General features: G+C 66.2%; 56 protein-coding genes and 1 tRNA gene (2 of these 57 running past the window's edge). 27 read left to right on the top strand and 30 right to left on the bottom strand.

Annotated elements, in window-relative coordinates; all coding sequences use genetic code 11:
- From B447_RS06200 to B447_RS06175, 6 genes are all read left to right on the top strand, one after another.
- A protein-coding gene (locus tag B447_RS06200; protein WP_002937691.1) for a flavin reductase family protein crosses the window boundary here: on the top strand, positions 1–653 show its 3' portion. Its footprint begins 325 nt before the window's first position; 653 of the gene's 978 nt are visible here — the last part of the coding sequence; its start codon lies off the left edge, out of view; the stop codon is at positions 651–653.
- 24 nt (positions 654–677) lie between these two features.
- Entirely contained in the window at positions 678–1,451 is a 774-nt protein-coding gene (locus B447_RS06195; protein WP_002925358.1) for a glucose 1-dehydrogenase, read from the top strand.
- Between the two features lie 31 nt (positions 1,452–1,482).
- A complete protein-coding gene (locus tag B447_RS06190; RefSeq protein ID WP_002937686.1) occupies positions 1,483–2,271 on the top strand; it encodes a fumarylacetoacetate hydrolase family protein in 789 nt (262 codons plus the stop codon).
- Positions 2,272–2,400: 129 nt separating this feature from the next.
- Complete coding sequence (locus B447_RS06185) at positions 2,401–3,324, top strand: acetaldehyde dehydrogenase (acetylating) (protein ID WP_002937683.1); 924 nt, start codon at positions 2,401–2,403, stop codon at positions 3,322–3,324.
- 27 nt (positions 3,325–3,351) lie between these two features.
- Positions 3,352–4,377, top strand: coding sequence for a 4-hydroxy-2-oxovalerate aldolase (gene dmpG, locus B447_RS06180; protein ID WP_002937680.1), 1,026 nt, complete (start codon positions 3,352–3,354; stop codon positions 4,375–4,377).
- A 19-nt stretch (positions 4,378–4,396) separates the two neighbouring features.
- A complete protein-coding gene (locus B447_RS06175) occupies positions 4,397–5,728 on the top strand; it encodes a spinster family MFS transporter (protein ID WP_002925367.1) in 1,332 nt (443 codons plus the stop codon).
- 4 nt (positions 5,729–5,732) lie between these two features.
- Here B447_RS06175 and B447_RS06170 read toward each other — a convergent pair whose 3' ends face one another.
- A complete protein-coding gene (locus tag B447_RS06170) occupies positions 5,733–6,437 on the bottom strand; it encodes a hypothetical protein (protein ID WP_002925369.1) in 705 nt (234 codons plus the stop codon).
- A 434-nt stretch (positions 6,438–6,871) separates the two neighbouring features.
- Between B447_RS06170 and B447_RS06160 the strand changes: the two genes are divergently transcribed.
- The 5 genes from B447_RS06160 to B447_RS06140 all read left to right on the top strand — a co-directional run bounded on the left by B447_RS06160 (position 6,872) and on the right by B447_RS06140 (position 12,298).
- Entirely contained in the window at positions 6,872–7,759 is an 888-nt protein-coding gene (locus B447_RS06160) for a cation diffusion facilitator family transporter (RefSeq protein WP_002937679.1), read from the top strand.
- 12 nt (positions 7,760–7,771) lie between these two features.
- The gene (locus tag B447_RS06155) at positions 7,772–8,440 is read left to right on the top strand and encodes a response regulator transcription factor (RefSeq protein WP_002937678.1); all 669 of its coding nucleotides are present in this window, start codon (positions 7,772–7,774) and stop codon (positions 8,438–8,440) included.
- Positions 8,409–9,725 carry a sensor histidine kinase gene (locus tag B447_RS06150; protein WP_002937677.1) on the top strand — a complete coding sequence of 439 codons (1,317 nt, stop codon included), beginning with the start codon at positions 8,409–8,411 and terminating at the stop codon, positions 9,723–9,725. The genes B447_RS06155 and B447_RS06150 overlap by 32 nt, the downstream gene beginning before the upstream one ends.
- Positions 9,726–9,825: 100 nt before the next feature.
- On the top strand, positions 9,826–11,547 hold the full coding sequence (locus B447_RS06145; RefSeq protein WP_002937676.1) for a phosphoethanolamine transferase: 1,722 nt from the start codon (positions 9,826–9,828) through the stop codon (positions 11,545–11,547).
- A gap of 4 nt (positions 11,548–11,551) precedes the next feature.
- Entirely contained in the window at positions 11,552–12,298 is a 747-nt protein-coding gene (locus B447_RS06140) for a phosphatase PAP2 family protein (RefSeq protein ID WP_002937675.1), read from the top strand.
- Between the two features lie 205 nt (positions 12,299–12,503).
- On the opposite strand, the gene B447_RS06135 is transcribed toward B447_RS06140, so the two are convergent.
- A tRNA-Arg gene (locus tag B447_RS06135) sits at positions 12,504–12,580 on the bottom strand.
- Positions 12,581–12,729: 149 nt separating this feature from the next.
- Here B447_RS06135 and B447_RS06130 point away from each other — a divergent pair.
- Positions 12,730–13,179: a c-type cytochrome gene (locus tag B447_RS06130; protein ID WP_002937674.1), complete on the top strand. Its 450-nt coding sequence runs from the start codon at positions 12,730–12,732 to the stop codon at positions 13,177–13,179.
- Between the two features lie 99 nt (positions 13,180–13,278).
- Here the strand turns inward: B447_RS06130 and B447_RS06125 are convergent, their stop codons facing one another.
- Positions 13,279–15,273: a UvrD-helicase domain-containing protein gene (locus tag B447_RS06125; RefSeq protein ID WP_002925371.1), complete on the bottom strand. Its 1,995-nt coding sequence runs from the start codon at positions 15,271–15,273 to the stop codon at positions 13,279–13,281.
- A gap of 249 nt (positions 15,274–15,522) precedes the next feature.
- Between B447_RS06125 and B447_RS06120 the strand changes: the two genes are divergently transcribed.
- Positions 15,523–16,170: a pentapeptide repeat-containing protein gene (locus B447_RS06120; RefSeq protein WP_002937673.1), complete on the top strand. Its 648-nt coding sequence runs from the start codon at positions 15,523–15,525 to the stop codon at positions 16,168–16,170.
- Positions 16,171–16,209: 39 nt separating this feature from the next.
- Here B447_RS06120 and B447_RS06115 read toward each other — a convergent pair whose 3' ends face one another.
- From B447_RS06115 to B447_RS06060, 12 genes are all read right to left on the bottom strand, one after another.
- Positions 16,210–16,932, bottom strand: a complete 723-nt coding sequence (locus tag B447_RS06115) for an SIMPL domain-containing protein (protein WP_002925373.1) — start codon at positions 16,930–16,932, stop codon at positions 16,210–16,212.
- A gap of 2 nt (positions 16,933–16,934) precedes the next feature.
- A complete protein-coding gene (lipA, locus tag B447_RS06110) occupies positions 16,935–17,882 on the bottom strand; it encodes a lipoyl synthase (protein ID WP_002925374.1) in 948 nt (315 codons plus the stop codon).
- 72 nt (positions 17,883–17,954) lie between these two features.
- Positions 17,955–18,614, bottom strand: coding sequence for a lipoyl(octanoyl) transferase LipB (gene lipB / locus B447_RS06105; RefSeq protein ID WP_002925375.1), 660 nt, complete (start codon positions 18,612–18,614; stop codon positions 17,955–17,957).
- Positions 18,611–18,895 (bottom strand): YbeD family protein, encoded by a 285-nt coding sequence (locus tag B447_RS06100; protein ID WP_002925378.1) that lies wholly within the window; start codon positions 18,893–18,895, stop codon positions 18,611–18,613. The genes lipB and B447_RS06100 overlap by 4 nt, the downstream gene beginning before the upstream one ends.
- On the bottom strand, positions 18,888–19,748 hold the full coding sequence (locus B447_RS06095) for a D-amino acid aminotransferase (protein WP_002937670.1): 861 nt from the start codon (positions 19,746–19,748) through the stop codon (positions 18,888–18,890). Before B447_RS06095 ends, B447_RS06100 begins: the two co-directional genes overlap by 8 nt.
- 32 nt (positions 19,749–19,780) lie before the next feature.
- Entirely contained in the window at positions 19,781–20,908 is a 1,128-nt protein-coding gene (locus tag B447_RS06090) for a D-alanyl-D-alanine carboxypeptidase family protein (RefSeq protein ID WP_002937669.1), read from the bottom strand.
- A gap of 173 nt (positions 20,909–21,081) precedes the next feature.
- The gene (locus B447_RS06085) at positions 21,082–22,206 is read right to left on the bottom strand and encodes a septal ring lytic transglycosylase RlpA family protein (protein ID WP_002925387.1); all 1,125 of its coding nucleotides are present in this window, start codon (positions 22,204–22,206) and stop codon (positions 21,082–21,084) included.
- Positions 22,207–22,221: 15 nt separating this feature from the next.
- Entirely contained in the window at positions 22,222–23,364 is a 1,143-nt protein-coding gene (gene rodA / locus B447_RS06080) for a rod shape-determining protein RodA (protein ID WP_002937668.1), read from the bottom strand.
- Positions 23,361–25,373: a penicillin-binding protein 2 gene (gene mrdA / locus B447_RS06075; protein ID WP_002925393.1), complete on the bottom strand. Its 2,013-nt coding sequence runs from the start codon at positions 25,371–25,373 to the stop codon at positions 23,361–23,363. Before mrdA ends, rodA begins: the two co-directional genes overlap by 4 nt.
- Before the next feature lie 12 nt (positions 25,374–25,385).
- The gene (gene mreD / locus B447_RS06070; RefSeq protein ID WP_002925394.1) at positions 25,386–25,907 is read right to left on the bottom strand and encodes a rod shape-determining protein MreD; all 522 of its coding nucleotides are present in this window, start codon (positions 25,905–25,907) and stop codon (positions 25,386–25,388) included.
- 3 nt (positions 25,908–25,910) lie between these two features.
- On the bottom strand, positions 25,911–26,789 hold the full coding sequence (mreC, locus tag B447_RS06065) for a rod shape-determining protein MreC (RefSeq protein WP_002925397.1): 879 nt from the start codon (positions 26,787–26,789) through the stop codon (positions 25,911–25,913).
- Positions 26,790–26,858: 69 nt separating this feature from the next.
- Entirely contained in the window at positions 26,859–27,902 is a 1,044-nt protein-coding gene (locus B447_RS06060) for a rod shape-determining protein (protein ID WP_002925399.1), read from the bottom strand.
- Positions 27,903–28,068: 166 nt separating this feature from the next.
- Here B447_RS06060 and gatC point away from each other — a divergent pair, with 166 nt between their 5' ends.
- The 7 genes from gatC to B447_RS06025 all read left to right on the top strand — a co-directional run bounded on the left by gatC (position 28,069) and on the right by B447_RS06025 (position 34,918).
- Complete coding sequence (gene gatC / locus B447_RS06055) at positions 28,069–28,356, top strand: Asp-tRNA(Asn)/Glu-tRNA(Gln) amidotransferase subunit GatC (RefSeq protein WP_002925403.1); 288 nt, start codon at positions 28,069–28,071, stop codon at positions 28,354–28,356.
- Between the two features lie 64 nt (positions 28,357–28,420).
- Complete coding sequence (gatA, locus tag B447_RS06050) at positions 28,421–29,893, top strand: Asp-tRNA(Asn)/Glu-tRNA(Gln) amidotransferase subunit GatA (RefSeq protein ID WP_002937667.1); 1,473 nt, start codon at positions 28,421–28,423, stop codon at positions 29,891–29,893.
- A 14-nt stretch (positions 29,894–29,907) separates the two neighbouring features.
- Positions 29,908–30,402, top strand: coding sequence for a hypothetical protein (locus tag B447_RS06045; RefSeq protein ID WP_002937666.1), 495 nt, complete (start codon positions 29,908–29,910; stop codon positions 30,400–30,402).
- Positions 30,403–30,440: 38 nt separating this feature from the next.
- Positions 30,441–31,913 (top strand): Asp-tRNA(Asn)/Glu-tRNA(Gln) amidotransferase subunit GatB, encoded by a 1,473-nt coding sequence (gene gatB, locus B447_RS06040; protein ID WP_002925414.1) that lies wholly within the window; start codon positions 30,441–30,443, stop codon positions 31,911–31,913.
- A 33-nt stretch (positions 31,914–31,946) separates the two neighbouring features.
- A complete protein-coding gene (locus B447_RS06035) occupies positions 31,947–32,783 on the top strand; it encodes a class II glutamine amidotransferase (RefSeq protein ID WP_002925416.1) in 837 nt (278 codons plus the stop codon).
- Between the two features lie 76 nt (positions 32,784–32,859).
- A complete protein-coding gene (locus B447_RS06030; RefSeq protein ID WP_002925418.1) occupies positions 32,860–33,276 on the top strand; it encodes an HIT family protein in 417 nt (138 codons plus the stop codon).
- A 31-nt stretch (positions 33,277–33,307) separates the two neighbouring features.
- A complete protein-coding gene (locus B447_RS06025; protein WP_002925419.1) occupies positions 33,308–34,918 on the top strand; it encodes a hypothetical protein in 1,611 nt (536 codons plus the stop codon).
- On the opposite strand, the gene phoR is transcribed toward B447_RS06025, so the two are convergent.
- Positions 34,899–36,194, bottom strand: coding sequence for a phosphate regulon sensor histidine kinase PhoR (gene phoR / locus B447_RS06020; RefSeq protein WP_002925420.1), 1,296 nt, complete (start codon positions 36,192–36,194; stop codon positions 34,899–34,901). The two genes, B447_RS06025 and phoR, sit on opposite strands and share 20 nt — an antisense overlap.
- Before the next feature lie 59 nt (positions 36,195–36,253).
- Positions 36,254–36,964: a phosphate regulon transcriptional regulator PhoB gene (phoB, locus tag B447_RS06015; protein WP_002925421.1), complete on the bottom strand. Its 711-nt coding sequence runs from the start codon at positions 36,962–36,964 to the stop codon at positions 36,254–36,256.
- A 177-nt stretch (positions 36,965–37,141) separates the two neighbouring features.
- Between phoB and B447_RS06010 the strand changes: the two genes are divergently transcribed.
- From B447_RS06010 to B447_RS05995, 4 genes are all read left to right on the top strand, one after another.
- Complete coding sequence (locus B447_RS06010; RefSeq protein WP_002925422.1) at positions 37,142–37,567, top strand: gamma-butyrobetaine hydroxylase-like domain-containing protein; 426 nt, start codon at positions 37,142–37,144, stop codon at positions 37,565–37,567.
- Between the two features lie 7 nt (positions 37,568–37,574).
- Positions 37,575–38,312, top strand: coding sequence for a bifunctional demethylmenaquinone methyltransferase/2-methoxy-6-polyprenyl-1,4-benzoquinol methylase UbiE (gene ubiE, locus B447_RS06005; RefSeq protein ID WP_002925423.1), 738 nt, complete (start codon positions 37,575–37,577; stop codon positions 38,310–38,312).
- Between the two features lie 19 nt (positions 38,313–38,331).
- On the top strand, positions 38,332–39,219 hold the full coding sequence (locus B447_RS06000; protein WP_002925425.1) for a Tim44 domain-containing protein: 888 nt from the start codon (positions 38,332–38,334) through the stop codon (positions 39,217–39,219).
- 68 nt (positions 39,220–39,287) lie between these two features.
- On the top strand, positions 39,288–39,875 hold the full coding sequence (locus B447_RS05995; protein ID WP_002925427.1) for a ubiquinone biosynthesis accessory factor UbiJ: 588 nt from the start codon (positions 39,288–39,290) through the stop codon (positions 39,873–39,875).
- A gap of 110 nt (positions 39,876–39,985) precedes the next feature.
- Here B447_RS05995 and B447_RS05990 read toward each other — a convergent pair whose 3' ends face one another.
- The 9 genes from B447_RS05990 to B447_RS05950 form a co-directional block, all read right to left on the bottom strand.
- Positions 39,986–40,411: a F0F1 ATP synthase subunit epsilon gene (locus B447_RS05990; protein WP_002925429.1), complete on the bottom strand. Its 426-nt coding sequence runs from the start codon at positions 40,409–40,411 to the stop codon at positions 39,986–39,988.
- A gap of 54 nt (positions 40,412–40,465) precedes the next feature.
- Positions 40,466–41,866 (bottom strand): F0F1 ATP synthase subunit beta, encoded by a 1,401-nt coding sequence (atpD, locus tag B447_RS05985; RefSeq protein WP_002925431.1) that lies wholly within the window; start codon positions 41,864–41,866, stop codon positions 40,466–40,468.
- A 26-nt stretch (positions 41,867–41,892) separates the two neighbouring features.
- Positions 41,893–42,762, bottom strand: coding sequence for a F0F1 ATP synthase subunit gamma (atpG, locus tag B447_RS05980; RefSeq protein ID WP_002925433.1), 870 nt, complete (start codon positions 42,760–42,762; stop codon positions 41,893–41,895).
- A gap of 21 nt (positions 42,763–42,783) precedes the next feature.
- On the bottom strand, positions 42,784–44,322 hold the full coding sequence (gene atpA, locus B447_RS05975; protein WP_002925435.1) for a F0F1 ATP synthase subunit alpha: 1,539 nt from the start codon (positions 44,320–44,322) through the stop codon (positions 42,784–42,786).
- A 12-nt stretch (positions 44,323–44,334) separates the two neighbouring features.
- The gene (locus B447_RS05970; protein ID WP_002937657.1) at positions 44,335–44,868 is read right to left on the bottom strand and encodes a F0F1 ATP synthase subunit delta; all 534 of its coding nucleotides are present in this window, start codon (positions 44,866–44,868) and stop codon (positions 44,335–44,337) included.
- A gap of 3 nt (positions 44,869–44,871) precedes the next feature.
- On the bottom strand, positions 44,872–45,345 hold the full coding sequence (locus B447_RS05965) for a F0F1 ATP synthase subunit B (protein WP_037982477.1): 474 nt from the start codon (positions 45,343–45,345) through the stop codon (positions 44,872–44,874).
- Positions 45,346–45,392: 47 nt separating this feature from the next.
- A complete protein-coding gene (atpE, locus tag B447_RS05960) occupies positions 45,393–45,638 on the bottom strand; it encodes a F0F1 ATP synthase subunit C (RefSeq protein WP_002925444.1) in 246 nt (81 codons plus the stop codon).
- Positions 45,639–45,703: 65 nt separating this feature from the next.
- Positions 45,704–46,549 (bottom strand): F0F1 ATP synthase subunit A, encoded by an 846-nt coding sequence (atpB, locus tag B447_RS05955; RefSeq protein ID WP_002925446.1) that lies wholly within the window; start codon positions 46,547–46,549, stop codon positions 45,704–45,706.
- Between the two features lie 2 nt (positions 46,550–46,551).
- A complete protein-coding gene (locus B447_RS05950; protein WP_002937654.1) occupies positions 46,552–46,893 on the bottom strand; it encodes an ATP synthase subunit I in 342 nt (113 codons plus the stop codon).
- Between the two features lie 234 nt (positions 46,894–47,127).
- Here B447_RS05950 and B447_RS05945 point away from each other — a divergent pair, with 234 nt between their 5' ends.
- Positions 47,128–48,462: an MFS transporter gene (locus B447_RS05945; RefSeq protein ID WP_002937651.1), complete on the top strand. Its 1,335-nt coding sequence runs from the start codon at positions 47,128–47,130 to the stop codon at positions 48,460–48,462.
- Here the strand turns inward: B447_RS05945 and B447_RS05940 are convergent.
- The 4 genes from B447_RS05940 to mnmG all read right to left on the bottom strand — a co-directional run bounded on the left by B447_RS05940 (position 48,459) and on the right by mnmG (position 52,778).
- A complete protein-coding gene (locus B447_RS05940; RefSeq protein WP_002925451.1) occupies positions 48,459–49,310 on the bottom strand; it encodes a ParB/RepB/Spo0J family partition protein in 852 nt (283 codons plus the stop codon). The two genes, B447_RS05945 and B447_RS05940, sit on opposite strands and share 4 nt — an antisense overlap.
- Positions 49,311–49,324: 14 nt before the next feature.
- Positions 49,325–50,095: a ParA family protein gene (locus B447_RS05935; RefSeq protein ID WP_002925454.1), complete on the bottom strand. Its 771-nt coding sequence runs from the start codon at positions 50,093–50,095 to the stop codon at positions 49,325–49,327.
- Positions 50,096–50,199: 104 nt separating this feature from the next.
- A complete protein-coding gene (gene rsmG, locus B447_RS05930) occupies positions 50,200–50,853 on the bottom strand; it encodes a 16S rRNA (guanine(527)-N(7))-methyltransferase RsmG (protein ID WP_002937650.1) in 654 nt (217 codons plus the stop codon).
- The gene (gene mnmG, locus B447_RS05925; protein ID WP_002937649.1) at positions 50,850–52,778 is read right to left on the bottom strand and encodes a tRNA uridine-5-carboxymethylaminomethyl(34) synthesis enzyme MnmG; all 1,929 of its coding nucleotides are present in this window, start codon (positions 52,776–52,778) and stop codon (positions 50,850–50,852) included. The genes rsmG and mnmG overlap by 4 nt, the downstream gene beginning before the upstream one ends.
- 409 nt (positions 52,779–53,187) lie before the next feature.
- Here mnmG and B447_RS05920 point away from each other — a divergent pair, with 409 nt between their 5' ends.
- Together B447_RS05920 and B447_RS05915 are read left to right on the top strand one after the other, a co-directional pair.
- Positions 53,188–53,553, top strand: a complete 366-nt coding sequence (locus B447_RS05920) for a response regulator (protein WP_002925461.1) — start codon at positions 53,188–53,190, stop codon at positions 53,551–53,553.
- A gap of 2 nt (positions 53,554–53,555) precedes the next feature.
- A protein-coding gene (locus B447_RS05915) for a methyl-accepting chemotaxis protein (protein ID WP_002925463.1) crosses the window boundary here: on the top strand, positions 53,556–54,801 show its 5' portion. The gene runs 29 nt beyond the window's last position; 1,246 of the gene's 1,275 nt are visible here — the first part of the coding sequence; it begins with the start codon at positions 53,556–53,558; its stop codon lies beyond the right edge, outside the window.

The raw sequence follows: 54,801 nt of genomic DNA, 5'->3' as shown, positions 1-54,801 counted from the left end.
CGCCGCTGCTCAACGGCTGCACCGCCCGCTTCCAGTGCCGCACCGCGTTCAGCTACGACGGCGGCGACCACATCATCTTCGTCGGCGAAGTCCTCGCCTACGACCGCAGCGAACTGCCGCCGCTGGTGTTCCAGAGCGGCCAATACGCGCTTGCCGCGCGCAAGCCGCGCGATGAAGTGCGCCTGGGTTCGACGCCGCCGCCCGAATGCAGCTACACCGAGGACCTGCTCGGCTACCTGCTCGGCCGCGCCCACTACCAGATGCTGCACGCGCTGCGCCAGTTGCTGAGCACGCAGGCGCTCGACGAGCGCTCCTTCTTCATCCTGTCGGTGCTGTCGATCCGCGACGGGCTGAGCCTGCAGGAGATCAACGGCTTCATCTCCTACACCGGCATGCTCGCGGACGAGACGTCGATGAGCGCGCTGGAGTCGCAGCGGCTGGTGGCCATCGAGCAGGACGAGGAGCGGACCCGCTACGTGCTGACGGCCGACGGCCGTGAAGCCTCGCTGCGCCAGATCGCGCTCGCCAAGGCGGTGGAAGAGGACGTTGCCGCCAAGCTCGGCACCGGCGACACCATGGCCTTGAAGCTGCTGCTCAAGCGCCTGATCGCTTCCAGCGACCCCGGCATGCCCGACCTGTGGTCGCCACGCTGACCCCTGCATAAAGGAACCTACTGCATGAGCATCATCCAACGCTTCAGCCTGGAAGGCCAGGTTGCGATCATCACCGGCGCCGGCCGCGGCATCGGCCGCGGCATTGCTCTGGCCTACGCCGAGGCCGGCGCGGACATCGTCTGCGCCGCGCGCACGCTGGCCGACGTCGAAGCGGTCGCCGCCGAGGTGCGCGCCCTCGGCCGTCGCGCCATTGCCGTCAGCTGCGACGTCACCGACCTGGCCCAGCTCGGCGGCGTGGTCGATGCCGCGCTCAAGGAATTCGGCCGCATCACCCACCTGGTCAACAACGCCGGCGGCTCGGGGCCGAACGACCCGCTGAAGATGTCCACCGACAAGTTCGAGGGGGTGTTCCGCTTCAACGTCAGCTCGGCCTACGAACTGACCCGCCTGTGCGTACCCCACATGCGCGCGGCCGGCGGCGGCAACATCGTCAATATCACCTCGGGTGCGGCGCGCTACGCCCAGCCCCACTTCAGCGCCTACGGCACGGCCAAGGCCGCGCTCACCCAGCTCACCCGCCTGCTGGCACAGGATTTTGCCCCGGTCGTGCGCATCAACGCGATTGCCCCCGGCCCGATCATGACCGCCGCGCTCGACCGTGCGCTGCCCGCCAACATGCGCGAAGGCATGATCAACAACACGCCGCTCAAGCGTCTCGGCGAAGTCGAGGACATCGCGGCCGCAGCACTCTACCTCGCAACCCCGGCCTCGGCCTGGGTGACCGGCAAGGTCATCGAAGTGGACGGCGGCGCCGAATCGAGCGTGTGGCCGGGCTGACCGCTCAGGCTCCCAGACCAGGAAACCGTTCATGGACCCAAACCTGATCCGCCAGCTCGGCGACGAGCTCTACGCAGCATTGCGCCAGGCGCGCACGCTCGTCCCGCTGACCGAACGCCACCCCGGGATCGGCATCGAGGACGCCTACCATGTCTCGCTGCACATGCTGTCGCGGCGTGAGGCCGACGGCGAACGCGTGATCGGCAAGAAGATCGGCGTGACCAGCAAGCCGGTGCAGGACATGCTGAACGTGCATCAGCCCGATTTCGGCTTCCTCACCGACGCCATGCAGCACGCAGACGGCGCGGCCATCGACATTGCCGCGACAGGCTTGATCCAGCCGCGCGCCGAGGGCGAGATCGCCTTCATGCTGAAGGCCGACCTGAAAGGCCCTGGCGTGACCCGCGACGCAGTGCTGGCCGCCACCGCCTGGGTCGCGCCCTGCTTCGAGATCGTCGATTCGCGCATCGACGACTGGCGGATCCGCATCCAGGACACGGTCGCCGACAACGCATCCTGCGGTGTCTTCGTGGTCGGCGAGACGCGGACCGACCCGCGTGAGCTCGACCTGGCGGCGGTGCGCATGCGCATGTCGCGCAATGGCGAACCCTGCGGCGAAGGCCTGGGGTCGGCCGTGCAGGGCCATCCGGCCGAAGCCGTGGCCTGGCTCGCGAACACCCTGGGCCAGTTCGGCATCCCTTTCCGCGCCGGAGAGCTGATTCTCTCGGGCTCGCTGGCGCAGCTGGTGCCGGCGCGTGCCGGCGACCGCTTCGAGATGCAGATCGAAGGCCTCGGCGGCTGTTCGGTGAGCTTTCGCTAGCAGCGTGTTCCTCGCAGCCGCGCGGCGGGCATCCCTCCCTCCTCCGTCCGCCGCGCGCGCTGCACCTCTCAGCCAACGTCATGCCGAGCCGGACTGCAAGCGGCCGGCACACCCTACGGGACTGAACCCATGAACAAGATCAAATGCGCCCTGATCGGTCCGGGCAACATCGGTACCGACCTGCTGTACAAACTCAAGCGCAGTCCGGTGCTCGAGCCGGTGTGGATGGTGGGCATCGACGCCAGCTCCGAAGGCCTGGCGCGTGCGCGCGAGCTCGGCCTCAAGACCACCGCCGAGGGCGTCGACGGCCTGCTGCCGCACGTGCTGGCCGACGGCGTGCAGATCGCCTTCGATGCCACCTCGGCCTATGTGCACGCCGAGAACAGCCGCAAGTTGAATGAACTGGGCGTGCTGATGATCGACCTCACCCCGGCGGCGATCGGCCCCTTCTGCGTGCCGCCGGTGAATCTGGTGGAACACGTCGGCAAGGGTGAAAGGAACGTGAACATGGTCACCTGCGGCGGCCAGGCCACGATCCCGATGGTCGCGGCGGTGTCGCGCGTGCAGCCGGTGGCCTACGGCGAGATCGTCGCCACCGTGTCCTCCAAGTCGGCCGGCCCCGGCACGCGCAAGAACATCGACGAATTCACCCGCACCACCGCGGGCGCGGTCGAGCAAGTGGGCGGCGCCAAGCAGGGCAAGGCGATCATCATCCTCAACCCGGCCGAACCGCCCTTGATCATGCGCGACACGGTGCACTGCCTGACCGAGACCGAACCCGACCAGGCGGCGATCACCGAATCCATCCACGCCATGATCCGCGAGGTGCAGAAGTACGTGCCCGGCTACCGCCTGGTCAATGGCCCGGTGTTCGACGGCAAGCGCGTCTCGGTGTACCTCGAGGTCGAAGGCCTGGGCGACTACCTGCCCAAGTACGCCGGCAACCTCGACATCATGACCGCGGCCGGTGCGCGCACCGCCGAGATGTTCGCCGAGGAGATCCTGGCCGGTCGCCTCAAGCTTGAATCCAACCGCGCCACGATGGTGGCCTGAGCGCCCCGGCCACAAGGAGAGATGAACATGGAACTTCGCGGCAAGAAAGTCACCGTGCATGACATGACCCTGCGCGACGGCATGCACCCCAAGCGCCACCTGATGACGCTCGAGCAGATGAAGACCATCGCCTGCGGCCTGGACGAGGCGGGCATCCCGCTGATCGAGGTCACCCACGGCGACGGCCTGGGCGGCAGCTCGGTGAACTACGGCTTCCCGGCCCACAGCGACGAGGAGTACCTGTCCGCCGTGATCCCGCTGATGAAGCAGGCCAGGGTGTCGGCGCTGCTGCTGCCGGGCATCGGCACGGTCGATCACCTCAAGATGGCGCACGAACTGGGCGTCTCCACCATCCGCGTGGCCACCCACTGCACCGAGGCCGACGTCTCCGAGCAGCACATCGGCTACGCTCGCAAGCTCGGCATGGACACCGTCGGCTTTCTGATGATGGCGCACATGAACAGCCCCGAAGGCCTGGTCAAGCAAGCCAAGCTGATGGAGAGCTACGGCGCCAACTGCATCTACGTCACCGACTCGGCCGGCCACCTGCTGCCCGACACGGTCAAGTCGCGTCTCAGTGCGGTGCGCGATGCGCTCAAGTCCGAGACCGAACTCGGCTTCCACGGCCACCACAACCTGGCCATGGGCGTGGCCAACAGCCTGGCCGCGCTCGAAGTCGGCGCCAGCCGCATCGACGCCGCGGCCGCTGGCCTGGGGGCCGGTGCGGGCAACACCCCGATGGAAGTGTTCATCGCGGTGTGCGACCTGATGGGGATCGAGACCGGCGTGGATGTGTTCAAGATCCAGGACGTGGCCGAGGACCTGGTGGTGCCGATCATGGACTTCCCGATCCGCATCGACCGCGATGCGCTCACGCTGGGCTACGCCGGCGTGTATGGCTCCTTCCTGCTGTTCGCCAAGCGCGCCGAGAAGAAGTACGGCGTGCCCGCGCGCGAGATCCTGGTCGAGATGGGCCGACGCGGCATGGTCGGCGGCCAGGAAGACATGATCGAGGATACGGCGCTCAACCTGGCGCGCGCACGACAGGCATAGCGCGGAGTCCGCAACGGCCATGCACGACACGTCCCCGTCTGCGCCCGCCCCCTTGTCCGCGTGGCGCACGCATGGCCTGCTGTTCCTGCTCGCCTTCCTGTACGCCGACAACTTCATCGGCCGCCAGATCGTCGCGGTGATGATCGAGCCGATCCGGCTCGAGTTCGGCGCCAGCGACACCTCCATGGGCCTGATCTCCGGCCTCGCCTTTGCCGCCGTGTTCGCAGTGCTGGGCCTGCCGGCGGGGCGTCTTGCCGACCGCATGTCGCGCACCCGCCTGCTCGCCCTGTCCAGCCTGTGCTGGGGCGTGGCCACCATCCTGTGCGCGCTGTCGGGCAACTTCGTGCTGCTGGTCGCCGCCAGGATGCTGGTGGCGGCGGTCGAGGCCCCCGCCGCACCGGCCGCCCTGTCGCTGATCGCGGATCTGTACCCGCCGCAGCGCCGCGCCTTCGCCATCAGCTGCTTCACCGCCGCCCCCACCTTCGCCGCCATCCTGGCGCTGAGCCTCGGCGCCTGGCTGGTTGACCAGTACGGCTGGCGCACGACCTTCGTCATCGTCGGCACCCCAGCCTTGCTGATCTCTGCCCTGCTTGCCTTCGGTGCGCGCGAACCGGTGCGCGGGGCCTGGGACGGCAGCGCCCGGGTCGAACTCTCCACCAGCCTGCTGGCCACCGTCGGGCAGCTGTGGGCGAACAGGCCGGTACGCTACCTGATCCTCGCCGGTGCGGTGGCAACCCTGGGCGGCAACGCGTTCGGCATGTGGAATGCAAGTTTCCTGGTGCGCTCGCACGGCCTGGAGCTGCGCCACGCAGGGCTGCTGACCGGACTGATCGGCGGCACCGCCGCCGGCCTCGGCGTGCTGTTCAGCGGCTGGCTGACCGACCACCTGGGCAAGCGCGACGCGCGCTGGCGCTTCCGCATCCCGCTCGTCGGCCATGTCGTCGGCATTGCTACGCTCGCCGCCTACCTGAGCTGGCCGACGGACGTGCTGACCTCGATCGCAGGCGTGCCGGTTCCCACGGCGATGCTGTGGTGCGGTATCAACGGCTTCTTCATGGTGTGGTGGCTGGGGCCGTCCTTCAGCATGCTGACAAGCCTGGTCGCCCCGGCCAACCGCGCCGTGGCGATGGCCCTGCAGACCATGCTCAGCACCCTGTGCGGCGTCGGCCTGGGCCCGGTGCTCACCGGCGCCCTAAGCGACCTGCTGCAGCCGGCCTTCGGTGTCGAGTCGCTGCGTTACGCGATGTTCCTGAGCTGCACCGCCACCAGCGTGGCGATCGTGCTGTTCCTGGTCATGCGCGCAGCGCTGCTGCGCGAGCAGCCTGCGCAGGCCGTCATGACGACGGCCTGACAGCCTACACGGCCAGATCGTCGAAGGCCGCGTACACGGCCTTCAGCCAGCTCTTGACGCGCTGGCGCTCGAGCATGCCCAAGGCATCATCGCCCGCACGCCGGTTCATCGCCGCCCAGAAGCTGGCATCCTGGCGATCGATCTTGCGCATGCTGGCTTCGTGCAGTTCCGGCAGGTTGATCACACGGGCCCCCATGGCTTGTGCGGCAGCAAGCTCGGCCGATGCATCGAGCTGGGAAAAGTCGCTGCCACGGCCATGGTTCTTGACCACCACATAGCGCGGACCTTCACCGTAGGTGTCGAGCAGCGCGCCCAGCAGGTCGACAGAATCCTTGCCGGCATCTGCGAGGTGCCAGAAGTTGACCTGCACGCCGAGCTCGGCAAGCAGTTCCAGCAGTTCGGACGTCTTGATCCAGCGCGCCAGCGGTGCGGCCGTCTGTGCTGCAAGATCGACAATCACGCTGTGGCCGATGCCCTCTTCTGGTGCGTCCTCGAACGGCAGCGCGATCTGGTCCAGCCCCTCGTAGCGGTCCACCACCACGGGGGCGGCATAGTCGGCGTAGAAACGGGCGAAGGTAGTGTGCGAGCGATCGGTATCGAAGCCGGTGAAGGGCCGGCCCTTGTCGATGTAGTACTGGGCCAGGGCGCGAGCAACAACCGACTTGCCCACGCCGCCCTTTTCGCCGCCGATGAAGTTGAGGGAACGCATTGTGTGTCCTGAGTGAATTACGCGGTGCTCCGCTTGCTGGCAAAGGCGCCATGCCAACGGCTACAAGCAACGATCGGGCCACAATGAGAGCATCGCAAACCCGAAGCCTTATCGACTTGCCTCCCGGCATCACCCCTGGGCCGCTGTCGGTCCCTGCGCCTTGCCCACGCCAGACGCAGCCGGGTGAGCAGATGGCTACGCTCGATGTGCCTCATTTCCAGCGATGGCCTCCTTGTGTCGCAGGGGGTCAATTCACGGTGTCGCCCGACAGGTGGTGGGCGACATGCGGGGTACCCTTACGCTGATTGACAGCGCCTCACACCACGATGCGCGCCAGCTTGGGATGCAGCGAGTCGAGTACGATCATCAGTTCTACGATGTCTTGCTGAGATCGTTAGGCTGCGCCACGACCCACCCGACCATCATCTGAGCAGATGAAAGCCTTCACTCCACGCCAAGCCCTGCTGCTATCTCTGGCGGCAGCGCTGATCACGATTGCAATGAAGACGGGGGCCTGGTGGCTGACCGGCTCAATCGGCTATTTGTCGGATGCCCTTGAGTCCCTGGTTAACCTGGCCGGGGCCGGTTTTGCGCTGTGGATGGTGGCCTACGCACGGCAGCCTGCTGATGACGACCACCAGTATGGGCATGGGAAAGCCGAGTACTTCTCGGCCGCCTTCGAGGGGGGATTGATCTTCATCGCCGCGTTGATCATCCTTCTCACCGCGGGAGAGCGGCTACTCAATCCACAGCCAATAGGTGATCTCGGTGTCGGCACCCTGCTGTCCGTCGGTGCAAGCCTGATTAACTTTCTGGTTGCACGCGTCCTGCTGCAGGTCAGCCGCGCGCACCGCTCGCTTGCACTCGAAGCCGACGCACGCCACCTGATGGCGGACGTGTGGACCACCGCTGGCGTCGTCTGCGGAGTCGGACTCGCCGTCGTTACCGGGTGGGGCTGGCTTGACCCCGTCGTTGCAGCCGCAGTCGCGTTGAACATCCTGCGCGAAGGCTGGGAGCTGATGCGGCGCTCGGTTGACGGCCTTATGGACCGCGCATTGTCAGCCGCCGAGGTCGCTGCCATAGAACGAACACTCAGTGAGGCTGCGCCACCTGGGTGTTTCCACAGCAAGCTAACCACGAGAGCCGCAGGTGCCATCCATTTCGCGCAAGTCGAGTTCTGCGTGCCGGGGGAATGGACAGTTGCAGAGGCCCATGCACTGGCGGATGCGATCGAGCGCACTGTGGAGGCACGTACCGGCACCCGCCTCACGGTTCACCTTGAGCCACTGCCACCGAGCGACTCGCCAGCCGATCATCCCTGAAAGTTCTTCCCAATGCACCTGCTGATCATCGAAGACGACCGCACCATCGCCGAGAACATATACGACTACCTCGAGGCGCGCGGTCACCAGTGCGACTACGCCGACTCGATCGCAGCGGCTTCGGCCTTGCTCGCGCGTACCCGGGTCGATGCCCTCGTCCTCGACCGCAACCTGTCCGACGGCGACGGTCTCGCGCTCGCGCGACGGCTGCGTACCGAGGGATGTGCGACGCCGATCCTGGTGCTGACCGCGCGCGATGCCCTGGAGGATAAGCTGCTCGGCTTCGAGGCTGGTGGCGACGACTATCTGGTCAAGCCCTTCGCCCTGCAGGAACTCGAGGTACGCCTGCTGGCGCTGGCGCGGCGCAATGCCGCGCGGCCGGCCGATTCCCTGCTCAAGCACGGCGCACTCAGCTACAACGCCGCGACCCAGGCGCTGTGCCTGCATGGGGAGCCCGTCACACTGCCGCCGAAGGCCCTGCGCCTGGTGGCCGAACTCTTGTCGCAGCCCGAACGCGTGTTCTCCCGCCGCGAGCTCGAGATCGCCGTGTGGGGTCACGAGCAGGACAGCAGCGACAACCTGCGCAGCGTGCTGCACACCCTGCGTCGCGCCCTCGGCGAGGATGCGTCCGCCCAAGTGGTGAATGTCCATGGCCTCGGCTACAAGCTCGTCAGCCGCTGAGGGCGCCTCGCAACGCGGCGCTCGGCGCTGGCTGCCGGGCGGGCTGCGCCTTCGCATCGCGCTGTCGGTCACGGCGATGCTGCTCGTGCTGATCGTCGCGCAATCGCTTGCGCTGGTGCGGCTCAACGAGGAGATGGAAGAAGAGTTCATCGCGGGCACGCTCGACGAGCAAGTGCACTACAGCATCGAGCACAGCCGCCAGCTCGGCACCCTGGTCGGTCCTCAGACGCCCACCATGACGCTCTACCGTTTTGTGCCGGGGGAAGCGCTGCCGCATGGGCTGGACGCGAAGCTGGCCGGCCTGCCAGTAGGCAATCACGAGTTCTGGTCGGCCGGGCGCGAACTGCACGTTGCCGTGCGCGAGGCTGACGGCCAACGCTACGTCCTCGTCTATGACGAATCCGAACACCGCGCGCGCGAGTCGGCCGTGGTCACCGCGGTCGTGATCGGCGGCCTGGTGCTGACTGCCTTGTCCTTCATCCTCGTCTACGCGATCGCTGCCCGGCTTACCCGCGGGCTGGAGACGCTGGCCGAGCGCGTCGAGGGCGAGCGCGACGGCACGCCCTTCGCCCATGCCGGACTCGAGGCCGAACTCCTCGCCGTGGCGCGCGCGCTGGACCGGGCCGAGGCGCGGCAGGCTGCCGTACTCGCCCGCGAGCGCGACTTCAACGCCAACCTGTCGCACGAGTTGCGCACCCCGCTGGCAGGCATACGCAGCGATGCCGAAATGCTGCTGACCGAGGCCGCGCTGTCGGACAAGGCCCGGCGCCGGGCACAACGCATCATCGCCACCACGGACCGCACCGCCGCGCTCGCCAACAGCCTGTTGCTGCTCGCGCGCGAGGCCCGCCCGCAGGCGATCGAGCCGGTCAACCTGAGCACGGCAGTACGAGACGCCTGGGCGCGCCTGCACACCGCGGGCGCACGGGCGGAGGCAGTGGACATCCGTATCGATCCCCAAGCCGAGATCACCGCCGACCCCGGCTTGCTGGCGCTGGTGCTGCACAACCTGCTCGACAACGCCGTGCGCCACGGCGAAGGGCATGCGATCGAGGTGGTGTTGGAGGGCAGCCAACTGGCCATCTGCGACCGCGGGCCCGGTTTCGGCAGCGAAGACCCGATACGCAGCTTCGAGCGCTTCCGGCGCGGCGGCAGTAAACCCGGCCACGGCCTCGGCCTGGCGCTGGTGCAGCACATCTGCAGCGCGTGCGGCTGGGCGGTCGGCGCCGCCAACCGGCCTGAGGGCGGGGCCTGCCTGACGATCGATTTCGGCACCGAGCGCTGACCGCGGTCTGTGCGCCTTCACACTTTCCTCACACCCGCCTCACGCTTTCCTCACACGCCGCTTCGTAGATTGCGCGGATCCTCCCCGGCTCCGCACAATCATGCCCGAACAGCGTCTGTCCTTCGTTCCCTCCCCATCAACGGCGACCCGCAAGCCGACTGATGCGCTCGCGTCGATCTGGCGTGCCGCTTGGCGCTGGCGCCCCGAACTTTCGACTGAGACGCTGCTGGTGGGTATCGGCGCCTACCTCACCCTGGTAAGCAACACCCCGTTCTGGCGCGCGCTGCTTGCCAGCCGCGGGGGCGAGGGCGGCACCCTGGAATACGTCCTCGCGATCGGCTTGGCGCTCACCGCGCTCAATGTCGTGCTGCTTGCACCGCTGCTCAACCGGTGGACGACCAAGCCGCTGCTGGGCGCCGTGGTCGTGGTCGCCGCGGTGGCGAGCTACTACGCCGGCCAGTTCGGTGTGTATTTCGATCCTGGCATGCTGCGCAACGTGCTGAGCACCAACATCGCCGAAGCGCGCGAGCTGCTCACGGCGGGCTTCTTCCTGAAGGTCGCCGCCCTGGCCCTGCCGCTGCTCTTCGTGCTTCAGCGCGCCCGCCTGCGCCAGCGACCGCCCAAGCGTGCGCTGGCGATTCGCGGCGCCGCCGTCGTGCTCGCGCTGATCGTGGGTGCAGGTGCGCTCGGCAGCGTGTTCAAGGACTTTTCGGGGCAGATGCGCAACCACAAGGAGCTGCGCTACCTGATCACGCCGGCCGCGCCGCTGTGGTCGATCGCCCGCGTGCTGAGCCGTGATGCCCAGGCCGCCAAGCTGCCGCGCCAGCCTGTGGGCACCGATGCCCGCCTGGGCGCGAGCTGGGCCACGTCGAAGAAGCCCGCGTTGTTCGTGATCGTGGTCGGAGAGACCGCGCGCGCGGCCAACTGGGGACTCAGTCGTGGAACTGGGCAGTCGGCAGCCCGCGACACTACTCCAGAGCTCGCTCGCCGCGAGGTCATCAACTTTCACGACGTAACCAGCTGCGGCACCAATACCGAAGTATCGGTACCGTGCATGTTCTCGCTACAGGGGCGGCGCAACTACGACGAGGACGCCATCCGCGGCAGCGAATCGCTACTCGACACCTTGCAGCGCGCCGGCCTGCGCGTGGTGTGGAACGACAACCAGTCGGGCTGCAAGGGCGTATGCGCCGGCGTCGAGACGATGCGCCCCGATCCCGCGGCCCTGCCCGAGCTGTGCGACGGCGAGCGCTGCCTCGACGAGGCGCTGCTCGAGAGCAGCCGCGGCCTGCTGCGCGACGCCAATGGCAATCTCGTGCTCGTGCTGCATCAGCTCGGCAACCACGGCCCAGCCTACTTCCGCCGCTACCCGGCGGCGTTTCGCCGCTTCACGCCGACCTGCGACGACGAGGACCTGTCAAAGTGCAGCCGCGAGCAGATCGCCAACAGCTACGACAACGCCTTGCTGTACACCGACCACATGCTCGCGCGCAGCATCGACCTGCTCAAGGCGTTCGAGCCGCGCTACGACAGCGCGCTGCTCTACGTCTCGGATCACGGCGAGTCGCTTGGCGAGAAAGGCCTCTACCTGCACGGCATGCCATATGCGATTGCACCGACAGAGCAAAAGAAGGTGCCGATGGTGATGTGGCTCTCAGAGGGGTTTGCCGCGCGTAACCAGCTTGATCTCAAGTGCCTGCGTTCTGAGGCAGACAAACCCGTGGCTCACGACCACCTCTTCCATACCGTGCTTGGCTTGCTCGACGTCGACACGGCAGTACGCGATGACGCCCTTGACATCACCACGCCTTGCCGGAGCTGAGCCCATGCCGACGGAACACATCTCCGCCCCGCTTGCCACCTGCAGCCAGGGTTCGTCGCGGGCATGGCTGTGGTCTCAGGCCGCGCTCCTGATCGCAAGCGCACTGACGCTGCTTTGGGTGTTCGAGACCACTGACCTCGACCGCCAATTGGCCGCCTTGCTTTTCGATCGCGAGCTTGATGCTTTTCCGCTGCGTCACGTCTGGTTCCTGGACGCGGTGATGCATAAGGCCGCCAAGCAGGTAAGCTACATCCTCGTCGCGGCCAGCCTCTGGTTGTGCTGGCAAGGCTGGAAGGGCCGCTTCAGCTGGCTACCGCCACGCAACGCCTTGCTCGCCGCAACCGGCATGGTTGCGATCCCCATCGCGACTTCGCTGGGAAAACTGCTGACAGCACGATACTGTCCGTGGGATCTGATCGACTTTGGCGGCTACGCACCGTACCTCGGCCTGTTCGAGGCGGCCCCGCAAGGTATCAAGGCGGGGCAGTGCTTCCCTGCGGGGCATGCGTCGGCAGGTTACCTGTGGATCGTTTGGGCTGTCGCCTTGCGGCCTGCAGGGCTGCGCACCGCCAGGCGCGCACTGCTGGCTGGCCTACTTGCCGGCGGCATCCTGGGCACGACCCGCATGCTGCAGGGCGCACACTTCTTGTCTCACACTCTGTGGACCTTATGGTTGGCCTGGGCCCTGAGCCTGAGCCTTGCTGTTGCCCTACGCGCTGACCTTGCCTTGGGAAATCAGCACAGGGCTTGACTGGATACAGGCGCGGCGACCAGCCACCGAGCACTCCTTTTCGCTCTGACCGTGCGACAGATCTACGTTTGATATCCGTGATCCTCGTCAGAGGATATGAATCCCCGTCGCGCAGTAACGCAAAGTGCTGCACTTGGTGCGAACTCCGGCAGCATGCGCAGCGTGCTCCCGACCATGCTGGGAAGGCCTGACCCATTGAATTCTCTGGCGCGCCCGAGACGATTCGAACGTCCGACCCCTGCCTTCGGAGGGCAGTACTCTATCCAGCTGAGCTACGGGCGCGCGGTGTGCGTGGAAAGACGTCCACGCAAGGCCGGGAAGCATAGCCGCGTTTGCAGGCAAAGTCCATGCCGCACTGCCACAATGGTTTTTACACAGCTATAATCGCGGCTTTAGATCTCGTCTTGCGCCACCAGTCAAAGGATCCAAGCATGTCGAACCAACGCAACCAGCGCCCCGTCCGCCTCGCAATGCCTGTCGTCGCCATGGTCGCAGCCGCGCTGCTGGCGGGCTGTGGCAAGCAGAGCTCCGTCGATCCGGAGCTCACGGCGACCCTGATCCAGCCCGTCGCCCGCGTCGAGATCCAGGCGGTCACGATTACCCCGGGGACGCGGACCGGCGAGCAGATCTACAAGTCGATCTGCGCAGCCTGCCACGACTCGGGCGCCGTGGGCGCACCGAAGACGGGTGACGCCGCTGGCTGGAGCGCCCGTCTCGGCCTGGGCTTCGAGGGCCTGACCGCCTCGGCCATCGCTGGCAAGGGTGCGATGCCCGCACGCGGCGGCGGCAGCGACCTGACCGATACCGAAGTCGCACGCGCAGTGGCCTATCTGGCCAACACGGTCGGCGCCGGCTACACCGAGCCGCCGGTCGAGCAGTAAGACCCGCAGCGGCACCCGACTCGGGACACGCACCGCAGCAACTGAAAGGGCAGCCTCGCGCTGCCCTTTTTTGTGGCTGTCGCTGCGCGCGCAGCCGGTTCAGGCCTTGCCGTCGCGGTTCTCGAACATCGCCATCAGGTTGGCCAGCCGCGCCTTTCCCTCTTCTTTCGACACCGGCTGGGCGGTCTTGCGGTCGTTCATCTTGATGTCGCCGCCCATCTCCGCGATGAAGCGGCTCGGCTCGCAAGGGCGGAACTCCTTGCCCGACTTGCGCCGCTCGCACCAGGTGATGTTGAGGCTGCGCTGGGCGCGGGTGATGCCCACATACATGAGCCGGCGCTCTTCCTCGACCTTGTCCTCGTCGATGCTGCTCTGGTGGGGCAGCAGGCCTTCCTCGACGCCAACCAGGAAGACGTGGGGGAACTCCAGGCCCTTGGAGGCGTGAAGGGTGGCCATCTGGACGCCGTCGAAGTCGGGGTCTTCCTTGTCGAGCATGGACATCAGCGCGATGGTCTGGGTGAGCTCGAGCAGGTTCTTGCCGTCCTCCTCACCCTTGCGGCCCAGCCAGCCGACGAAGTCGCGCACGTTGCTCCACTTGGATTCGGCCTCGCGCGTGTCGCAGTGCTCGAACAGCCAGGCCTCGTAGCGGATGGCGGCCAACAAGTCTTCGAGCAATTGCGCCGCGGGCTCGCGCGGGGCACGGTACTGCAGGCGGTTGATGTAGGCCGCAAACTCCTGCACACCCTGCAGTTGCTTGGCGTTGAGGTGCTGGGTCAGCCCTTCCTCGAACACTGCGGCGAACAGGCTGGACTGGCGATGCCCGGCATAGGCGCCGAGCGCCTCGATGGTGGCGGCACCGATGCCACGGCGCGGGGTGGTGATGGCGCGGATGAAGGCGAGGTCGTCGTCTTCATTGACCAGCAGGCGCAGCCAGGCGATCAGGTCGCGGATCTCGGCCTTGTCGAAGAAGCTCTGCCCGCCCGACATCACATAGGGGATACGGTGGTTGCGCAACTGCTGCTCGATGATGCGCGCCTGATGGTTGCCGCGGTAGAGGATGGCGTAGTCCTTGAAGCGGGTGCGGTGCTCGAACTTGTGCGCGGTGATCTTGGTCGCCACCCATTCGGCCTCGTGCTCGGCGTCGCGGCAGTTGGTGACGACGATCTGCTCGCCCTGGCCGTGCTCGGACCACAGGCGCTTGTCGAAGAGCTTCTCGTTGTTGGCGATGACGGTGTTGGCGGCCTCGAGGATGCGGCGCGAGGAGCGGTAGTTCTGCTCCAGCTTGATGACCCTGAGCTTGGGATAGTCCTGCTGCAGCAGCTTCAGGTTCTCCACATCCGCGCCGCGCCAGGCGTAGATGGCCTGGTCGTCGTCGCCGACCGCGGTGAAGGCGCCGCGCACGCCTGACAGCAACCTCAGCAGCCGGTACTGGGCACGGTTGGTGTCCTGGTATTCGTCCACGAGCAGATAGCGCAGCTTGTTCTGCCAGCGCTCGCGCACCTCGGGGTGCTCGTCGAACAGGCGCACCGGCAGCGAGATGAGGTCGTCGAAGTCCACTGCCTGGTAGGCGCGCAGGGTGCGCTCGTATTCCTTGTAGAGCTTGGCGGCGACCGAAGCGATCTCGCTGTCGGCGAGCTGCGCCGCCTCCTCGGGCGTGATCATCGCGTTCTTCCACGACGAGATCTGCCACTGCATCTGCTTGGCGATGCCCTTGTCGTTATCGCCGGCAACGTCCGACACGATCTGCACGGTATCCGAAGCATCGAGGATGGAGAACTGCGGCTTCAGCCCGCAGTGCTTCGCCTCCTGGCGGATGATGCGCACACCGAGCGCGTGGAAGGTGCATACCGTGAGCCCGCCCGGCGCCCGCCCGCCCATGATGTGGGCGACGCGTTCCTGCATCTCCTTGGCGGCCTTGTTGGTGAAGGTGATGGCGGCGATGTTGGACGGGTTGAGCCCGCACTCGTTGATCAGATGCGCGATCTTGTGCGTGATCACCCGCGTCTTGCCACTGCCGGCGCCGGCCAGCACCAGGCAGGGGCCGTCGAGATAGCGGATCGCTTCGCGCTGGGGCGCGTTGAGGAGGGCGGACATCGTGGCGGCACGGCAAAAAACGAAGCCACCCGGGCGGGTGGCGGAGGCCAATTCTAGCCGATCGCACCCGCCAGGAGCGCCATCGTTACAGATCGAGCGGGACGATCACGTCAAACAGGCACCAAACCTCGGCCAGCCACGCGCCCGGGTCGACAAACGGCTTGTCGAACCCGCATGATCCCGTACTGTCGTACCCAGGGCGGCGTTCCGCTGCCATCGACAGCCCTCCATCATCACCAGCCACTGCCCATGCCCACGACCCGCGCCGTGCTGTTCGCTGCCCTCTCCGCAGCGGCCCTGCTCACCCTGCCACCGCCCGCCGAAGCCCAGCGCGCCGGCAACGTCGGTGGCTGCGACATCCGCCGCGGCACCCTGTGCACCAACATGAACCTGAACGGCGCCGAGCTACCCGGGGTGAATCTCGCCAACTCGCAGTTCACCCGATCGGACCTGTCAGGTGCCAACCTGCGCGGCGCCACGCTCAACGAGGCGAACTTCTCGCAGGCCGAGATGGGCGCGATCGCCCTCGACGGGGCCTCGATGCTGCGCACCAACCTGCGCGGCGCCCGCCTGGGCGATGCCAGCCTCAAGGAGGCGAACCTGCGCAACGCCATCCTGCAGAACGCCGATCTACACGGTGCGGACTTCAGCGCGGCGCAGCTTGGTGGCGCCGACCTGACCAATGCCCGGGCGGAGGGCGCCCGCTTCGACGGCGCCGACCTGCAGCGTGCCAACCTGCGCGCGGCCAAGCTGTCGGGCGCGTCTTTCGCAGGCGCCAACCTGCAGGGCGCCAACTTCACCCGCGCCCAGCTCACCAACGCCGACCTGAGCGGGGCCAACATCGAGCAGGCGATCTTCCTCAACGCCCAGACCGACGGCTGCAAGGGTTGCCCGTGAGCAAGCGAGGAACGACCACCGCGCTGAGCGGGGGACAACTCAGTCGAGCGTGAACTCGAAGGTGCTGACCACGCGCAAACGCTTGCCGATGGTGCGCGAGCTGTCCATCTCCGAGCCGTCGTCGTCGAGGATGCGGATCGTGCCCTGGTTGGCACTGCGCAAGGCACCGAGCCTTGCGCCAGCGTCAGCGGCAAACTTGCGTGCCTGTTCGCGGGCGCTGAGGGTGGCTTCCTCGAGCAGCATCGGCTTGACGTCGTTGAAGCCGCGCAGCTGATACAGCGGCGCGCCGTCGCCGCCTTCTCCGCCAAGCTGGATGCCGGCCTCGATGAGCGGATCGACCCGGTTCGACGACGCCGCCACCAGGTCTACGCGCGCCGACTTGACCACCACCTGTCCGCGGCCGTTGAAGCGCAGGGCAACCTGATCGGGACCATACTCGCGCGCGAGCAGGTCCTGCACCTGCAGGGGGCGGGCGTCGATCTCGTCGTCGGTGAAACCCTGCGCGCGCAGGAAGGCGAGCACGCGCTCACGATCGGCGGTGAGTGCCTGTTGCACGCGTCCGAAGTCGTTGTCGGCGCGGCGGAAGGCGAGGGTCCACACCGCAAAGTCGCTCTTGACGTCGCGCTCGGCGAGACCCTTCACGGTGATGGTGCGCTCGGCCATGCGAAAGCGCTCGATGCCCTTTGCCACCTGCATGCCGGCAAAGCCGATGCCGATGGCCAGGATCAGCGCCGGGAGGACCCCGATCCGGCTGTCGGCCATGATTACACTACGCCTGCGCCGTGCGCCTGCTGGTCGGCCCAGTAGCTCGAACGCACCATCGGACCGCAGGCGGCGTTCTTGAAGCCCATCTTCAGCGCTTCGGTTTCGAACATCTTGAAGGTGTCCGGATGCACGTAGCGCAGCACCGGCAGGTGGCCACCGGAGGGTTGCAGGTACTGGCCGATGGTGAGCATCTCGACGTCGTGGGCGCGCATGTCGCGCATGACCTCGAGGATCTCGTCGTCGGTCTCGCCCAGGCCCACCATGAGCCCGGACTTGGTCGGCACCTCGGGATGACGGGCCTTGAACTCCTTGAGCAGCTTGAGCGAGTAGGCATAGTCTGAGCCGGGGCGCGCCTGCTTGTAGAGGCGCGGCACGGTCTCGAGGTTGTGGTTCATGACGTCGGGCGGGGCGGCGTCGAAGATGTCGAGTGCGATCTCCATGCGGCCGCGGAAGTCCGGCACCAGCACCTCGATGGTGGTCTTGGGCGACACCGCACGCGTCTCGCGGATGCAGTCGACGAAGTGCTGGGCGCCGCCGTCGCGCAGGTCGTCGCGGTCCACCGAGGTGATGACGACGTAGTTCAGGCGCATCGCGGCGATGGTGCGGGCCAGGTCGATCGGCTCATTCGGATTGAGCGGATCGGGACGGCCGTGGCCGACGTCGCAGAACGGGCAGCGCCGCGTACAGATGTCGCCCATGATCATGAAGGTGGCCGTGCCCTTGCCGAAGCATTCATGGATGTTCGGGCACGAGGCTTCCTCGCATACCGTATGGAGCTTGTGCTCGCGCAGCGTCTCCTTGATCTCGTTGAAGCGCTCGGCTTCCTGGCCGGCACCGAGCTTGATGCGGATCCAGTCGGGCTTCTTGAGGCGTTCGGCGGGGACGATCTTGATCGGGATGCGGGCGGTCTTGTCTGCGCCGCGCTGCTTGCGCACTGGGGTTTCCATGGTCGCTGTTCTCTGTGGGTTCGGCGTGGGACGCGCTGGGGGAGCGGGGGATTATGAACCGGAGCGCGTCGCTTAGACAGCCTGCTCGGCGCGATGTGCAGTATCGGTGGCGCCAGCGGTATCCGCCAACGGCGGCAGCAGACGCTGCAGATGAGCGAGCAGGACTTCGCCGACCTCCTCCACGCTGGCCTCGATGCCGAAATCGCGCATGCGGATCGTCTTCAGGCCTTCGTAGCCGCAAGGGTTGATCCAGCCGAAGGGGGCGAGGTCGGCATCGACGTTGATGGCGAGGCCGTGGTAACTGCAGCCGTTCCTGACCCGCAGGCCAAGCGCGGCGATCTTGTCGCCTGCGACGTACACACCGGGCGCGCCGTCCTTGCGCTCGGCATGCAAGCCATAACCGGCCAGGGTGTCGATGATGGCCTGCTCCATCAGATGCACCAGTTCGCGCACCTTGAGCCGGCGCCGGTGCAGGTCCAGCAACAGGTAGGCTACCAGCTGGCCGGGACCGTGGTAGGTGATCTGCCCGCCGCGGTCGATGTGCACCAGCGGGATGGCGGCCGGATTCTGCAGCAGATGCTCGGGCTTGCCCGCCTGGCCCAGGGTGTACACCGGCGGGTGCTGCAACAGCCAGATCTCGTCGGGGGTGTCGGCGCCGCGTTCGGCAGTGAACACGCGCATGGCCTCGAGCGCCGGCGCGTACTCCACCAGGCCGAGGCGCTTGACGATCACAGCACCACCTTGACCATCGGGTGCGAGGTGAGCTCGCGGTACAGGGCGTCGACCTGCGCCTGGGACACGGCACGGAAGGTGCAGGTCACGGCCAGGTAGTTGCCCTTGCTCGAGGGCCGCATCTCGGCACCTGCGGGGTCGAAGTCGGGCGCATGGCGCAGCACGACATCGGTGACCGCCTGGGCAAAGCCATCCACGCGCACACCCATCACCTTGATGGGGAAGCTGCAGGGGTATTCGATCAGGGTCTGGCGCGTCTGCGCGCCGGGAGCGTCAGCCATTTCGCATCACCGTAAGCTTGAAGTCCTGGTACCAGGCGTACATCTGGCGGCCCATCGGGCCAGGCTCGCCGCTGCCCACCGGGCGGCCGTCGAGCGTGGTGATGGGCAGCACCTCCTTGGTGGAGGAGGTCATCCACAACTCGTCGGCGCTGCGCACCTCGGCTTCAAGCACCTCGCGCACCTCATGCCGCATGTCGCGGCTGCGGGCGAGTTCGAGCACCACGTCGTAGGTGATGCCGGGCAGCATGAGGTGGCTCTTGGGCGGCACCAGCAGCACACCGTCCTTGCACACGAAGATGCTGGAGGCGGCACCTTCGGTGAGGAAACTGTCGCGGAACAGCACGGTCTCCGCGCAGCCATTGTCGATCGCGTGCTGGCGCAGCAGACAGTTGGCCAGCATCGATACGGTCTTGAGGTCGCAGCGCAGCCAGCGGATGTCGGCCGCGCTCACCGCCGCGACACCGCGCGCGAGCTGCTCGGCGCCCGGCGTGACCAGCGGCTCGCTCATCAGGAAGACGGTGGGCTGGATTTCGGGGCCGGGGAAGGCGTGGTTGCGCTTGCTGTCGGCGCCGCGCGTCACCTGCAGGTAGACCGACTGGTCCTCCCACGGGTTGCGGGCGACGATCTCGCCGATGATCGCCTTCCAAGCCGGTGCCGTATGGGGGTTGTTCAGCCGCATCGCCGCCAGCGTGCTGGCCAGGCGGGCGACGTGCTCATCGACGCGGAAGGGCCGCCGCGAGTACACCGGGATGACCTCGTAGGCGCCATCGCCGAACAGGAAGCCGCGGTCCATCGGCGACACACGCGCCTCGGCAAGCGGGAGGTACTGGCCATTGACGAAAGCAGTCACCATCGTGGGGTCTCCAACTGAGAGGCTCGCGCCGATCACAGGCGCTTGAACAACATCACGATCGCATCCCACAGGCGGCCGAAGAAACCGGCCACCGGTACGTCCTGGAGGGCAAGCACAGGATACTGGCCGATCTGCTCGCCATCGATCCGCAGCGACAGCACGCCCACCTCCTGGCCCTTCTCGATCGGCGCGACGAGCGGCTGGCGGCTCTCCAGCGTGACCTGGATCTTGTCGGCCGATTCCTTGGGCAGCGACATCACGAAGTCGGTGGTGAAGCCCACCGGCAGCTCGTTCACCTTGCCCTTCCAGACGCGGAACTGCGACAGCGCCTCCTCGGCCTTGTAGAGCTTGACCGTGTCGTAGAACTGGAAGCCGAAATTGAGCAGCTTGAGCGACTCCTGCGCACGCACGGTGTCCGAGGCGGCGCCGAGCACGACCGCCACCAGGCGGCGGGGGCCGCGCTCGGCAGTGGACACCAGGCAGTAGCCGGCCGTGCTGGTGTGGCCGGTCTTCATGCCATCGACGGTGGGGTCCATGTACAGCAGGCGGTTGCGGTTGGGCTGGCGGATGTTGTTGTAGGTGAACTCCTTCATCGAGTACAGGCTGAAGTACTCGGGGAAGTCGCGGATGATCGCGCTCGCCAGCAGGGCAAGGTCGTTGGCGGTGGTGTAGAGCTGCGGATCGGGCAGGCCGGTGGAGTTGGTGAAGTTGGTGTTGCGCATGCCCAGGCGCTGGGCCTCGCGATTCATGAGCGCCGCGAAGGCCTCCTCGCTGCCGGCGATCAGCTCGGAGATGGCGACGCAGGCGTCGTTGCCCGACTGCACGATGATGCCCTTGATCAGCTCATCGACCGTGACCTCCTTGCGCGGCTCGATGAACATGCGCGAGCCCTCCATGCGCCATGCACGCTCGGACACCGGCACCACCTGATCGGCGCCGATCGTGCCCGCCTTGAGCGCCGAGAAGGTGAGATAGGCCGTCATCAGCTTGGTGAGCGAGGCCGGCTCGATGCGGGTGTCCGCATCTTTGGCGACCAGGGTCTGGCCGGTGGCGTGGTCCGCCAGGACCCAGGCATTGGCGGCCAGCACCGGCGGCGGCACGGACTGCGCAAGTGCAGTCAACGAAAACAGCGAGACAAGAACGGCGATCAGAAAACGCATGACGAAACCCGGGGAATGGAAGAAGGAAGACGCGGGGCGGCACGAGCGGCTCGGCGCGGGGCCCTGTCGGCCCCACTGGCTGGCTGGCCCCGGCGCAGCGGCCCAATTATAGGCGCCGGTCGATGACAGACCCAAAACGAAAGGCTTTGTTGCATCCCGCCTGCCGCGCTGGCTCAGCGCACCACCACGAAGGGCTTGAGCTTGAGCAGGCTGCCCATGCGCTCGGCGGCGCTGCGTGCCGCATCGACCGACTCGTAGGGACCGGCATGGAGCCGGAAGCGTTCGCCGTCGGCGAGCAGCTCGAAGCGCTCGGCCAGCGCCGCCGCCCTGCCCTGCACGGTGTCGCGGAAACCCTCGGCGTTGGCGTAGGACGCGAAGGCGCCGAGCTGCAGGAAGATGCCGCCGCTGGCCGATGCGATGGGCGGCACCAGCCCGCCGGCGCCATCGGCCGTTGCGAGTGCGGCGGACGTCGGCGCCGGCGCTGTGCTGCCCTGCATGTCGACCGCTGACGCGGCCGGCGCGGGCAGGGGCTCGAGCGCACGTGCGGCCAGCGCCGGTTCGCCGGCAGCGACCACGCCCTCGTCGGCGCGCGCAGCGAGCGGCGGTACCGGCCGCGTGCTCGCCACCAGGGGAGCCTCGTCGGGCAGGATCTGCTCGACCTCCACCTGCGCGCTGCCGGCGTTGATATAGCCCAGACGGTGCGCAGCAGCGTACGACAGGTCGATGACACGGCCGCGCAGGAAGGGGCCGCGGTCATTGACCCGCACCACCACCGAACGCCCGTTGTCGAGATGGGTGACGCGCACGTAGCTCGGGATCGGCAGCGTCGGGTGCGCAGCGGTCATGGCGTACATGTCGTAGGGCTCGCCGCTCGAGGTCGGCCGGCCGTGGAAGCGCCGTCCGTACCAGCTCGCGTGGCCACGCTGGCGGAAAGGGCGCACTTCGGTCACCGGCACGAAGCTCTGCCCCATCACGTGGTAAGGCCTGTTGGCAAAGCGGTGCAGAGGCTCCGCGCGAGGCTCGGCATCGGGGATGTTGTCGAGGTCGTCGGGCAACACGTCGTCGGGACCGTCGTCCAGGTAATAGCCTCCGCCACGCGTCGCGCGCGCCGGTGCTGGCGCGCGCGCAGCCGGCTGCGTCGTCGGCGCGCTGGCGACCGGTTCGTCGCCCTGTCTGGGGGTCGAGCCGCAACCGGAGAGCAAACCGGCGAACAGGGCCAGGCAGAACGACAGGGGCAGGAGCCGGCTGCCGGCAGCGCGCGCGGCACCGGCAGGGGAGGTCGAAGGCGTCGGATTCATCTTTCCGTCCGAAGGTCAGGTCTTGTCTGCAAAGCGGCTGCGCTGGATGCTCATCAGGATACCGATGCCCAGACAGAGCGTGACCAGTGCAGTTCCGCCATAACTGATGAAGGGCAGTGGCACGCCCACTACGGGCAGGATGCCGCTGACCATGCCCATGTTCACGAAGGCGTAGGTAAACAGGATCATCGTGATTGCGCCGGCCAGCAGCCGCGTCGCATGGGTCGGCGCGTTGGCGGCAATGTGAAAGCCGCGCAGCAGCATGAGCACGTACACGACGAGCAGGGCCACCGCACCGATCAGGCCGAACTCCTCGGCGAGCACGGCGAAGATGAAGTCGGTGTGGCGCTCGGGCAGGAAGGCGAGGTGGGTCTGGGTGCCATCCATCCAACCCTTGCCCATGAGGCCGCCCGAGCCGATCGCGATCGTCGACTGGATGATGTGGAAGCCCTTGCCGAGCGGGTCGCGGGTGGGGTCGAGCAGGGTGCACACGCGCTGCTTCTGGTACTCGCGCAGCACCTGCCAGTCCACTTCGGGCTGGCACAGCGTGTCGCCGAAGGCGACGATCGAGCCCAGGCCGATCACGCCGGCGACCACCAGCGGAATGATCAGCTTCCACGACAGCCCGGCGAAGAAGATCACGAAGATACCCGAGGCCGCCACCAGCAGGCTGGTACCCAGGTCGGGCTGGATCAAGATCAGCGCCACGGGGGCCACGAGCAATGCCGCCGCGACGCAAAAATCCAGCGCCCGCGTCTGGGCCTCGCGCTGCTGGAAGAACCAGGCCAGCATCAACGGCATGGCGATCTTCATCAGTTCCGAGGGCTGGATACGTGCCACGCCCAGGTCCAGCCAGCGCTGCGCCCCCTTCGACACCTCGCCGAACAGGTCCACCGCGATCAGCAGCAACACGCCCAGCACGTAGAGTGGCACCGCCAGCGCGAGCAGGCGCTGCGGCTTGAGCAGCGCCAACGCCCACATGCCCAGCAGCGCGATGGCGAAATGGGTGAGTTGCGAATCGACACGCTCGGGCGAGGCGCTCTGCATCAGGACGTGGGCGCTCGCCAGCAGCACGGCGAGCAGCACCAGCAGCACCGGGTCGAGCGGGCGAACGGCGGCGCGCAGCAGCGCGAACGGATTGAAGCGGGTCTCGTTCATCGCGTCACCCTCGTCGGCTGCCCAGGCACCAATGCTGCCTGCGGCACGGCGGGCGCAGCAGGTTCGCGCGGCGGCGGATCACCCTCGCCGGTACGCGCCGGCGCTGTGCCATTGGCCGCATCCTCGGACTCGGTGGCGTTGTCGTCTTCCGCTGCAGGCGCACCTGCGCGCTGGTCGAGCAGGTAGTAGTCGATCACCTGGCGGGCAATGGGTGCAGCCGACTGCGAGCCGAAGCCGCCGTTCTCGACCAGCACGGCAAGCGCGATCTTGGGGTTCTCGGCGGGCGCGTAGGCGACGAACCAGGAGTGGTCGCGCAGGCGCTCGCGCACGTTCTTCTCGACATAGCGCTGGCCGCGCAGCGAGAACACCTGGGCGGTACCGGTCTTGCCGCCAACGCTGTAGGGCGCACCCTGGAAGGCCCGCCGCCCGGTGCCGCTCTTGTTTACATCCACCATGGCGTCCAGCACGGCCTTGAGATGCGCCTGCTTGAGCGGGATCTCGCGCAGCGGCTCGGGCTCGATCGCCCGCCGCTCGCCGGTACGCGAATCGACCACGTACTTGACCACGTGCGGGCGGAACAGCTTGCCGTCATTGACCAGGGCTGCCATCGCGTTGGCGAGCTGCAGCGGCGTGAAGGCGTTGTAGCCCTGGCCGATGCCGACCGAGATGGTCTCGCCCGCGTACCAGCGCTGTTGCTCGGGCTTGCGGAAGCGGTTGCGCTTCCATTCCGGGGACGGCAGCACACCGATGGCTTCGCCCGGCAGGTCGATGCCGGTGCGATCACCGAAGCCGAAGGGCGCCATGAAGCTGGCGATGCCCTCGATGCCGAGCTCGTTGGCGAGCTGGTAGTAGTAGGTGTTGCACGACACCACGATCGACTTGTGCAGGTCGACCATGCCGTGGCCGCCGATCTTGTCATCCATGAAGCGATGGCCGCCGAAGTTGAAATAACCGACGTCGTGGATTGCCTGCCTCGCCGTGCGCTTGCCGGTTTCCAGCCCGGCGAGCGCCATGAAGGGCTTGAAGGTGGAGCCTGGCGGATAGGTGGAGTAGATGGCGCGGTGCAGCAGGGGATGGTCGGGCGACTCGTTGAGCGCGCGCCAGTCCTGCGTGGAGATGCCATCGACGAAGAGGTTGGGGTCGTAGGTCGGCATCGATACCAGGGCGAGCACGCCGCCGGTGGAGGGCTCGATCGCCACCAGCGCACCGCGGCGGTCGCCGAAGGCAGTCTCGGCCACCCGCTGCAACTCGATGTCCAGGGTAAGCTCGAGATCGTTGCCCGAACTGGCCGGGGTGTGGGACAGCGCGCGCACCGCACGCCCGCTGGCGTTGACTTCGACCTGCTCGACGCCGGTGGTGCCATGCAGTTCGGCCTCGTAGGACTGTTCCAGGCCGGCCTTGCCGATGTGCAGGGTGCCGCGATAGTTGGCGGTCTGGCCGCGCTCCTCGATGCGCTCGACGTCGCGCTCGTTGATGCGGCCGATGTAGCCCACCACATGCGCCGCGGTCGTGCCCTGGGGGTAGTCGCGCAGCAGGCGGGCACGCACATCCACCCCGGGCAGGCGGTAGCGCTGCGACACCACACGCGCCACCTCCTCGTCGGTGAGCCGGCTGCGCACCGGCACGCTCTCGAAGTTGCGACTCTCCTCGAACAGCTTGCGGAAGCGGCGCAGGTCGCGGGGCTCGATCGGCACCAGGGTGGAAAGCTCGGCCAGCGTCCCCTCGAGGTCGCGCACCTCGGAAGGCATGATCTCCAGGGTGTAGGTGGCGTAGTTGCGCGCCAGCACGACGCCGTTGCGGTCGACAATGGTGCCGCGGTGCGGCACCACCGGCAGCAGCGCGATGCGGTTGTCTTCGGCGCGGGTCAGGAAGTAGTCGTGACGCTGGACCTGCAGGAAGTGGAAGCGTGCCGCGAGCAGGCCGAGGCAGATGAGGACGAACACGGCCGCCACCACTACACGCAGCCTGAAGCGGGCAAGATCGGCGGCCGGTGTGCGAAACTCGGTCATCGGCGCCCCGCCTCAGATGGGGCGATTGTCATCGCGCTCCACCGGCTGGTATTGCGGCAGCAGCAGCAGGAAGGACAGCGGCGCCCACAGCAGCGCACTGCTGAAGCTCGACAGGAAATAGGACCAGCCGGGGAACTCCCCTCCCGCCAGCAGGCGTACCGCCATCATCAGGAGCTGCGCCAGCAGCAGCAGGGGCAGCACATGCAGCGCCTGCTGCCACGACGGGAACCACAGCACGCGGCGCGCCAGGGTGTTGGCAAGGTAGGCGAGCACCACGTAGGCCAGCGCATGCTGGCCCATGGCCGCGCCCAGGCCGACATCGACCAGCAGGCCAAACACGAAGCCCACGCCCATGCCGATGCGCAGCGGCTCGCGCACGCACCAGAAGGCGAGCACCAGCGCCACCCAGTCGGGCAGGCCGGGGGTGCGGCCAGTCGGGATGTATTCGAGGCCCAGTGCCGCGAACAGGCTCAGGTAAACGAACCAGAGCTTGACCGGCAGCAGGATGCGGCTGGAGCGGTTGGTCGGCTGCATGGCTCAGCGCCTCCCTTCGGGCTCGGAGGCCGGGGGCGGAGGCGGATACGCCGCACGCCCCACCACCAGCACCTGCACACTGCGCTCGATGGCGGCGAGCGGTTCGCAGTCGATGCGGGCAAAGGCATCGGCCTCGCGATTGACGCTGAGCACCTTCGCCACCGGCAGGCCCGGCACATAGACGCCGTCCAGGCCGGACGTCACCAGCTGGTCGCCGGGCTGAATATCGACGTCGGCCAGCACATGACGCATCTCCAGGCTGCCGCGACCGGTGCCGTAGAGCACGCCGCGCACGCCGTTGCGCACCACGCTCACCGGAATCGACTGGCGACGGTCGGTGAGCAGCGTCACCTCGGACTGGATCGGATGCACACGCGTGACCTGCCCGATGACGCCCTGGGCATCGACCACCGCCAGCCCCGGCTCCACGCCCTGCTGCGCGCCGCGATCGAGGATGACCTTGCGTGCGAAGGGGTCGGGCGCGTTGTAGAGGATGTCGGCGGCGACGCTGCGTACGGCGATGCGCTGCGACATCTCGAGCAGGCCGCGCAGCTCGGCGTTCTCGCGCTCGAGATGGTCGAAGCGCAACAGGCGCTCACCGACGTCGAGCTGGTGGCGGCGCAGCTCGGCGTTCTCGAGCTGGACGTCGATCAGGGTGCCGAAGTAGCGCGCGGCATTGCGCACCACGTCGGCCGGCGTGGAGGCCGCCATCTGCAGCGGATAGGTGATCACCGACAGGCCGTTGCGCACCACCTCGAGGTAGCGGAAGCGCAGGTCGGCCACCAGCAGCACCAGGCACAGGGCGACGAACATGAACAGGCGCGCCAGGGGGGCCAGGCCGCGCTTGAAGATCGGAGGAGGCTGATGGCCGACGAAAGACATCCGCTAGAAACCAGGGCCGTCAGGTTGAGGCGCGAAGCCGGGCCCCGGCGCGCAGGCCGGGGCGGGGCATCACTCGGAGGTGAAGATGGAAGCGAGCTGGTCCATCTTGTCGAGCGCCATGCCGCAGCCGCGGGCGACGCAGGTCAGCGGCTCCTCGGCCACGACCACCGGCAGGCCGGTCTCTTCCATCAGCAGGCGGTCGAGGTCGCGCACCAGGGCGCCGCCGCCGGTGAGCATCATGCCGCGCTCGGCGATGTCGGCACCCAGTTCGGGCGGGGTCTGCTCGAGGCCGATCTTGACCGCGGACACGATCTGGTTCATCGGCTCGGTGAGCGCCTCGAGGATCTCGTTGGACGAGATGGTGAAGCTGCGCGGAATGCCCTCGGCCAGGTTGCGGCCCTTGACCTCCATCTCGCGCACCTCGGAACCGGGGAAGGCGGAGCCGATTTCCTTCTTGATGTTCTCGGCGGTGGTCTCGCCGATGAGCATGCCGTAGTTGCGGCGGATGTAATTGACGATGGCTTCGTCGAACTTGTCGCCACCGACACGCACGCTGCCTGCATAGACCATGCCGCCGAGCGAGATCACGCCGACCTCGGTGGTGCCGCCGCCGATGTCGACCACCATCGAGCCGGTGGCGTCCGACACCGGCAGGCCGGCGCCGATCGCCGCCGCCATGGGCTCCTCGATCAGGAATACCTGCGAGGCGCCGGCCGCCAGGGCCGCGTCGCGGATCGCGCGGCGCTCGACCTGGGTCGAACCGCAGGGCACGCAGATGATGATGCGCGGACTGGGCGACAGCAGGCGCGAGTCGTGCACCTTTTTGATGAACTGCTTGATCATCTGCTCGGTGACGACGAAATCGGCGATCACGCCGTCCTTCATCGGCCGGATGGCAGTGATGTTGCCGGGCGTCTTGCCGAGCATGAGCTTGGCCTGGTGACCGACCGCCTGGATGGAGCGCTTGGCGTTGGGCCCGCCCTCGGTGCGGATCGCCACCACCGAGGGTTCGTCGAGGACGATGCCCTTGCCGCGCACGTAGATCAGGGTGTTGGCGGTGCCGAGATCGATCGCGAGATCGTTGGAGAAGTAGGAGCGGAGAAAACCGAACATGAATGGTTCCGAAACCGGTGGAGTGGTCGAGCCGCGTGCCGCATCGCCTGAATCCCGCAGCAACACGAAACCCCGCCCGTGCTGCAATGCAGTGCAGCCCCAGGCGGGGCAAAGATGATTATGATAACCTACAAACCTTTGTGGATTCAGCAGGTTTTGTTACCTCATGTCGCTGTCCAATGATCAAGTCGGGCACATCGCCCGCCTCGCGCGCATCGCGCTCTCCGACGCCGAACTGGACGCCACCCGTGCCAAGCTGAACGGGATCTTCGAGCTCATCGAGCAGATGCAGGCGGTCGACACCAAAGGGGTCGAGCCAATGAGCCATCCGCAGGAGCTCGCCACCCGCCTGCGCCCCGACCTCGTCACCGAGCCAGACCGCCGCGACGCCTTCCAGAAGGTCGCACCGCAGACCGAAGCCGGCCTCTATCTGGTGCCGAAAGTCATCGAATGACCCGCCCCGCGGTCCTGCCCCCGTCGTTGGCCGCCACCGCGGCATCCACCTGCCCGCCCAGACCATGATCAACGCCTCCCTTCCGGAACTGCGCCGCGCACTCGATACGCGGCAGCTCTCCGCCGTCGAGCTTGCAAGCCTGTTCCTCGACCGCATCGACGCACACAACCCGGGCCTCAATGCCTTCATCACCGTCGACCGCGACGGTGCGCTCGCCGCGGCCCGTGCCGCCGACGAACGCATCGCTGCCGGTACGGCCGGCGCCCTCACCGGCATCCCGCTCGCGCACAAGGACGTGTTCTGCACCGAAGGCGTGCTGACCACCTGCGGCTCGAAGATGCTCGGCAATTTCGTCAGCCCTTACGACGCCCACGTCGTCAGCCTGCTCAAGGCCGCCGGCGCCGTGTGCCTGGGCAAGGCCAACATGGACGAATTCGCGATGGGCTCGTCCAACGAGAACTCGGCCTTCGGCGCAGTGAAGAACCCCTGGAACACGGCGCGCGTGCCCGGCGGCTCTTCGGGCGGCTCCGCCGCTGCCGTGGCCGCGCGCCTGGTGCCGGTCGCCACCGGCACCGATACCGGCGGCTCGGTGCGCCAGCCGGCCGCCTTCTGCGGTATCACCGGCATCAAGCCCAGCTACGGCCTGGTGAGCCGCTACGGCATGATCGCCTACGCCTCCTCGCTCGACCAGGCCGGGGCCTTCGGCGCCAGCGCCGAGGACTGCGCACTGCTGCTGTCGGCGATGACGGGCTTCGACGAGCGCGACTCCACCAGCCTGGAGCGCCCGACCGAGGACTACGCCGCTGCACTTGCCGCCCCCGCGGCGGCAAAGCCGCTGGAGGGCCTGCGCATCGGCCTGCCGCGCGAGTTCTTCGCCGAGGGCATGGCCGACGACGTGCGCGCCGCCATCGAGACGGCGCTCGACCAGTACCGCGCGCTCGGCGCGACAACGGTCGAAGTGTCGCTGCCGAACGCGAAGCTGGCGATCCCCGCCTATTACGTGATCGCACCTGCCGAGTGCTCGAGCAACCTGTCCCGCTTCGACGGCGTGCGCTACGGCCACCGCGCCGCAGACTACGGCGACCTAGCAGACATGTACAGCAAGAGCCGTGCGGAGGGCTTCGGCGCCGAGGTCAAGCGCCGCATCCTGGTCGGCACCTACGTGCTCTCGCACGGCTACTACGACGCCTACTACCTGCAGGCACAACGCCTGCGCCGCCTGATCGCACAGGACTTCCAGGCTGCACTGCAGCACTGCGACGTGATCGCCGGCCCGACCACGCCGACCACCGCCTGGGCCCTGGGCGAGAAGTCCGACGACCCGGTGCAGATGTATCTGTCGGACATCTACACCATCGCAGTCAACCTCGCCGGCCTGCCCGGGCTGTCTCACCCGGCCGGCTTTGGCGCCGATGGCCTGCCGGTGGGCCTGCAACTGATCGGCGACTACTTCGCCGAGACGCGCCTGCTGCAAGCTGCGCACCGCTTCCAGCAGGCCACCGACTGGCATGCCCGCCGGCCGGCGGGCACTGCCTGAGCCTCGGAGCGGGTATGCAGCGGCGGCAGCCTGCAAGCCGGATCGCAGCGCTGGCAGCAGCGATGCTGCTGGGCGCATGCGCCCAGCCTGGTACGCCGCCTGCCGACGCCGTGAGTGACGAGGTGCTCGCCAGCCCGAGCTCGGCCGGAGCACGCCTGCGACCGATGCCCTGGCGCCCGCTCGAGGTGCGCACCGACTGCAGCTTCCGTGACGAGGCCGGCTACGCGACGCGCATCACGCTGGCCGTTGCGCAATCGCGGGTGGAAACGTTCAGCGCCGTGGTCGATATCCCGCAGCGCGGCCGCTGCAGCTTCCATGGCCCGTTCGTGCAGACGCGCGAAAAGCCGAGTGTGCGCCTGCAGGCAGACGACGGCTGCACGGTGGACATCTTCGAGCAGGGCAATGCCGTCACCGTGGGCTTTGCCAACTGCGCCGCACGCTGCACCCGCGGCGCCTTCGATTACCTGTGGCCGATCATCGTCGATCGGTCCAACGGCCAGTGCCACTGACCCCCGGTGGCGGGCCGCACGCAACACGAGAACACACCATGAGCCGATCCGATTGGGAAGTCGTCATCGGGCTGGAAGTCCACGCCCAGCTCAACACCGCCAGCAAGATCTTCTCCGGCGCCAGCACCGCCTTCGGCGCCGAAGCCAACCGCCAGGCGAGCGCGGTGGACATCGCCCTGCCCGGCGTGCTGCCGGTGCTCAACCGCGGCGCGGTCGAGCGCGCGATCCGCTTTGGCCTCGCGATCGGCGCCGAAGTGGCCGAGAAGAGCGTGTTCGCGCGCAAGAACTACTTCTACCCCGACCTCCCCAAGGGCTACCAGATCAGCCAGATGGACCTGCCTGTGGTGGTCGGCGGCGAGATCACCATCCGCGTCGGCGAGGGCGAGGCGGCCTACGAGAAGACGGTGCGCCTGACCCGTGCCCACCTCGAGGAAGACGCCGGCAAGAGCCTTCACGAGGACTTCCACGGCATGACCGGTATCGACCTCAACCGCGCCGGCACGCCACTGCTCGAGATCGTCTCCGAGCCCGACATGCGCTCCGCTGCCGAAGCCGTGGCCTACGCCCGCACGCTGCACGCGCTGGTACGCTGGATCGACATCTGCGATGGCAACATGCAGGAGGGCTCGTTCCGCTGCGACGCCAACGTGTCGGTGCGCAAGAAGGGCGCGACCGAATTCGGCACCCGGCGTGAGATCAAGAACCTCAATTCCTTCCGCTTTCTGCAACAGGCCATCGACTTTGAAGTTCAGTGGCAGATCGACACCCTGGAGGACGGCGGCCGCATCCAGCAGGCCACGGTCCTGTTCGACCCCGACACGGGCGAGACGCGCATGATGCGCAGCAAGGAAGACGCCCACGACTATCGCTACTTCCCCGACCCCGACCTGCTGCCGCTGATGATCTCCCCGGACTGGAAAGCGCGCGTGCAGGCTGCGATGCCCGAATTGCCGGTGGCGATGAAGGCGCGCTTCATGGACGACTGGGGTCTGTCCGCCTACGATGCCACCACGCTCACCGCGTCCAAGGAAGTCGCCGACTTCTACCAGGCCACGGTGTCGGCCGCAGGCACGGCGCTGGCCGCTCAGTTGCCCAAGCTCTGCGCCAACTGGGTGATGGGCGACCTCGCCGCCCGCCTCAACAAGGCCGAGCTCGACATCACCGACTCACCGGTGTCGCCCGCGCAGCTGGCCGGGCTGGTCGCACGCATTGCCGACAACACCATCTCCAACGCCATCGGCAAGAAGGTGTTCGAGGCGCTGTGGAACGGCGAGGGCGCTACGGCTGACGAAGTCATCGACAAGCAGGGCCTCAGGCAGGTCACCGACAGCGGCGCGATCGAAGCGATGATCGACGAGGTTCTCGCCGCCAACCAGAAATCCGTGGATGAGTTCCGCGCTGGCAAGGACAAGGCCTTCAACGCGCTCGTGGGCCAGGTCATGAAGGCCAGCAAGGGCAAGGCCAGCCCGGCGCAGGTCAATGAGCTGCTCAGGAAGAAGCTCGGCAGCTGACGTCGAAGGCTGACGAGAACGGAGGGTTAGACGATGTGCCAGTTGCTGGGCATGAACTGCAACGTGCCGACCGACATCTGCTTTTCGTTTTCGGGCTTTCGCGCGCGCGGTGGCCTCACCGACCACCACCGCGACGGCTGGGGCATCGCCTTCTTCGAAGGGCGTGGGGTACGCGTCTTCCTCGACCCCGCCCCCAGCGCACACTCGCCGGTGGCGGAGTTGGTCAAGCACTACCCGATCCGCTCACTGAACGTCATCGCCCACATCCGCAAGGCGACGCAGGGCGAGGTGCGGCTGGAGAACACCCACCCCTTCCAGCGCGAGCTGTGGGGCCGCTACTGGATCTTTGCCCACAATGGCAACCTGAAGGACTTCGCCCCGTCGCTGTCCGGACGCTTTACCCCCGTCGGCACGACCGATTCGGAACTCGCCTTCTGCTTCATCATGGACACGCTGGCCCAGCGCTTCGGCGACGGCGCACCGACACCCGAGGCGCTGTTCGCGGCGCTGCGCGAGCTGGCTTGCGAGATCGGCCGCCTCGGCGAGTTCAACTTCCTGCTCTCGGACGGCGACTGGCTGTTCGTGCATTGCTCGTCGCGCCTGTGCTACATCGTGCGCCAGGCGCCATTCCCGCTTGCACATCTGTCCGACGAGGACCTCACGGTCGACTTCAACGAGGTGACCACGCCCGAGGACCGCGTCGCCGTCATCGCCACCACCGCACTCACCGACAACGAGGCGTGGAACGACATTCCCGCCGGCACGCTGATCGCGTTCCAGAACGGCCATCCGGTCGAACTCGGCCCGGGCGCGACGGTCGCTCAGGACTATCCGCGCACGGCGGCAGGCGACAGCTCCCATAACGCGTAACAGTTCCTCGTCCATAATCATGGCGACGGGTTAAAGTGTAGGTTCGTGACTCCAAACTCCAGGATCGAAGACGCGCATGGACTGTCCTCTGTGCTCCCTGCCCCCGGAGCAAGTCGTCTGGGAAGACGATCGCTGCCGGGTCATCCGTGTCGATGACGCAGCCCACCCCGGTTTTTGCCGCGTGGTGTGGCGTGAGCATGTGGCCGAGATGACCGACCTCATGCCCGCCGACCGCCAGCACCTGCTCGACATCGTGATGGCGACCGAGAGTGCGCTGCGCGGGCTCCTGCACCCGGACAAGATCAACCTCGCGAGCTTCGGCAACATGGTGCCGCACCTTCACTGGCACGTCATACCGCGCTACCGGGACGACCGCCATTACCCCGAGTCCATCTGGGGCGCTCCCCAGCGCGAAGGCATCGCACATGCGGGCGCCGAGGCGGTCGCACTGGCGCGTGCGATCGAGGCGGCGCTGGGCCCGCGGTCCCACTGACTACCCAGCCGTGCATATCGAATCCGACCTCATGGACTACACCCAGCCCTCCTTCTGCCTGGAGCAGTTGCGGAATCTGCGCACAGTCGACGTCCACGCGACGCATGAAACGCTCGGCCTGATCATTCGCGGCCTGCTCGAGGGCAAGCCCGCCCCCAACCAACACCTCGAGGTTCTGGAGGCTGCGCGCGAAGCGCTCGACTTCGTCCAGACCGAGCTGGGGGGGCGCTATGCGGCCCGCCCGCTGCCGCCGGACGGTGACGAGAACCGCACCCTGCACGAGGTGGTTGCGCTGTGGCAGGACGTGGCGCGGTCGTATGCGCACATCGCCGAACGTGACGCCGACGAGGGCACCCTGGAGGACCAGCGCCCGCTCCTCGCGGAACGCCGGATCTTCTACGCCGGCCTTGCCCTGTTCGAGTACTTCAGGGCGCACCGCGCGCTCGAGCCCGGCATGTGGCACACCGTGCACGAGGCCTATGGAGCGGCACTGCATGCGGGGCTCGCCGAGATCCGCGTTGCCGAGCCGCTCAACGAGACCTGGCACGCCCAGAGTCCGCGCGAAACCTACGTCGCGATCCTCCTCGTCGACCTGGCAAATCCCTATGGCCGCAGTGAACGGGAGCTCAGGTGGGTGCTGCGCTGGGCGCAGCGCTTTGCCCCCTACTGCACGCTCGATGAGCACATCGACGAAGCCAAATCGACAACCTACGGTGTGGAGCTCGACTCCGACCTGGGCCTGCGCCCGCTCGGCCTGCTTTCGCGCACCGCAACCCTGCTCCGCTTCGACGGCTCGACACTGGCGACACAGATTCAGGCCGTGATGGCGCAGTTCCGCCATGGCGCCAAACCCGCATCACTCGGCCTCGGCAAGGACTGCTCGACGGCCGACGCCGGCCGGCTGCTGCTGTCGCTCTACCGGCCGTGGGGGCTGGCCAGCGCAGGGCGGCGCTTCCCGCGCCGCAACAAGACGGGCGAGGTGGCGCTGTCCGGCGACTGGCTGGCCATGGGCTACCTCATCCAGGGCGAAGTCTTCCAGCAGCCGAATGGTGGACGCCACATCGGGGCACTGCGCGACGACATTTCGCTGCTGACCTTCGGCGAACTCGTTCCCGAGATCGACACCCCGGAAAAGCTGGCCCGGCGCCGCCGCGAGCAGGCCGCCCTGCTTGGCCTGGAGGCGGCATCGTGGACCCTCCTCGACCAGTCCGTCGGCGGCTTCAGACTCCAGCTGCTGCGTGACGGCGACCAGGCCCGCCTGGAACATCATCAGCTCGTCGCCATCCGGCCGCCCGACGGACAGGCTTTCCTGCTTGCAGACATCTGCTGGATGATGTTCCGCGACGACGGCGCGCTGGAACTCGGCATCAACGTGCTGGCGGGCATGCCGCGCGTAGTCGCCGCACGACCTTCATCGGCCGCGAGCAGGGACCCCTACCACCAGGCTTTTCTGCTGCCGGCCACGCCTGCACTCAAGGCCGCTGAGTCGGTGGTACTGCCCGCACAGTGGTTCCGCAAGGCGCGCGTGGTCGAACTGCGCGATGGCGCAGCCACCCGCATGATCGAACTCGACAAGCTGCTGCTGCGCGGCCCCAACTTCGACCAGTGCAGCTTCACCGACGTTACGGGCGCTGCATCCTGAGTCGCGGCGCAGGAAAACGCATCGCGAAGCGGCTGCCCTTGCCGAGTTCGCTTTCGATGACGAGCTCGCCCTGGTGCCGGGTCACGATGTGCTTGACGATCGCCAGTCCGAGCCCGGTTCCGCCCGTCTCCCGCGAACGCCCGCGATCGACACGATAGAAGCGTTCGGTCAGGCGCGGGATATGAGCCGGATCGATACCGATTCCGTCGTCACGAACCCAGTACTCACCGCACTCCAGCCCGGCGCGCCAGCCGATCTCTATATGTCCTCCGGCCGGGGTGTAGCGTACCGCGTTGCTTGCCAGGTTGGAGAACGCACTGTGAAGCTCCTTGCGGCTGCCAAGCAGGGCTGCCTCGCCTTCGACCACCAGACTCAGCGTGTGGCGCCCGGCCGACAGCAGTTCAGCCTCGGCCGCCACCTCACGCACCAAGCCCACCGCATCGACCGGCTCGTCGTCGATCTGGGCCGGCGCACCGGTCTCGAGTGCGGACAGGGTAAGCAGCTCCTCGATGAGACGCTGCATGCGCGTGGATTGCTCGCTGGCCAGGGTCAGGAAGTGGATGACGTCTTCGCGTGAAAAATCGTCGAGCCCATCGATCAGCGTCTCGAGGAAGCCCCCCACCACGGTCAGGGGCGTGCGCATCTCGTGCGAGACGTTGGCCACGAAGTCGCGGCGTACGTTCTCCAGGCGCTCGAGCTGCGATACATCGCGCGACAGCACCATGCGTTGCTTGCCCGCGAACGGAATGACCAGTACCTGGAGAGTGCCATCCCGTCGCCGCAGGGCATGCAGCACGAGAGGCTCGGAATAATCCCTGGACGCAAGATAGGCTGCGAACTCGGGCTGGCGGACCAGGTTGGGCAGCGGGCTGCGCAGATCCTTGCGACGATCGAGCCCGAAATGCTGCTCGGCCATCGGGTTCATCCACTCGATGGCATCGTCCTCATCGAGATACAGCACCCCATCGGGCATGGCCTGCGCGGCGTGCTGGAAGCGGGCCAGTTCGGCCGACAGCTTCTCCTTGACGTCGCATTCGCGCTGCAGGCGCTCGCCGATCTCGGCGAATACCGTCCCCCACAGCCCCTCGCCCTGTGGTGGTGGCGTACCGACCGGCTGGCGCGCCCACTCGACGAGGAGACGCAGGTTGCGCGCGAGCAGCATAGCCGCAGCCACGAAACCGATCATGAGCAGCGCCAGCGCGGCATCGCTGCCGCGCAAAGCCGCAGCGAGCATCGCCAGTACGAGCACGGCGACAAATGGCGCCACCGCGGCCACCCCGATGTTTCGAGTCGATCGATGGATCACGCCATTCCCACGCGAGAGCGAAGGCACGATTATGACGCGTTCGATGCCAGCGGCGCATGCACCGAGAAGCGGTAGCCGCTTCCGCGCACGGTCTGGATCAAGGCGTCGTGGGCGGTCGGCTCGAGTGCGCAACGCAGGCGCCGGATGTGGACATCCACCGTGCGCTCCTCGACGAAAACATGATCGCCCCAAACCTGGTCGAGCAGTTGGGCACGGGAGTGGACACGCTCGGGATGCGTCATCAGGAAATGCAGCAGGCGGAACTCGGTCGGGCCGAGTGAGAGTGCGGTTTCACCCGCACTGACGCGGTGCGTGGCCGGGTCCAGGCGCAAGCCGCCAAGCTCCACCGCATCCTCGGTCGCCTGCGGTGCGCGCCTGCGCAGCACCGCCTTGATGCGGGCGACGAGTTCGCGCGGACTGAAGGGCTTGGTGATGTAGTCATCAGCACCGGTCTCGAGGCCGGTCACCTTGTCCTGCTCCTCGCCACGCGCGGTGAGCATGATGATCGGAATGTCGCGGGTGCGCTCCTCGGCACGCAGGCGGCGGGCAAACTCGATCCCTGAAGCGCCCGGTAGCATCCAGTCGAGCAGCACGAGATCCGGCAAGGCCTCGCGCACGATACGATGCGCCGTCTCCGCGTCCGCGGCGCGCACCACATGGTGCCCCGCACGGCTCAGGTTTGCCGCGATGAGCTCCTGAATCGCCGGTTCGTCTTCCACAAGCAATATGTTCGCTGGCATGCCTGAACTCCCTGTTAGCAGCAGCGGCAGTGTATTGCAGCTCTTTGACGCTTTCATGACACGTCATCGCAATGCAATACCCGCACCCACGATCCCGCGCCCCTCACGCAAGCCAACCCCGGAACGAGCAGCCTCCGATTCGGGTATGATTGTGACCCCATAATCGGGATTCAAGCCATGGCCGGACTCGACCAGAACACGCCGACTCCCACCGACATCACGGTACACCGCAAGTCCAGGACGCTCGAGATCGCCTTCGACGACGGCAGCCGCTTCCAGCTGCCCTTCGAGTTCCTGCGCGTCTATTCCCCTTCTGCCGAGGTCCGCGGCCACGGACCGGGCCAGGAGACGCTGCAGCAGGGCAAGCGCGACATCGATATCGTCGACATCTCGCCGGTCGGAAACTACGCGATCAAGCCGGTATTTTCGGACGGCCACGACAGCGGCCTGTACTCCTGGGACTACCTCTACGGCCTCGGACGCGAGCAGGAGGCCCTGTGGGCGGCCTACCTCGAGCGCCTCGAGCAACAAGGCGGCACGCGCGACCCCGCCCTGGTACCGGCAGCTGCTCCCAAGGCGGGCGGCTGCGGCCATCACCACTGAGAACGGCATGAGCGACAAGACCACGCACTTCGGCTTCGAAACCGTCGCCGAGGAACAGAAGGAAAAGAAGGTCGCCGAGGTATTCTCCTCGGTTGCCCAGAAGTACGACATCATGAACGACCTGATGTCGCTCGGACTGCACCGCGTCTGGAAGCACTTCGCCATTCAGGTGTCGGGCGTGCGCGAAGGCGACCGCGTACTCGACGTTGCCGGCGGCACCGCAGACCTCTCGCTGGCGTTTTCGCGCAAGGTCGGCCGCAAGGGCCAGGTCTGGCTCACGGACATCAATCACGCGATGCTCTCGCGTGGCCGCGACCGTCTCGTCGACCACGGATTCGCAATGCCCGTGGCGCAGTGCAACGCCGAAAAGCTTCCCTTCCCCGACGACTGGTTCGACTGCGTCACCGTCGCCTTCGGCCTGCGCAACATGACGCACAAGGACGTCGCGCTCGCCGAGATGCGCCGCGTGCTGCGTCCGGGCGGCCGCCTGCTGGTACTCGAGTTCTCGCGGGTGTGGAAGCCGCTGTCACCGTTCTATGACCTGTACTCCTTCAAGCTGCTGCCCTGGATGGGGCAAAAGGTGGCGAACGACGCCGACAGCTACCGCTACCTGGCCGAATCGATCCGCATGCATCCTGGCCAGGAAGAATTGAAGTCGATGATGGAACAAGCCGGGCTCTCCCGAGTCGACTACTTCAACCTCAGTGCAGGCGTCGTTGCGCTGCACCGCGGATACAAGCTTTGAAACCGGAGACCACGTACCAATGAAATCCTTCTTCATGACCCTCGTCCTCGCGATCGCCTCGTTTGCCTTCGTGATCCCTGAGGCCGAAGCCAAGCGCCTCGGCGGCGGCAGCAGCTTCGGCATGCAGCGCCAGGCCACGCCGCCGGCCCAGCCGCGCCAACCCGCTGCCACGCAACAGGCACCGCGCCAGGGGGCCGCTGCACCGGCCGCGCAGAGCCGCTCTTGGATGGGCCCGATCGCCGGCCTCGCCGCCGGTCTCGGCCTGGCCGCCCTGTTCTCGCACCTGGGCCTGGGCGAAGGCTTTGCCAACTTCTTCATGATCCTGCTGCTGGCTGCTGCCGCCTTCTTCATCTTCCGCATGATCTTCCGCCGTGGTGCGGCTGCCGGTACGCAGCCCAACCGCATGCAGTACGCAGGCGCCTCCGCCGGCGCTGCGGCGAGCCCGGCCGGCACCACCGCCTTCCAGGCCCAGCAGCCGTTCGGCGGCAGCGGTGAAGCTGGAGCAGTCGCAGCCAGCGGCCTCGAAAAGGCCGTCGCCTCCGGCTTCGACGCCGACGGCTTCGCCCGTCAGGCCAAGCTGAACTTCATCCGCCTGCAGGCAGCGAACGACGCCGGCAACCTGGACGACCTGCGCGAATTCACCACGCCCGAGGTGTTCGCCGAGTTGTGCATGCAACTCAACGAGCGCCGCGGCGCCGAACAGCGCACCGACGTCGTCGAGCTCAACGCCGAGGTCATCGATGTGGAGGAGGCCGACAACCGCTACATCGTGAGCGTGCGCTTCACCGGCTTGCTGCGCGAAGAGGCTGACGCCGCACCTGTGGCGTTCGACGAGATCTGGCACCTCACCAAGCCGATCAGCGGCGAAGGTGGCTGGCTGATTGCTGGCGTCCAGCAGACGCAGTGATCGGCAACTGATCTCACACCCGTGACTGGAGGCACCTTGGCGTGCCTCCTTTGCTTTTGGGGCTTCCCATGCTGTCAAGCGTCTTCCTGACCGCCACCAACCACCTTCTCTCGCAGGCAGGATGGGCGCGTGCGCGCCTGCAGGCCCACGCGGGACAGACTGCACGCCTGTCGGTGCAACCTCTGGGCGACATCGATTTCTGTATTGCAGCGGACGGCTATCTGGCCGAATGGAGCGCCGCCCAGGCGCCGGATGTCAGCCTTCACCTGTTGGTTGGCGAGCTTCCACGCCTACTGGTAGACGGGCTGGAGACCGCCATGCGCCACGTGCGCATCGAGGGCAACGCCGAGTTTGCCGAAGCGCTCGGCTTCGTTTTCCGTCATTTACGTTGGGACGCCGAGGAAGACCTGGCACGCCTGTTCGGCGACATTGCCGCCCACCGCCTGGTCGAAGGCGGCAAGCAGCTGATGGATCAAGGCCGGCGCTCTGCACAGCGCGCGGGCGGTACGCTGGCCGAGTACCTCACCGAAGAGGCGCCACTGCTGGTATCGCGTCATGCCCTGCCAGAACATGCGCAGGCGCTCATCGCACTGCGCGACGATCTGGCCAGGCTGGACAAGCGGTTGCAGCGCCTCGAAAGCCGCCGTCGGCGTTGAACAGCCTTTGCGCCTGCGCGGCGCTCATGGCGCAGAAAGCAAAAAAGCAGCTCCGCAGAGCTGCTTTTTTGTTGTCCGGCGCCTTGTACCAAGGTACAAGGCAAGCCCGCTCAGTGCCCGCGCTTGCGCAGACGCTGGATGGCGGCAAGTTGCGCCACCGCTTCCATCAGCTCGGCCTGGGCCTTGGCATAGTCCAGACGCGCGGTCTGGTTGGCCATGGCTTCCTCGGCCTTGCGCTTGGCTTCGAGCGCCTTCGCTTCGTCGAGATCCTTGCCGCGGATCGCGGTGTCGGCAAGCACCGTCACCAGACCCGGTTGAACTTCCAGCAGGCCACCCGCAACGAAAACCAGTTCGTCCTCGGTTGCGTTCTGGGCACGCACACGCACGGCGCCCGGCTTGATCCGGGTCATGAGCGGCATGTGACCAGGCAGGATGCCGAGTTCACCCGTCTCGCCAGGCAGCGCGACGAATTCCGCCAGCCCGGAGAAGATCTGCTCTTCCGCGCTGACGATGTCGACGTGAACCGTCATAGCCATAGTGTTTCCCCTTGATGTCCCGCGCACCACACACGTGGCGCGCGGGCAGCCTCGTTACTGGAGCTTCTTGGCCTTCTCGATGGCCTCGTCGATGTTGCCGACCATGTAGAAAGCCTGTTCCGGCAGGCTGTCCAGCTCGCCGCTGACGATCATCTTGAAGCCCTTGATCGTGTCCTTCAGCGAGACGTACTTGCCCGGCGAGCCGGTAAACACTTCCGCAACGTGGAAGGGCTGCGACAGGAAGCGCTGGATCTTACGCGCACGAGCCACGGAGAGCTTGTCTTCCGGCGACAGTTCGTCCATGCCCAGAATCGCGATGATGTCGCGCAGTTCCTTGTACTTCTGCAGGGTCTGCTGAACCTGGCGGGCCACACCGTAGTGCTCTTCGCCCACGACCAGCGGATCGAGCTGGCGCGAGGTGGAGTCGAGCGGATCAACGGCCGGGTAGATACCCAGCGCGGCGATGTCACGCGACAGCACGACGGTGGAGTCGAGGTGCAGGAAGGTGGTAGCGGGCGACGGGTCGGTCAAGTCATCCGCCGGCACATACACGGCCTGGATCGAGGTGATCGAGCCAACCTTGGTCGAGGTGATGCGCTCCTGCAGACGGCCCATTTCTTCGGCCAGCGTCGGCTGGTAACCCACCGCGGACGGCATACGACCCAGCAGCGCGGACACTTCGGTACCGGCCAGGGTGTAGCGGTAGATGTTATCCACGAAGAACAGGATGTCGCGGCCTTCGTCACGGAAGCGCTCGGCCATGGTCAGACCGGTCAGCGCCACGCGCAGACGGTTGCCCGGGGGCTCGTTCATCTGACCGAACACCATCGCAACCTTGTCGAGAACGTTGGAGTCCTTCATCTCGTGGTAGAAGTCGTTGCCCTCACGGGTACGCTCACCCACGCCAGCGAACACCGACAGACCGGAGTGCTGCTTCGCGATGTTGTTGATCAGCTCCATCATGTTCACGGTCTTGCCGACGCCGGCGCCACCGAACAGACCCACCTTGCCGCCCTTGGCGAACGGGCAGATCAGGTCGATAACCTTGATGCCGGTTTCGAGCAGCTCGACCGACGGCGACAGCTCGTCGAACTTCGGCGCCTTCTGGTGAATCGCGCGCAGCTCGTCGGTCTCGATCGGGCCGGCTTCGTCGATCGGGCGACCCAGCACGTCCATGATGCGGCCCAGCGTGCCGTGGCCAACCGGCACCGAGATCGGCTTGCCGGTGTTGGAAACCTTCATGCCGCGGCGCAGGCCGTCGGAGGAACCCAGCGCGATGGTACGCACCACGCCATCACCGAGCTGCTGCTGGACCTCGAAGGTCAGGCCAGCTTCGGCGAAGGAGTCGGCAGCGTCCTCGAGCTTCAGGGCGTCATACACCTTGGGCATCGAATCGCGCGGGAACTGAATGTCCACCACGGCGCCGATGCACTGAACGATCGTACCTTGACTCATCGTCATATCCTTAAATCAATAATCCGTTACACCGCGGCGGCGCCGCCGACGATTTCCGACAGCTCCTTGGTGATCGCAGCCTGGCGGGTCTTGTTGTAGACCAGCTGAAGCTCGCCAATCACGTTCTTGGCATTGTCGGAAGCGGCCTTCATCGCCACCATGCGCGCGCTCTGTTCGGATGCCATGTTCTCGGCCACGGCCTGATAGACCAGCGCCTCGACGTAACGCACCAGCAGCTCGTCGATGACGACCTGCGGATCCGGCTCGTAGAGGTAGTCCCAGGAGCTCTCGGGCGTGCCCAGCTTCTCGCCGGTGAGCGGCAGAACCTGCTCGAGTACCGGCTCCTGCTTCATGGTGTTCACGAAGCGGGTGTAAGCGATGTAGACCGCGTCGAGCTCGTCGTTCTGGAACGCGTCGAGCATGACCTTGACCGGACCGATCAGCTTTTCCAGGTGCGGCGTGTCACCCAACTGGGTGACGTTCGACACCACCTTGGCGCCCATGCGCTGCATGAAGCCCAGACCCTTGTTGCCGATGCAGCAGGCACGGATCTCGGTCACGCCGGCGGACTCCCAGTCCTTCATCGCGTTGAGCGCGATACGCTGGACGTTGGTGTTGAGACCACCGCACAAACCCTTGTCGGTGGTCACCAGGATCAGCCCCACCCGCCTCACCTGGTCCTTGCGGACCAGGAACGGGTGCTTGTAGTCGGTCACATTGGCCTGGGACAGGTTCGCGGCGAGTCGGCGGATCTTCTCGGCAAAGGGGCGGGCAGCGCGCATCCGGTCCTGCGCCTTGCGCATCTTGGACGCGGCCACCATCTCCATGGCCTTGGTGATCTTGCGCGTGTTTTGCACGCTCTTGATCTTGGTACGGATTTCCTTACCGCTAGCCATATTCCGTCTCCCTCGCCAGTCTTAGGCCCAGCTCTTCTTGAACTCGGCGATCGCGGCAGCCAGGGTCTTTTCGCCGTCGGCGTCCAGTTCCTTCTTGCTCAGGATCGAGGAGACCAGGTCAGCCTGCTTGGTCTTGACGAACTGCAGCAGCGCGGCTTCGAACGGCAGCACACGTGCGACATCGACATCGTCGAAGTAGCCGTTGTTGACCGCGTAAAGCACGATGGCCATGTCGGCGATCGACATCGGTGCGTACTGGGCCTGCTTCATCAGTTCGGTCACGCGGCGGCCGCGCTCGAGCTGCTTGCGGGTCGCATCGTCCAGGTCGGAAGCGAACTGAGCGAAGGCGGCGAGCTCGCGGTACTGCGCGAGGTCGGTACGGATACCGCCGGACAGCTTCTTGACGACCTTGGTCTGCGCAGCACCACCGACGCGGGACACCGAGATACCGGCGTTGATCGCGGGACGGATACCGGCGTTGAAGAGGTCGGTCTCGAGGAAGATCTGGCCGTCGGTAATCGAGATCACGTTCGTCGGAACGAACGCGGACACGTCGCCGGCCTGGGTCTCGATGACCGGGAGGGCGGTCAGCGAACCGGTCTTGCCCTTGACTTCACCGTTGGTGAACTTCTCGACGTAGTCGGCGTTGACGCGCGCGGCACGCTCGAGCAGACGGGAGTGCAGGTAGAACACGTCGCCCGGGTAGGCTTCACGGCCCGGCGGACGGCGCAGCAGCAGGGAGACCTGACGGTAAGCCCAGGCCTGCTTGGTCAGATCGTCATAAACGATCAGCGCGTCCATGCCGCGGTCGCGGAAGTACTCGCCCATGGTGCAACCAGCGTAGGCGGCCAGATACTGCATGGCGGCCGATTCCGACGCGGTGGCGGCGACAACGATGGTGTACTCCATCGCGCCGTTCTCTTCCAGCTTGCGCACGACGTTGGCAACGGTGGAGGCCTTCTGGCCGATGGCCACGTACACGCAGTACATGTCCTGGCCCTTCTGGTTGATGATCGCGTCAACCGCAACCGCGGTCTTGCCGGTCTGACGGTCGCCGATGATCAGCTCGCGCTGGCCGCGGCCAATCGGCACCATGGAGTCAACCGACTTCAGGCCGGTCTGCACCGGCTGCGAAACGGACTGGCGGGCGATGACGCCCGGCGCGACCTTTTCGATCTTGTCGGTGAGCTTGGCGTTGATCGGGCCCTTGCCGTCGATCGGCTGACCCAGGGCGTTCACGACGCGACCGACCAGCTCGGGGCCGACGGGCACTTCGAGAATGCGGCCAGTGGCCTTGACGGTGTCGCCTTCGGTGATGTGCTCGTATTCGCCGAGGACCACCGCGCCAACGGAGTCACGCTCGAGGTTGAGCGCCATGCCGAAGGTGTTGCCAGGGAATTCCAGCATTTCGCCCTGCATGACGTCGGTCAGGCCGTGGACGCGGCAGATGCCGTCGGTCACGGAGACGACCGTGCCCTCGTTGCGCGACGTGGCGGCGAGCTGCAGGTTCTGGATCCGGCTCTTAATCAGATCACTGATTTCAGAGGGGTTGAGTTGCATATATGTATGCTCCTAGTTCTTAAGCGCAGCGGCCATGTTCGCGAGCTTGCCGCGGACCGAGGCGTCGATGACTTCGTCGCCGACGGCAATGCGGACCCCACCGATGAGTTCGGGGTCCAGGCTGACAGTTACGTTGATCGCGGCCTTGAAGCGAGCTTCGAGGTCCGCCTTCAACGCAGCCAGCGCTGCATCGTCAAGCGGGAAGGCAGAGGCGATCTCCGCCTCCAGGACGCCTTCGTGTTCGTTCTTGAGTGCAACGAACAGGTCACGGATCTCCGGAAGCACCAGCAGGCGTTCGTTGTCGATGAGGACACGAACGAAGTTCTGCTGTTCGGCGGTCAGTTCACCCGTGACTTCCTGCATCAGCTTGTCGAGCTGTACGGCAGAAAGGTTGGGGTTCTTGAAGCACGCCTGCATGTCGGGATCGGCCGCCACGGAGGCGAGCCGATCCAGCGCTTCCGACCAAGGCCCCAGCGCACCTGCCCCGCGAGCCAGCTCGAAGGCGGCATCGGCATAGGGGCGCGCGATGGTGACGTTCTCGGCCATGACTTATTGCAGTTCCTGTTTCAGGTTGGCAAGCAGTTCGGCGTGCACCTGGACATTGATCTCGCGGCGCAGGATCTTCTCGGCACCGGCAACCGCCAGATGGGCGACCTGGTCGCGGAGAGCTTCCTTGGCACGTTGCGCTGCGACGCCGGCTTCGGCTTCGGCAGCTTCACGCGCTGCGGCAATGATGCGACCGGCTTCGGCGCGGGCTTCGTCGATCAGCTGGCTCGCCTGCTTTTCAGCAGAGGTACGCACGTCACCCGCGGATTCGCGGGCCTTGCGCAGTTCCTCGACGACCTTCTTCTCGGCGAGTGCCAGATCGGCCTTGGCCTTGTCCGCAGCTGCCAGCCCGTCTGCGATCTTCTTCGCACGCTCGTCCAGTGCCTTCACGATGGGCGGCCACACGAATTTCATCGTGAACCACGCCAGAATGAAGAACACAACGAGCTGGGCTATCAGAGTTGCGTTCAAATTCACGGTTCTTGGCCCTCAGGTTGGTTCAAAAAAGGATGAACTCGAACCGATCAGAGCTGGAACGGGTTGGCGAAGGCGAACATCATGGCGATACCGACACCGATCAGGAACGCGGCGTCGATCAGGCCGGCCAGCAGGAACATCTTGGTCTGCAGGGCGTTCATCAGCTCGGGCTGGCGCGCCGAGGCTTCGAGGTACTTGGAACCCATGATGCCGATACCGATACAAGCACCGATGGCACCGAGACCGATGATCAGACCAGCAGCCAGAGCAACAAAACCCAGAACGTTTTCCATGACGACTCCTTAGTGGGGAAGGTGAGTTTAAAAACTAGGTACTGCGTTGAAGATGAAACCGAAACTTAGTGGCTCTCGTGCGCCTGACCGACATACACCAGAGTCAGCATCATGAAGATGAAGGCCTGGAGCAGGATGATCAGGATGTGGAAGATCGCCCAGATGGAACCCGCGATCACGTGACCAACGAAGCCGAACACGGTGGCGGTGCCGCCGAGCAGCGCGATCAGGATGAAGATCAGCTCGCCAGCGTACAGGTTGCCGAAGAGTCGCATGCCGTGCGAGATGGTCTTGGCGAGGAACTCGATGATCTGCATCGCGAAGTTGATCGGGTAGAGCACCGGGTGGCTGCCGAAAGGCGCGGTGAAGAGCTCATGCACCCAGCCGCCAAGACCCTTGATCTTCACGTTGTAGTACAGGCAGAGCAGCAGCACGCCGCAGGACATGCCCAGAGTGGCGGACAGGTCGGCGGTGGCCACGACGCGCATGTAAGCGTGGGCAGGATCACCGCCTGCGGCGGAATAGATGCCGGTCCAGAGCATGGGGATGAGATCGACCGGCACGAGGTCCATCGCGTTCATCAGGAAGATCCACACGAACACGGTGAGCGCGAGCGGGGCAACGAATTTGCGCGACTCCGGGCTGTGGATGATGCCCTTGGCCTGGTCTGCGACCATCTCGACCAGGAGCTCGATGAAACCCTGGAAGCGCCCGGGGACGCCGGAGGTCGCCTTGCGAGCGGCCAGCCACAGGATGAAGATGGTCAGCAAACCGAGTCCGATCGAAAACACCATCGAGTCGATATTGATGATGCTGAAATCGACGATGTTTTCCTGGGGGTGCCCGGAATTGTTGAAGTGTCCGAGGTGGTGGGTTACATACTCGGATGCGGTGGGAGCGTTTCCAGCCATGGTCAGGTCTTCACCAAAAATGCAAATAAATTCGCTTTCAGCGCCAGAACGAGCCCGATCAGCATGCCCCCCCAGTGGAGGTCAGGATAAACGGCCCACACCAGCACCAACAATCCCACTATCGAGGCGACCTTGATGAATTCGCCTGCGACGAAGGCAGCCACCGTCGCCGACCCGGTCTTGCGCGTCATGGCCGTAAGGCGCATGGCGAACATCCAGCTCGGCAATACACACGCCAGACCCGCTGCTGCTGCCGAGATCGCCCCGGCAACTCCGAACAGCGCGGCAGAAATCAGCGCGGCGAGGAGTGTAGCTAGCAACTGCAGTATGACGGCTTTAAGCATCGGTGTAACAGCTCCTGCGTCAAACGCGCGCAGGCGACCGCCCAAAATCCCGCGGATGGTAGGGGTTAACCGCAGTAAAGTCAAACCTCGGTTGCATTGCAGCAAGCACTTCCCGAGGCGTCGTGTATCTTATAGAAGTTGTATCACCAGCGGGGGCCGCAATGAACCGATCTTCGACAGTTCGCGCCGCCCGCCCCCCGTCACCTGCACTGCAGCCACAGCCCCCGCACAATCATGATCCGTACCCGCAAGGCCAGTCGCAGGGAGATCTTCGGCTGGTGCATGTTCGACTTCGCAAACCAGGCCTACACACTACTGATCATCACGGTGGTGTTCGGCGACCTGTACACCCGGGTAATCGTTGGCGACGCCCCCGGTTACAGGCTCGGCAACCTGCTCTGGAGCCTTGCACTGTGCATCAGCTATGCCATGGTCGTGGTGAGTGCGCCGCTGCTCGGTGCGGTGATGGACCACGCGCAGGCCAAGAAGCGCATGCTGCTGGCGAGCTACCTCGTCACCGTGGCGAGCACCGCCATGCTCTACCTGGTCAGCCCGGGATACGTGTGGCTGGGGTTCGCGCTCATCGTGATCTCGAACACGGCCTACTCCGCAGGAGAGTCCTTCATCGCCAGCTTCCTGCCTTTCCTCGGCGACAGCCACGAGATGGGGAAGATCTCCGGCCTGGGCTGGGCGCTCGGCTATGCGGGTGGGCTGGTGTCGGCCGGGTTCGTGCTGCTCTTCCTCGGCGAGGTGAGCGCGGAGAACTTCGAGCGCATGCGCTGGGTCGGCCCCTTCGCCGCGGCCTTCTTCCTGCTCGCCGCCATCCCGACCTTCCTGTGGGTACGCGAGCCTCGAGTGGGCCACCATCGCCGGCTCGACGCGGCGGTGCTGCGCGGCGCCTATGCGCGCCTGCTGGCGACCTTGCGCTCGGTATCGCAGTTCCCGGACCTGGGTCGGCTGTTCATGTCCATCCTGTTCGCGATGGCCGGGGTCTATGTGATCGTGGCCTTCTCCTTCATCTACGGCGCCCAGGTGATCGGATGGAGCGAAGCCACGCGCAACCTGATGTTCATCGTCGTGCAGATCACCGCCCTGCTGGGGGCGCTGCTGTTCGGCGCGCTGCAGGGGCGGCTCGGCGGCCGTCTGACCTATTCGCTCACCCTCGTGCTGTGGATTGCAGCCATCCTGGCGATCTACTTCGTCGGCGAGCTGACCACAGGCCTCAACAGGCAACTCGGTATCGAACTGAAGGTCGAGGAGGTATTCCTGTTCGCCGGGCTGCTGTCCGGCCTCAGCCTGGGTTCGAGCCAATCGGTGGGACGCGCCCTGGTGGGCATGTTCGCACCTGAGCAACGCGCGGCCGAGCTGTTCGGCTTCTGGGGCCTGTTCAGCAAGCTGGCGGCAATCTTCGGCATCTTCGGCGTCGGCCTGCTGCAGTGGCTGTTCGGCCTGCAGGGCGCAGTGCTGTTCTGCATCCTGCTGTTTGCGCTGGCCTTGCTGCCGCTCGCAGCGATCGACGAGGCGCGCGGCATCGCCGCCGCGCAGCGCGCAGACGCGCCTGCGCCCTAGCGCAGGCGGCCGAGCAGGCCGTCGAGCTGGTCGAGGCTGCCGAAGCGGATCGTGACCTCGCCGGCACCCTTCTTGTTGGCCTTGATCTTCACCGTCGCGCCAATCGCGTCCGACACCTCTTCCTCGAGCCGCAGCAGATCGCGGTCGGGCTGGGGCGCAGGCTTCTTCTGGCGCGGGTTGAGGATCTGCTGCACCAGGCGCTCGGTGTCACGCACCGACAGCTGACGGGCGGCGACCTGGTTGCCGAGCTGGATCTGGCTGGCGCCGTCGAGCGGCAGCAATGCGCGCGCATGACCCATGTCGATGTCGCCCGCCATCAGCAGTTCCTGCACCGGCTTGGCAAGGTTGAGCAGGCGCAACAGGTTCGACGCCGCCGGACGCGAGCGGCCGACCGCATCCGCGGCCTGCTGGTGGGTCATGGCGAACTCGTCGATCAGGCGCTGGATGCCGCCGGCCTCTTCGAGCGGGTTGAGGTCCTCGCGCTGGATGTTCTCGATCAACGACATCGCCAGCGCGGCTTCGTCAGGGATCTCGCGCACCAGGCAGGGCACTTCGGCGAGGCCGGCAATCTGCGAGGCCCGCCAACGGCGCTCGCCGGCGATGATCTCGTAGGCATCGTCGCCTACCGGGCGCACCATGATCGGCTGCATGATGCCCTGCGCCTTGATCGACGCCGCGAGCTCTTCGAGCGAACCGGGGTCCATGCGTGTGCGCGGCTGGTACTTGCCCGGCTGCAGCGCGATCGTGGGCAGCGTCTGCAGCTCGCCCTTGTCGGCTTCGTCTTCCTGGTTGGCTGCGAGCAGCGCATCGAGGCCGCGGCCAAGGCCCTTGAGTCTGGGTTTGTTCATGTCGGTTCCGTTCGTCAGAAGGTCTTCGCGCGTTCGATCATCTCGTGCGCAAAGGCCATGTAGGCCTGCGCACCCTTGGCCGCCTTGTCGAACACCACGCCCGGCATGCCGTGGCTGGGCGCCTCGGCCAGACGCACGTTGCGCGGCACGATGGCTCGGAACACCTTGTCGCCGAAGTGGCCCTCGAGCTGGGCGGAGACCTGTTGCTGCAAGGTGACGCGGGGGTCGAACATCACCCGTAGCAGGCCGATGATCTTGAGGTCGCGATTGAGGTTGGCATGCACCTTCTTGATCGTGTTGACCAGGTCGGACAGACCCTCGAGCGCGTAGTACTCGCACTGCATCGGGATGATGACGCCGTTGGCGCAGCACAGGCCATTGAGGGTGAGCATCGACAGTGAGGGCGGGCAGTCGATGAGGACGAAATCATAGTCGGCATCGAAGGCAGCGAGCGCGTTGCGCAGGCGTTTCTCACGCTGATCCAGATTGACCAGCTCGACCTCGGCACCGGCGAGGTCGCGGTTGGCCGGCAGCACGTCGTAGCCGCCGGTGGGCGAGGGCACGCGGACGCCGGCGAGGTCTACCATGCCCACGAGCAGGTGATAGACCGAGCTCTTCAAGCCGCGCTTGTCGACCCCGCTGCCCATGGTCGCGTTGCCCTGCGGGTCGAGGTCGATCAGCAGCACGCGCTGGCCGGCCTGGTGCAGGGCAGCAGCGAGATTGACGCAGGTGGTGGTTTTGCCCACCCCGCCCTTCTGGTTGGCAACGCAGAAAATCTTGGCCATGTCGGTTCAGGCTGTTCCGTATGCAGGGACCGCACGCAGGGTGCGAGTCCCGGAGTGTACTTCAATGCGGCGCCGCAGCAGACGCCCCTCTTCAGGGCTCAGTATCAGGCACGACGGATGACCAGCAGGTGACGCTCGGCATCCAGCCCGGGCACCATGAGCGCGTGGGTCTCCGCCACCACCCACCCGGCGGGCAGCGCAGCGATCTCGTCAGCCGGGTGGGCGCCCTTCATCGCGTACAACGCACCCCCCTCTGCGAGCAGATGGCCCGAAAGGTTCACGAAATCGGCCAGACTCGAGAACGCCCGCGAGATCACGCCTTCGGCCGCACCGCCGGGCAGGCCTTGGGCCTGCACCTGTTCGACCCGCTTGTTGAGCACGCTGAAGTTGCCCAGCCCAAGCTCGATCTTCGCCTGTTGCTGGAAGCTCGCCTTCTTACCCACGGTCTCGATCGAGCTGACCACCAGACCCGGACGCACGATCGCCAGTGCCACGCCCGGCAGCCCGCCACCGGACCCGATGTCGGCCAGCCTGCTCACGCGCTTGAGGTGCGGCAACACCGCCAGCGAATCGAGCAGATGATGGGTGATCACCTCCTGCGGGCTACGGATCGCGGTGAGGTTGTAGACCTTGTTCCACTTGAGCAGCAGTTCACCGAAGGCGAGCAGGCGATCGACCGTTTCCTGCGGCAGGGCAAATCCGAGAGCGGCGACCCCATCGCTGAGCTGTGCCGCCCAGGGTTGCAGGCGGCCGCTCATGCCGCAGGCCTCCGCGCCGCCTCGTCCGCGGCCACACCGGTGCGCGCCGCCAGGTCGCGGCGCTTGAGCCACACCAGCAGCAGCGAGATCGCCGCCGGGGTCACGCCTTGAATGCGGCCGGCCTGGCCGATGGTTTCCGGCTTGTGCAGGTTGAGCTTCTGCTGCACTTCCTTGGACAGGCCGCGCACCTGGGCATAGTCGAGTTCGACCGGCAGGCGGGTGGCCTCGGCCTGGGCCTGCTTCGCCACCTCCTCCTGCTGGCGGTCGATGTAGCCCTGATACTTGGCGGCAATCTCGATCTGCTCGATGACCTGCGCGTCGGTCTCGCGCTCTTCCGGCGCTCCAGGCAGGCTCATCAGCGTCTCGTAGCTGGTCTCGGGCCGGCGCAGCAACTCGAAGTAGCGCTGCTCGCGCTCGAGCGCCTTGCCGAGCACGCGTTGCTGGTCCTCGGCGGGAATCGCCTCCGGTCGCGCCCACGCCGCCTTCAGTTGCGCGGTGCCGCGCTCGATCGCCCCGCGCTTGGCACAGAAGGCGGCCCAGCGTTCGTCATCCACCAGGCCAAGCTCGCGGCCCTTCTCGGTCAGGCGCAGATCGGCATTGTCCTCGCGCAGGCTCAAGCGGTACTCGGCACGCGAGGTGAACATGCGGTAGGGCTCGGACACGCCGCGGGTGATCAGGTCGTCCACCAGCACGCCGAGATAGGCCTCGTCGCGACGCGGACACCATGGCTCGCGACCCTGTACCTGCAGCGCCGCGTTGGCGCCGGCGAGCAAGCCTTGCGCAGCGGCCTCCTCGTAGCCGGTGGTGCCGTTGATCTGGCCAGCGAAGTACAACCCGCCGATCGACTTCGTCTCCAGGCTGGACCTGAGGTTGCGCGGGTCGAAGTAGTCGTACTCGATCGCATAGCCGGGGCGCAGGATGTGAGCGTTCTCGAGGCCGCGGATGCTGCGCACGATCTGCAGCTGCACGTCGAAGGGCAGCGAGGTCGAGATGCCGTTGGGATAGATCTCGTGCGTCTCCAGCCCTTCCGGCTCGAGGAAGATATTGTGGCTGTCCTTGTCGGCGAAACGGTGGATCTTGTCCTCGATCGAGGGGCAATAGCGCGGCCCCACGCCCTCGATCACGCCCGAATACATCGGCGAGCGGTCGAGGTTGGCGCGGATCACGTCGTGCGTGCGTTCGTTGGTCTGCGTCATCCAGCACGGCAGCTGACGCGGGTGCTGGGCGGCGTTGCCGAGGAAGCTGAACACCGGCACCGGATCGTCGCCCGGCTGGATGCTCATTACCGAGAAGTCGATGGTGCGCGCATCCAGCCGCGGCGGCGTGCCGGTCTTGAGTCGGCCCTGCGGCAGCTTGAGCTCCTTCAGGCGCGCACCGAGCGAGATCGCCGGCGGATCGCCCGCGCGCCCGGCCGAGTAGTTCTGCATCCCGACGTGCACCAGGCCGTTGAGGAAGGTCCCTGCGGTGAGCACCACCGCCGGCGCCTCGAAGCGCAGGCCGATCTGGGTGACGACGCCGGTGACGCGGTCGCCGGCCACGGTGAGATCATCCACCGCCTGCTGGAACAGCCACAGATTGGGCTGGTTCTCCAGCCGACGCCGGATCGCCGCCTTGTACAGCACGCGGTCGGCCTGGGCGCGGGTGGCACGCACCGCCGGGCCCTTGGAGGCGTTGAGGATGCGGAACTGGATGCCGCCCTCGTCGGTGGCCGCCGCCATCGCGCCGCCGAGCGCATCGACCTCCTTGACCAGGTGGCCCTTGCCGATGCCGCCGATCGAGGGGTTGCAGCTCATCGCCCCCAGCGTCTCGATGTTGTGGGTGAGCAGCAGCGTGGCTGCGCCCATGCGCGCTGCGGCAAGCGCAGCCTCGGTCCCGGCGTGACCGCCGCCGACCACGATGACATCGAAACGAGTGGGATAGAGCATGGTGCGCTCCGGGCTGCAATGCGTGAACAAGGGGCGAGATTCTACGCCTTCAACGCCCGAGCGGCCAGGCATGCGCCCCATGTTTCACGAAATTACGCATTTTAAACAGCTGCTTATCACTTACCGTCGGGCAAGATCCAAGAGAGGCGACCACCCACCCGCCTTGCTCCGTCCCCGTCCGAGCGGTCCAACAAAGGCATCCGCGCGCTAAAGTCCTCGCGCCAAGCCCCCGTTAATATCCCCAACGATTGGACTACAGTAACGACATTCGCTTCGAAGTGTGACATGGTTCGCGGAGCAGCCCGTGTAGGGACGAGGTTTGTAGACCTTGATCAAAGCTCAGTGCGCTGCTCGATGATGTCATGCCGGTGCCCTTCCCCATCATCAAGACCGACCCGGTTAACTCACAATGAAGACCATCTTCCTCGTCGATGACTCCGCCACCATCCTGCTGTCGATCTCCGGGATCCTGAGCAAGGCTGGCTACGCGGTAGAGAAAGCGCCGAGCGCGCTCGACGCCCTCAAGAAATTCCAGGGCGGCGTCAAGGCAGACCTGCTGATCACCGATCTCAACATGCCGGGCATGAACGGCATCGAGTTCATCAAGGAGGTGCGCAAGCTGCCCGCGTATCGCTTCATGCCGATCCTGTTCCTGACCACGGAGTCGCAGCAGTCCAAGAAGGCGGAGGCCAAGGCGGCAGGCGCTTCCGGCTGGATCGTCAAGCCCGCCTCGGCAGACGAACTGCTCAATACGATCAAGCTCGTCATGCGCTGACCATGAACTCCTCGATCTTCCTGCGTCGGTCACTGGTGATGCTGGGCGCCATCGCGCTCGCGGCCGGCGTCACGGTGTTCCTGTTCAACGAGTGGTTCAACGCCAGCTTCCTGCCGGCGCTGGGCATCCCCCAACCGCTCGGAAACGCGATCGGCGCAATGTTGATCGTCTTCGCGGCCTATCTCGGGGTGCGTCTGGTATCGCTCGCCGTCTTTCGCGACGCTGCATTCGGCCAGGAGATCACCCTCGACACGCTGCAGAACAACCGCGAACAAGCCAGCCAGGTCTGCCGGGAAATCGCCGTCGAGCTACGTGCCGTGCCGGCTTTCAGCGACGTGCTGCGCAAGCAACTCGACAGCGTCGTGCAGCAGACCGAACAGGCTGCCTACGACATCGGCGAGCGTCTGCAGACGATTGACGACGTGGTCAATCGGCTCAACACCTTCGTCACCGAACAGTCGAACGAGTCGACCGAGAGGGTGCATAGCTCGGAATCGCGCATCGCCAACAACCAGAAGCTCATCCGGCGCATGCAGCAGTACATCGACCATCGCATCCAGGAAGCCCGGGAGGATCAGGAGCGCGTCGCCCAGGTGGTCCGCGAGGCACGCTCGCTGGAGTCGCTGACCAAGCTGATCAAGGACATCGCAGCACAGACCAACCTGCTCGCACTCAATGCCGCGATCGAGGCAGCGCGGGCGGGCGAAGCCGGTCGCGGCTTCACGGTCGTTGCCGACGAGGTTCGCAAACTATCGACCGAGACGGAAAATGCCGTGCAGTCGATCAACCTTGGCATCCAGGGCGTGGCCTCGACGATCGAGACCCAGCTCAAGGAAAAACTGGCCGCCACCGATCTCGACGACGAACGTGACGCGCTAGGCCAGTTCGCCGTGCAGCTCGCCGAACTCGGCCAAAGCTACGAAGACATCCTGCAGAATCAATCCAGCGCAATGGACACGGTGCGCCAGAGCAGCAACGAGCTTGCAGCAATGTTCATGGATGCGCTGGCAAGCGTCCAGTTCCAGGACGTCACCCGGCAGCAGATCGAACACACGGCCGAATCGCTCAGTCGCCTCGACCAGCACCTGGGCGTACTCGCCGAGCGACTCGATCAGAGCGACAACCCCAGCTTCAGCTACACCCCGCTCGCGGAGCACCTGGAAGAGATCTATGGCCGTTACGTGATGGAGCAACAGCGCCACACGCACGAGCAGGTCACCGGCAAGACATCGTCAGGTACCGCAGCGG

The organism is Thauera sp. 27 (assembly GCF_000310125.2).
GTDB lineage: Bacteria > Pseudomonadota > Gammaproteobacteria > Burkholderiales > Rhodocyclaceae > Thauera > Thauera mechernichensis.
The sequence above is the reverse complement of the archived record's forward strand: the minus strand, read 5'-3'. Positions and strand labels throughout refer to the sequence as shown.

What these genes read in the sequence shown, in the direction of transcription:
- B447_RS06195 (WP_002925358.1), top strand. Translation starts at nt 678, where the DNA reads ATGAGCATCATCCAACGCTTCAGCCTGGAAGGCCAGGTTGCGATCATC.
- B447_RS06190 (WP_002937686.1), top strand. Translation starts at nt 1,483, where the DNA reads ATGGACCCAAACCTGATCCGCCAGCTCGGCGACGAGCTCTACGCAGCA.
- B447_RS06185 (WP_002937683.1), top strand. Translation starts at nt 2,401, where the DNA reads ATGAACAAGATCAAATGCGCCCTGATCGGTCCGGGCAACATCGGTACC.
- dmpG (WP_002937680.1), top strand. Translation starts at nt 3,352, where the DNA reads ATGGAACTTCGCGGCAAGAAAGTCACCGTGCATGACATGACCCTGCGC.
- B447_RS06175 (WP_002925367.1), top strand. Translation starts at nt 4,397, where the DNA reads ATGCACGACACGTCCCCGTCTGCGCCCGCCCCCTTGTCCGCGTGGCGC.
- B447_RS06170 (WP_002925369.1), bottom strand. Translation starts at nt 6,437, where the DNA reads ATGCGTTCCCTCAACTTCATCGGCGGCGAAAAGGGCGGCGTGGGCAAG.
- B447_RS06160 (WP_002937679.1), top strand. Translation starts at nt 6,872, where the DNA reads ATGAAAGCCTTCACTCCACGCCAAGCCCTGCTGCTATCTCTGGCGGCA.
- B447_RS06155 (WP_002937678.1), top strand. Translation starts at nt 7,772, where the DNA reads ATGCACCTGCTGATCATCGAAGACGACCGCACCATCGCCGAGAACATA.
- B447_RS06150 (WP_002937677.1), top strand. Translation starts at nt 8,409, where the DNA reads ATGGCCTCGGCTACAAGCTCGTCAGCCGCTGAGGGCGCCTCGCAACGC.
- B447_RS06145 (WP_002937676.1), top strand. Translation starts at nt 9,826, where the DNA reads ATGCCCGAACAGCGTCTGTCCTTCGTTCCCTCCCCATCAACGGCGACC.
- B447_RS06140 (WP_002937675.1), top strand. Translation starts at nt 11,552, where the DNA reads ATGCCGACGGAACACATCTCCGCCCCGCTTGCCACCTGCAGCCAGGGT.
- B447_RS06130 (WP_002937674.1), top strand. Translation starts at nt 12,730, where the DNA reads ATGTCGAACCAACGCAACCAGCGCCCCGTCCGCCTCGCAATGCCTGTC.
- B447_RS06125 (WP_002925371.1), bottom strand. Translation starts at nt 15,273, where the DNA reads ATGTCCGCCCTCCTCAACGCGCCCCAGCGCGAAGCGATCCGCTATCTC.
- B447_RS06120 (WP_002937673.1), top strand. Translation starts at nt 15,523, where the DNA reads ATGCCCACGACCCGCGCCGTGCTGTTCGCTGCCCTCTCCGCAGCGGCC.
- B447_RS06115 (WP_002925373.1), bottom strand. Translation starts at nt 16,932, where the DNA reads ATGGCCGACAGCCGGATCGGGGTCCTCCCGGCGCTGATCCTGGCCATC.
- lipA (WP_002925374.1), bottom strand. Translation starts at nt 17,882, where the DNA reads ATGGAAACCCCAGTGCGCAAGCAGCGCGGCGCAGACAAGACCGCCCGC.
- B447_RS06100 (WP_002925378.1), bottom strand. Translation starts at nt 18,895, where the DNA reads ATGGCTGACGCTCCCGGCGCGCAGACGCGCCAGACCCTGATCGAATAC.
- B447_RS06095 (WP_002937670.1), bottom strand. Translation starts at nt 19,748, where the DNA reads ATGGTGACTGCTTTCGTCAATGGCCAGTACCTCCCGCTTGCCGAGGCG.
- B447_RS06090 (WP_002937669.1), bottom strand. Translation starts at nt 20,908, where the DNA reads ATGCGTTTTCTGATCGCCGTTCTTGTCTCGCTGTTTTCGTTGACTGCA.
- B447_RS06085 (WP_002925387.1), bottom strand. Translation starts at nt 22,206, where the DNA reads ATGAATCCGACGCCTTCGACCTCCCCTGCCGGTGCCGCGCGCGCTGCC.
- rodA (WP_002937668.1), bottom strand. Translation starts at nt 23,364, where the DNA reads ATGAACGAGACCCGCTTCAATCCGTTCGCGCTGCTGCGCGCCGCCGTT.
- mrdA (WP_002925393.1), bottom strand. Translation starts at nt 25,373, where the DNA reads ATGACCGAGTTTCGCACACCGGCCGCCGATCTTGCCCGCTTCAGGCTG.
- mreD (WP_002925394.1), bottom strand. Translation starts at nt 25,907, where the DNA reads ATGCAGCCGACCAACCGCTCCAGCCGCATCCTGCTGCCGGTCAAGCTC.
- mreC (WP_002925397.1), bottom strand. Translation starts at nt 26,789, where the DNA reads ATGTCTTTCGTCGGCCATCAGCCTCCTCCGATCTTCAAGCGCGGCCTG.
- B447_RS06060 (WP_002925399.1), bottom strand. Translation starts at nt 27,902, where the DNA reads ATGTTCGGTTTTCTCCGCTCCTACTTCTCCAACGATCTCGCGATCGAT.
- gatC (WP_002925403.1), top strand. Translation starts at nt 28,069, where the DNA reads ATGTCGCTGTCCAATGATCAAGTCGGGCACATCGCCCGCCTCGCGCGC.
- gatA (WP_002937667.1), top strand. Translation starts at nt 28,421, where the DNA reads ATGATCAACGCCTCCCTTCCGGAACTGCGCCGCGCACTCGATACGCGG.
- B447_RS06045 (WP_002937666.1), top strand. Translation starts at nt 29,908, where the DNA reads ATGCAGCGGCGGCAGCCTGCAAGCCGGATCGCAGCGCTGGCAGCAGCG.
- gatB (WP_002925414.1), top strand. Translation starts at nt 30,441, where the DNA reads ATGAGCCGATCCGATTGGGAAGTCGTCATCGGGCTGGAAGTCCACGCC.
- B447_RS06035 (WP_002925416.1), top strand. Translation starts at nt 31,947, where the DNA reads ATGTGCCAGTTGCTGGGCATGAACTGCAACGTGCCGACCGACATCTGC.
- B447_RS06030 (WP_002925418.1), top strand. Translation starts at nt 32,860, where the DNA reads ATGGACTGTCCTCTGTGCTCCCTGCCCCCGGAGCAAGTCGTCTGGGAA.
- B447_RS06025 (WP_002925419.1), top strand. Translation starts at nt 33,308, where the DNA reads ATGGACTACACCCAGCCCTCCTTCTGCCTGGAGCAGTTGCGGAATCTG.
- phoB (WP_002925421.1), bottom strand. Translation starts at nt 36,964, where the DNA reads ATGCCAGCGAACATATTGCTTGTGGAAGACGAACCGGCGATTCAGGAG.
- B447_RS06010 (WP_002925422.1), top strand. Translation starts at nt 37,142, where the DNA reads ATGGCCGGACTCGACCAGAACACGCCGACTCCCACCGACATCACGGTA.
- ubiE (WP_002925423.1), top strand. Translation starts at nt 37,575, where the DNA reads ATGAGCGACAAGACCACGCACTTCGGCTTCGAAACCGTCGCCGAGGAA.
- B447_RS06000 (WP_002925425.1), top strand. Translation starts at nt 38,332, where the DNA reads ATGAAATCCTTCTTCATGACCCTCGTCCTCGCGATCGCCTCGTTTGCC.
- B447_RS05995 (WP_002925427.1), top strand. Translation starts at nt 39,288, where the DNA reads ATGCTGTCAAGCGTCTTCCTGACCGCCACCAACCACCTTCTCTCGCAG.
- B447_RS05990 (WP_002925429.1), bottom strand. Translation starts at nt 40,411, where the DNA reads ATGGCTATGACGGTTCACGTCGACATCGTCAGCGCGGAAGAGCAGATC.
- atpD (WP_002925431.1), bottom strand. Translation starts at nt 41,866, where the DNA reads ATGAGTCAAGGTACGATCGTTCAGTGCATCGGCGCCGTGGTGGACATT.
- atpG (WP_002925433.1), bottom strand. Translation starts at nt 42,762, where the DNA reads ATGGCTAGCGGTAAGGAAATCCGTACCAAGATCAAGAGCGTGCAAAAC.
- atpA (WP_002925435.1), bottom strand. Translation starts at nt 44,322, where the DNA reads ATGCAACTCAACCCCTCTGAAATCAGTGATCTGATTAAGAGCCGGATC.
- B447_RS05970 (WP_002937657.1), bottom strand. Translation starts at nt 44,868, where the DNA reads ATGGCCGAGAACGTCACCATCGCGCGCCCCTATGCCGATGCCGCCTTC.
- atpE (WP_002925444.1), bottom strand. Translation starts at nt 45,638, where the DNA reads ATGGAAAACGTTCTGGGTTTTGTTGCTCTGGCTGCTGGTCTGATCATC.
- atpB (WP_002925446.1), bottom strand. Translation starts at nt 46,549, where the DNA reads ATGGCTGGAAACGCTCCCACCGCATCCGAGTATGTAACCCACCACCTC.
- B447_RS05950 (WP_002937654.1), bottom strand. Translation starts at nt 46,893, where the DNA reads ATGCTTAAAGCCGTCATACTGCAGTTGCTAGCTACACTCCTCGCCGCG.
- B447_RS05945 (WP_002937651.1), top strand. Translation starts at nt 47,128, where the DNA reads ATGATCCGTACCCGCAAGGCCAGTCGCAGGGAGATCTTCGGCTGGTGC.
- B447_RS05940 (WP_002925451.1), bottom strand. Translation starts at nt 49,310, where the DNA reads ATGAACAAACCCAGACTCAAGGGCCTTGGCCGCGGCCTCGATGCGCTG.
- B447_RS05935 (WP_002925454.1), bottom strand. Translation starts at nt 50,095, where the DNA reads ATGGCCAAGATTTTCTGCGTTGCCAACCAGAAGGGCGGGGTGGGCAAA.
- rsmG (WP_002937650.1), bottom strand. Translation starts at nt 50,853, where the DNA reads ATGAGCGGCCGCCTGCAACCCTGGGCGGCACAGCTCAGCGATGGGGTC.
- mnmG (WP_002937649.1), bottom strand. Translation starts at nt 52,778, where the DNA reads ATGCTCTATCCCACTCGTTTCGATGTCATCGTGGTCGGCGGCGGTCAC.
- B447_RS05920 (WP_002925461.1), top strand. Translation starts at nt 53,188, where the DNA reads ATGAAGACCATCTTCCTCGTCGATGACTCCGCCACCATCCTGCTGTCG.